70 protein-coding genes, 2 tRNA genes and 1 pseudogene (1 of these 73 running past the window's edge) are annotated in these 56243 nt (G+C 31.5%); 66 read left to right on the top strand and 7 right to left on the bottom strand.

The window, feature by feature from the left end; all coding sequences use genetic code 11:
• The 22 genes and pseudogenes from rplB to rplQ all read left to right on the top strand — a co-directional run.
• Positions 1–272: the final stretch of a 50S ribosomal protein L2 gene (gene rplB, locus N4A44_01315; GenBank protein ID MCT4552284.1), read on the top strand. The gene continues 562 nt to the left of window position 1, outside the view; only the last 272 of its 834 coding nucleotides appear in the window; the start codon falls outside the window, past its left edge; its stop codon occupies positions 270–272.
• 21 nt (positions 273–293) lie between these two features.
• The gene (gene rpsS / locus N4A44_01310; protein MCT4552283.1) at positions 294–572 is read left to right on the top strand and encodes a 30S ribosomal protein S19; all 279 of its coding nucleotides are present in this window, start codon (positions 294–296) and stop codon (positions 570–572) included.
• A gap of 20 nt (positions 573–592) precedes the next feature.
• Positions 593–1006 (top strand): 50S ribosomal protein L22, encoded by a 414-nt coding sequence (rplV, locus tag N4A44_01305; GenBank protein MCT4552282.1) that lies wholly within the window; start codon positions 593–595, stop codon positions 1004–1006.
• A 13-nt stretch (positions 1007–1019) separates the two neighbouring features.
• Positions 1020–1685 carry a 30S ribosomal protein S3 gene (gene rpsC, locus N4A44_01300; protein MCT4552281.1) on the top strand — a complete coding sequence of 222 codons (666 nt, stop codon included), beginning with the start codon at positions 1020–1022 and terminating at the stop codon, positions 1683–1685.
• A gap of 45 nt (positions 1686–1730) precedes the next feature.
• Positions 1731–2147: a 50S ribosomal protein L16 gene (gene rplP / locus N4A44_01295; GenBank protein ID MCT4552280.1), complete on the top strand. Its 417-nt coding sequence runs from the start codon at positions 1731–1733 to the stop codon at positions 2145–2147.
• Between the two features lie 50 nt (positions 2148–2197).
• Positions 2198–2422, top strand: coding sequence for a 50S ribosomal protein L29 (gene rpmC, locus N4A44_01290; GenBank protein MCT4552279.1), 225 nt, complete (start codon positions 2198–2200; stop codon positions 2420–2422).
• Entirely contained in the window at positions 2422–2661 is a 240-nt protein-coding gene (gene rpsQ / locus N4A44_01285; protein ID MCT4552278.1) for a 30S ribosomal protein S17, read from the top strand. Before rpmC ends, rpsQ begins: the two co-directional genes overlap by 1 nt.
• A gap of 25 nt (positions 2662–2686) precedes the next feature.
• Entirely contained in the window at positions 2687–3052 is a 366-nt protein-coding gene (gene rplN, locus N4A44_01280) for a 50S ribosomal protein L14 (GenBank protein ID MCT4552277.1), read from the top strand.
• 28 nt (positions 3053–3080) lie between these two features.
• Positions 3081–3407 carry a 50S ribosomal protein L24 gene (gene rplX / locus N4A44_01275; protein MCT4552276.1) on the top strand — a complete coding sequence of 109 codons (327 nt, stop codon included), beginning with the start codon at positions 3081–3083 and terminating at the stop codon, positions 3405–3407.
• 66 nt (positions 3408–3473) lie between these two features.
• On the top strand, positions 3474–4013 hold the full coding sequence (gene rplE / locus N4A44_01270) for a 50S ribosomal protein L5 (protein ID MCT4552275.1): 540 nt from the start codon (positions 3474–3476) through the stop codon (positions 4011–4013).
• Between the two features lie 17 nt (positions 4014–4030).
• Positions 4031–4336 (top strand): 30S ribosomal protein S14, encoded by a 306-nt coding sequence (gene rpsN / locus N4A44_01265; protein ID MCT4552274.1) that lies wholly within the window; start codon positions 4031–4033, stop codon positions 4334–4336.
• Between the two features lie 101 nt (positions 4337–4437).
• Positions 4438–4836 (top strand): 30S ribosomal protein S8, encoded by a 399-nt coding sequence (rpsH, locus tag N4A44_01260; GenBank protein ID MCT4552273.1) that lies wholly within the window; start codon positions 4438–4440, stop codon positions 4834–4836.
• Positions 4837–4858: 22 nt separating this feature from the next.
• A complete protein-coding gene (gene rplF, locus N4A44_01255) occupies positions 4859–5398 on the top strand; it encodes a 50S ribosomal protein L6 (GenBank protein MCT4552272.1) in 540 nt (179 codons plus the stop codon).
• A gap of 48 nt (positions 5399–5446) precedes the next feature.
• The gene (gene rplR / locus N4A44_01250; GenBank protein MCT4552271.1) at positions 5447–5794 is read left to right on the top strand and encodes a 50S ribosomal protein L18; all 348 of its coding nucleotides are present in this window, start codon (positions 5447–5449) and stop codon (positions 5792–5794) included.
• A gap of 18 nt (positions 5795–5812) precedes the next feature.
• The gene (gene rpsE / locus N4A44_01245) at positions 5813–6370 is read left to right on the top strand and encodes a 30S ribosomal protein S5 (protein ID MCT4552270.1); all 558 of its coding nucleotides are present in this window, start codon (positions 5813–5815) and stop codon (positions 6368–6370) included.
• Positions 6371–6387: 17 nt separating this feature from the next.
• Positions 6388–6570, top strand: coding sequence for a 50S ribosomal protein L30 (gene rpmD, locus N4A44_01240; GenBank protein ID MCT4552269.1), 183 nt, complete (start codon positions 6388–6390; stop codon positions 6568–6570).
• Positions 6571–6600: 30 nt separating this feature from the next.
• Positions 6601–7143, top strand: a complete 543-nt coding sequence (gene rplO / locus N4A44_01235) for a 50S ribosomal protein L15 (GenBank protein ID MCT4552268.1) — start codon at positions 6601–6603, stop codon at positions 7141–7143.
• Positions 7144–7154: 11 nt separating this feature from the next.
• Positions 7155–8486 (top strand): preprotein translocase subunit SecY, encoded by a 1332-nt coding sequence (gene secY, locus N4A44_01230; GenBank protein ID MCT4552267.1) that lies wholly within the window; start codon positions 7155–7157, stop codon positions 8484–8486.
• A gap of 202 nt (positions 8487–8688) precedes the next feature.
• Positions 8689–9057 (top strand): 30S ribosomal protein S13, encoded by a 369-nt coding sequence (gene rpsM / locus N4A44_01225; GenBank protein ID MCT4552266.1) that lies wholly within the window; start codon positions 8689–8691, stop codon positions 9055–9057.
• A gap of 17 nt (positions 9058–9074) precedes the next feature.
• Entirely contained in the window at positions 9075–9461 is a 387-nt protein-coding gene (rpsK, locus tag N4A44_01220) for a 30S ribosomal protein S11 (protein ID MCT4552265.1), read from the top strand.
• 78 nt (positions 9462–9539) lie between these two features.
• The gene (locus N4A44_01215) at positions 9540–10556 is read left to right on the top strand and encodes a DNA-directed RNA polymerase subunit alpha (GenBank protein MCT4552264.1); all 1017 of its coding nucleotides are present in this window, start codon (positions 9540–9542) and stop codon (positions 10554–10556) included.
• Between the two features lie 118 nt (positions 10557–10674).
• Positions 10675–11076, top strand: a pseudogene (gene rplQ, locus N4A44_01210) (50S ribosomal protein L17).
• 257 nt (positions 11077–11333) lie between these two features.
• Here rplQ and N4A44_01205 read toward each other — a convergent pair.
• Positions 11334–11582: a hypothetical protein gene (locus N4A44_01205; GenBank protein MCT4552263.1), complete on the bottom strand. Its 249-nt coding sequence runs from the start codon at positions 11580–11582 to the stop codon at positions 11334–11336.
• A 357-nt stretch (positions 11583–11939) separates the two neighbouring features.
• Between N4A44_01205 and kdsB the strand changes: the two genes are divergently transcribed.
• From kdsB to N4A44_01105, 20 genes are all read left to right on the top strand, one after another.
• Positions 11940–12704: a 3-deoxy-manno-octulosonate cytidylyltransferase gene (gene kdsB, locus N4A44_01200; protein ID MCT4552262.1), complete on the top strand. Its 765-nt coding sequence runs from the start codon at positions 11940–11942 to the stop codon at positions 12702–12704.
• Positions 12705–12758: 54 nt separating this feature from the next.
• Complete coding sequence (locus N4A44_01195; GenBank protein MCT4552261.1) at positions 12759–13190, top strand: HIT family protein; 432 nt, start codon at positions 12759–12761, stop codon at positions 13188–13190.
• 75 nt (positions 13191–13265) lie between these two features.
• Complete coding sequence (gene fabD / locus N4A44_01190) at positions 13266–14222, top strand: ACP S-malonyltransferase (protein ID MCT4552260.1); 957 nt, start codon at positions 13266–13268, stop codon at positions 14220–14222.
• Positions 14223–14284: 62 nt separating this feature from the next.
• Complete coding sequence (locus N4A44_01185) at positions 14285–15820, top strand: hypothetical protein (GenBank protein MCT4552259.1); 1536 nt, start codon at positions 14285–14287, stop codon at positions 15818–15820.
• Between the two features lie 62 nt (positions 15821–15882).
• Positions 15883–17457 carry a hypothetical protein gene (locus N4A44_01180; protein MCT4552258.1) on the top strand — a complete coding sequence of 525 codons (1575 nt, stop codon included), beginning with the start codon at positions 15883–15885 and terminating at the stop codon, positions 17455–17457.
• A gap of 96 nt (positions 17458–17553) precedes the next feature.
• Positions 17554–18291, top strand: a complete 738-nt coding sequence (gene fabG / locus N4A44_01175) for a 3-oxoacyl-[acyl-carrier-protein] reductase (protein MCT4552257.1) — start codon at positions 17554–17556, stop codon at positions 18289–18291.
• Positions 18292–18456: 165 nt separating this feature from the next.
• A complete protein-coding gene (locus tag N4A44_01170; protein MCT4552256.1) occupies positions 18457–18687 on the top strand; it encodes an acyl carrier protein in 231 nt (76 codons plus the stop codon).
• Between the two features lie 139 nt (positions 18688–18826).
• Positions 18827–19144, top strand: coding sequence for a heavy metal-binding domain-containing protein (locus N4A44_01165; protein MCT4552255.1), 318 nt, complete (start codon positions 18827–18829; stop codon positions 19142–19144).
• Between the two features lie 81 nt (positions 19145–19225).
• Positions 19226–20170, top strand: a complete 945-nt coding sequence (locus N4A44_01160) for a hypothetical protein (GenBank protein MCT4552254.1) — start codon at positions 19226–19228, stop codon at positions 20168–20170.
• A gap of 19 nt (positions 20171–20189) precedes the next feature.
• Positions 20190–21317, top strand: a complete 1128-nt coding sequence (locus tag N4A44_01155; protein ID MCT4552253.1) for a hypothetical protein — start codon at positions 20190–20192, stop codon at positions 21315–21317.
• Between the two features lie 11 nt (positions 21318–21328).
• On the top strand, positions 21329–22696 hold the full coding sequence (locus N4A44_01150) for a hypothetical protein (GenBank protein MCT4552252.1): 1368 nt from the start codon (positions 21329–21331) through the stop codon (positions 22694–22696).
• Between the two features lie 152 nt (positions 22697–22848).
• Positions 22849–24114 (top strand): beta-ketoacyl-ACP synthase II, encoded by a 1266-nt coding sequence (fabF, locus tag N4A44_01145; protein ID MCT4552251.1) that lies wholly within the window; start codon positions 22849–22851, stop codon positions 24112–24114.
• Positions 24115–24236: 122 nt separating this feature from the next.
• On the top strand, positions 24237–25232 hold the full coding sequence (gene mltG / locus N4A44_01140; GenBank protein MCT4552250.1) for an endolytic transglycosylase MltG: 996 nt from the start codon (positions 24237–24239) through the stop codon (positions 25230–25232).
• A 268-nt stretch (positions 25233–25500) separates the two neighbouring features.
• Positions 25501–26826 carry a CoA-binding protein gene (locus tag N4A44_01135; GenBank protein ID MCT4552249.1) on the top strand — a complete coding sequence of 442 codons (1326 nt, stop codon included), beginning with the start codon at positions 25501–25503 and terminating at the stop codon, positions 26824–26826.
• Between the two features lie 18 nt (positions 26827–26844).
• Positions 26845–27159 (top strand): hypothetical protein, encoded by a 315-nt coding sequence (locus N4A44_01130; GenBank protein MCT4552248.1) that lies wholly within the window; start codon positions 26845–26847, stop codon positions 27157–27159.
• Positions 27159–27428, top strand: a complete 270-nt coding sequence (locus tag N4A44_01125) for a hypothetical protein (GenBank protein MCT4552247.1) — start codon at positions 27159–27161, stop codon at positions 27426–27428. The genes N4A44_01130 and N4A44_01125 overlap by 1 nt, the downstream gene beginning before the upstream one ends.
• 83 nt (positions 27429–27511) lie before the next feature.
• Complete coding sequence (locus N4A44_01120; protein MCT4552246.1) at positions 27512–27892, top strand: hypothetical protein; 381 nt, start codon at positions 27512–27514, stop codon at positions 27890–27892.
• A gap of 12 nt (positions 27893–27904) precedes the next feature.
• Positions 27905–28366, top strand: coding sequence for a hypothetical protein (locus N4A44_01115; GenBank protein MCT4552245.1), 462 nt, complete (start codon positions 27905–27907; stop codon positions 28364–28366).
• Positions 28367–28503: 137 nt separating this feature from the next.
• A complete protein-coding gene (locus N4A44_01110) occupies positions 28504–29325 on the top strand; it encodes an oxidoreductase (protein MCT4552244.1) in 822 nt (273 codons plus the stop codon).
• A gap of 16 nt (positions 29326–29341) precedes the next feature.
• On the top strand, positions 29342–29890 hold the full coding sequence (locus tag N4A44_01105) for a TetR/AcrR family transcriptional regulator (protein ID MCT4552243.1): 549 nt from the start codon (positions 29342–29344) through the stop codon (positions 29888–29890).
• A 277-nt stretch (positions 29891–30167) separates the two neighbouring features.
• Here the strand turns inward: N4A44_01105 and N4A44_01100 are convergent.
• Positions 30168–30244 (bottom strand) — tRNA-Arg (locus N4A44_01100).
• Between the two features lie 141 nt (positions 30245–30385).
• Between N4A44_01100 and N4A44_01095 the strand changes: the two genes are divergently transcribed.
• From N4A44_01095 to N4A44_01030, 14 genes are all read left to right on the top strand, one after another.
• Entirely contained in the window at positions 30386–30952 is a 567-nt protein-coding gene (locus N4A44_01095; protein ID MCT4552242.1) for a sigma-70 family RNA polymerase sigma factor, read from the top strand.
• Between the two features lie 11 nt (positions 30953–30963).
• A complete protein-coding gene (locus N4A44_01090) occupies positions 30964–31275 on the top strand; it encodes a hypothetical protein (protein MCT4552241.1) in 312 nt (103 codons plus the stop codon).
• A gap of 24 nt (positions 31276–31299) precedes the next feature.
• On the top strand, positions 31300–31803 hold the full coding sequence (locus tag N4A44_01085) for an EF-hand domain-containing protein (protein MCT4552240.1): 504 nt from the start codon (positions 31300–31302) through the stop codon (positions 31801–31803).
• A gap of 75 nt (positions 31804–31878) precedes the next feature.
• Positions 31879–32271: a periplasmic heavy metal sensor gene (locus tag N4A44_01080; protein ID MCT4552239.1), complete on the top strand. Its 393-nt coding sequence runs from the start codon at positions 31879–31881 to the stop codon at positions 32269–32271.
• A gap of 248 nt (positions 32272–32519) precedes the next feature.
• Positions 32520–33917 (top strand): F0F1 ATP synthase subunit beta, encoded by a 1398-nt coding sequence (gene atpD, locus N4A44_01075; GenBank protein ID MCT4552238.1) that lies wholly within the window; start codon positions 32520–32522, stop codon positions 33915–33917.
• Positions 33918–33920: 3 nt separating this feature from the next.
• Entirely contained in the window at positions 33921–34307 is a 387-nt protein-coding gene (locus N4A44_01070; protein MCT4552237.1) for a hypothetical protein, read from the top strand.
• Positions 34308–34331: 24 nt separating this feature from the next.
• On the top strand, positions 34332–34661 hold the full coding sequence (locus N4A44_01065) for a hypothetical protein (protein ID MCT4552236.1): 330 nt from the start codon (positions 34332–34334) through the stop codon (positions 34659–34661).
• Positions 34661–34957: a hypothetical protein gene (locus N4A44_01060; GenBank protein MCT4552235.1), complete on the top strand. Its 297-nt coding sequence runs from the start codon at positions 34661–34663 to the stop codon at positions 34955–34957. The genes N4A44_01065 and N4A44_01060 overlap by 1 nt, the downstream gene beginning before the upstream one ends.
• Positions 34958–35129: 172 nt before the next feature.
• Positions 35130–35897 carry a F0F1 ATP synthase subunit A gene (locus N4A44_01055; GenBank protein MCT4552234.1) on the top strand — a complete coding sequence of 256 codons (768 nt, stop codon included), beginning with the start codon at positions 35130–35132 and terminating at the stop codon, positions 35895–35897.
• Positions 35898–36170: 273 nt separating this feature from the next.
• Positions 36171–36455, top strand: a complete 285-nt coding sequence (locus N4A44_01050) for a F0F1 ATP synthase subunit C (protein ID MCT4552233.1) — start codon at positions 36171–36173, stop codon at positions 36453–36455.
• 222 nt (positions 36456–36677) lie between these two features.
• On the top strand, positions 36678–37445 hold the full coding sequence (locus N4A44_01045; GenBank protein ID MCT4552232.1) for a hypothetical protein: 768 nt from the start codon (positions 36678–36680) through the stop codon (positions 37443–37445).
• Between the two features lie 19 nt (positions 37446–37464).
• A complete protein-coding gene (locus N4A44_01040) occupies positions 37465–38988 on the top strand; it encodes a F0F1 ATP synthase subunit alpha (GenBank protein ID MCT4552231.1) in 1524 nt (507 codons plus the stop codon).
• 175 nt (positions 38989–39163) lie between these two features.
• Positions 39164–40030, top strand: coding sequence for a F0F1 ATP synthase subunit gamma (locus N4A44_01035; GenBank protein MCT4552230.1), 867 nt, complete (start codon positions 39164–39166; stop codon positions 40028–40030).
• 189 nt (positions 40031–40219) lie between these two features.
• Complete coding sequence (locus N4A44_01030) at positions 40220–44554, top strand: autotransporter outer membrane beta-barrel domain-containing protein (GenBank protein ID MCT4552229.1); 4335 nt, start codon at positions 40220–40222, stop codon at positions 44552–44554.
• A 75-nt stretch (positions 44555–44629) separates the two neighbouring features.
• On the opposite strand, the gene N4A44_01025 is transcribed toward N4A44_01030, so the two are convergent.
• From N4A44_01025 to N4A44_01015, 3 genes are all read right to left on the bottom strand, one after another.
• Positions 44630–44839: a DUF397 domain-containing protein gene (locus N4A44_01025; protein MCT4552228.1), complete on the bottom strand. Its 210-nt coding sequence runs from the start codon at positions 44837–44839 to the stop codon at positions 44630–44632.
• Between the two features lie 107 nt (positions 44840–44946).
• On the bottom strand, positions 44947–45381 hold the full coding sequence (locus tag N4A44_01020) for a flavodoxin domain-containing protein (GenBank protein ID MCT4552227.1): 435 nt from the start codon (positions 45379–45381) through the stop codon (positions 44947–44949).
• A gap of 66 nt (positions 45382–45447) precedes the next feature.
• Positions 45448–45861 carry a transcriptional repressor gene (locus N4A44_01015; protein ID MCT4552226.1) on the bottom strand — a complete coding sequence of 138 codons (414 nt, stop codon included), beginning with the start codon at positions 45859–45861 and terminating at the stop codon, positions 45448–45450.
• 92 nt (positions 45862–45953) lie between these two features.
• Here N4A44_01015 and N4A44_01010 point away from each other — a divergent pair, with 92 nt between their 5' ends.
• The 3 genes from N4A44_01010 (at position 45954) to N4A44_01000 (ending at position 48916) form a co-directional block, all read left to right on the top strand.
• Positions 45954–46160 (top strand): hypothetical protein, encoded by a 207-nt coding sequence (locus tag N4A44_01010; GenBank protein ID MCT4552225.1) that lies wholly within the window; start codon positions 45954–45956, stop codon positions 46158–46160.
• 173 nt (positions 46161–46333) lie between these two features.
• Entirely contained in the window at positions 46334–47725 is a 1392-nt protein-coding gene (locus N4A44_01005) for an MBOAT family protein (protein MCT4552224.1), read from the top strand.
• A 15-nt stretch (positions 47726–47740) separates the two neighbouring features.
• Positions 47741–48916 carry a hypothetical protein gene (locus tag N4A44_01000; GenBank protein ID MCT4552223.1) on the top strand — a complete coding sequence of 392 codons (1176 nt, stop codon included), beginning with the start codon at positions 47741–47743 and terminating at the stop codon, positions 48914–48916.
• Between the two features lie 112 nt (positions 48917–49028).
• On the opposite strand, the gene N4A44_00995 is transcribed toward N4A44_01000, so the two are convergent.
• The gene (locus N4A44_00995; GenBank protein MCT4552222.1) at positions 49029–50126 is read right to left on the bottom strand and encodes a RelA/SpoT domain-containing protein; all 1098 of its coding nucleotides are present in this window, start codon (positions 50124–50126) and stop codon (positions 49029–49031) included.
• A gap of 134 nt (positions 50127–50260) precedes the next feature.
• On the opposite strand from N4A44_00995, the gene N4A44_00990 reads away from it, so the two are divergent.
• The 7 genes from N4A44_00990 to N4A44_00960 all read left to right on the top strand — a co-directional run bounded on the left by N4A44_00990 (position 50261) and on the right by N4A44_00960 (position 56164).
• Positions 50261–51268, top strand: a complete 1008-nt coding sequence (locus N4A44_00990) for a hypothetical protein (GenBank protein ID MCT4552221.1) — start codon at positions 50261–50263, stop codon at positions 51266–51268.
• Between the two features lie 112 nt (positions 51269–51380).
• Entirely contained in the window at positions 51381–51557 is a 177-nt protein-coding gene (locus N4A44_00985) for a hypothetical protein (GenBank protein MCT4552220.1), read from the top strand.
• A complete protein-coding gene (locus tag N4A44_00980; protein ID MCT4552219.1) occupies positions 51538–51780 on the top strand; it encodes a SpoVG family protein in 243 nt (80 codons plus the stop codon). Before N4A44_00985 ends, N4A44_00980 begins: the two co-directional genes overlap by 20 nt.
• Positions 51780–52907 carry a hypothetical protein gene (locus N4A44_00975; GenBank protein MCT4552218.1) on the top strand — a complete coding sequence of 376 codons (1128 nt, stop codon included), beginning with the start codon at positions 51780–51782 and terminating at the stop codon, positions 52905–52907. The genes N4A44_00980 and N4A44_00975 overlap by 1 nt, the downstream gene beginning before the upstream one ends.
• A gap of 47 nt (positions 52908–52954) precedes the next feature.
• Entirely contained in the window at positions 52955–54013 is a 1059-nt protein-coding gene (locus N4A44_00970) for a site-specific DNA-methyltransferase (protein ID MCT4552217.1), read from the top strand.
• Positions 54006–54632 carry an ApaLI family restriction endonuclease gene (locus N4A44_00965; GenBank protein MCT4552216.1) on the top strand — a complete coding sequence of 209 codons (627 nt, stop codon included), beginning with the start codon at positions 54006–54008 and terminating at the stop codon, positions 54630–54632. Before N4A44_00970 ends, N4A44_00965 begins: the two co-directional genes overlap by 8 nt.
• A gap of 23 nt (positions 54633–54655) precedes the next feature.
• A complete protein-coding gene (locus tag N4A44_00960) occupies positions 54656–56164 on the top strand; it encodes a recombinase family protein (protein ID MCT4552215.1) in 1509 nt (502 codons plus the stop codon).
• Here N4A44_00960 and N4A44_00955 read toward each other — a convergent pair.
• Positions 56143–56219 (bottom strand) — tRNA-Pro (locus N4A44_00955). The genes N4A44_00960 and N4A44_00955 overlap by 22 nt on opposite strands.
• Positions 56220–56243 lie beyond the last annotated feature (24 nt).

The following is a 56243-nucleotide window of genomic DNA, read 5'->3' as shown; positions in this document are numbered from 1 at the left end:
GTTTCGCAACTATCGGTGTTGTATCAAACCCTGATAACAGAAACGTTAAAATCGGTAAAGCTGGTAGAAAAAGATGGATGGGCGTTAGACCAACTGTTAGAGGTACTGCCATGAACCCAATCGACCACAGACATGGTGGTGGTGAAGGTGTTAACTTCGGTGTGCATCCTGTTACTCCTTGGGGTAAGAAAACTCGTGGTGTTAAAACTAGAAGTAATAAGAGAACTGATAAATTTATTATCACTACAAGACATAAAGCTAAAAAGAAATAATAAATAAAAGGAATTAGAAAAATGACAAGATCAGTTTGGAAAGGGCCTTACATACACCCGTCGCTTTTGAAAAAAGTTGAAAAAGCAAACGCTGAAAACAACAGAAAACCAATTAAAACTTGGTCAAGAGCATCAACTATTCTACCTAACATGGTTGACTTAACATTCGCTGTTCATAATGGAAACAAATTCGTTCCTGTATTAGTAAGTGAAGAAATGATTGGTCATAAGCTAGGTGAGTTCGCTCCGACTAGAAATTATTATGGTCACGGCGCTGATAAAAAAGCTAAAAAGAAATAATATAAGGGAAGTTTGAAAAAATGACTGAAACAAAAAGATATGGAATCGAAAAGAATCAAGCGAGAGTTTTCGTAAAAATGTTGAAAACATCTCCTCAAAAATTAAACCTAGTTGCTGGTTTAATTAGAGGTAAGAACGTTGAAACAGCACTTAACTTATTGACTTTCTCTAAGAAAAGAGTTGCTAACGAAGTTAAAAAAGCAGTTCTTTCAGCAATGGCTAATGCAGAAAAAAATCACGGCTTAGATGTTGATAGATTGATCGTGTCAGAAGCTTATGTTGGAAAAGCAATGAAATTAAAAAGATTTCGTGCTAGAGCTAGAGGCCGTGCAGCTAAAGTGTTCAAACACTTTGCAAATTTAACTATTGTTGTTGAAGAAAAAGCTCCAACAGTTGAAGCAAAAAAAACAGCTAAAGTAAAAGAAGCTAAATAAGAAGGTACTAGATATGGGACAAAAAATTAATCCAATAGGTCTAAGATTAACTATTAACAAAACTTGGGGATCAAAATGGTTCGCTGAGAAAAAAGATTATGCTAAATTATTGCATAATGATATTAAAATCAGAAAATTCTTAGAAAAAAGGTTGGCATCAGCTGGTTTATCAAAAGTTGTTATTGAAAGATCTTCTAAGAAAGCTGTTATTAACATTCACGCATCTCGTCCTGGTGTTATCATCGGTAAAAAAGGTGAGGGAATTGAAACTCTTAAAAAAGAAGTTCAAAAAGTAGCGGAAGGTGATGTTGTATTAAACATCGTTGAAGTTAAAAAACCTGAATTAGATGCAAAAATCACAGCTGAAAACATTGCTAGACAAATTGAAAAAAGAATTTCATATAAGAGAGCAATGAAAAGAGCTTTACAAGATGCTATGAGAATGGGCGCTAAAGGTATTAAAGTTTCTATCGGTGGTCGTTTAAATGGTGCTGAAATCGCAAGAGTTGAGTGGTCAAAAGAAGGAAGAATTCCTCTTCATACTTTAAGATCTGACATTTCTTACGGAATCGCAAGAGCAAATACAACTTACGGCGTTATCGGAATTAAAGTTTGGATTTATACTGGCGATAAAACAACTTATGTTGAAGAAAAAGCACCTGCAAAAGGTAAAAAATAATAAAAAGATTTATTGTTAAGACGAAAAATATAAGGAATATAGAAAATGTTAATGCCAAAAAGAACAAAATTTAGAAAAATGCACAAAGGCAGAATTAGAGGTGAGGCTAAAGGCGGAACTGAACTAAGCTTTGGTAAATTCGGTCTAAAAGCTCTATCATCTGAAAGAGTTAACTCAAGACAAATTGAGGCTGCCAGAAGAGTTGTATCTAGAACAATGAAAAGACAAGGTAAGCTTTGGATTAGAATCTTCCCAGATCTTCCAGTTACATCAAAAGCAATCGGTGTAAGACAAGGTAAGGGTAAAGGTGCTGTAGATTACTGGGCTTGCAGAGTTAAACCAGGTAGAGTAATCTTCGAACTAGACGGTGTACCTGCTGATATAGCTGAAAAAGCTTTGACTGCAGCAGCTTACAAACTTCCAGTTAAATGTAAATTCGTAGCTAGAAGAGAATTCGAATAAAAAAAATAAAAAAAAGTGTTGCAAAAACATTATAAAAAGGGTTATATAAGATGGCTAAAAAGAACGACATTTTAAAATTGAGAACAGCGACTGTTGATCAAATGCAAGAAAAAATCGTTGAGTTAAAGAAAACTTTAATGAACTTGAGATTTGGTTTAGCAACTGGAAAGTTAAGCAACGTTTCAGAAATTAGAAAAGTAAGAAGAGATATCGCTAGATTAAAAACTTTTCAAACAGAAGCTAAAAAGCAAAATATTAAAGAAGGAGCAAAATAATGCCAAAAAGAGTTTTGCAAGGAACAGTAGTAAGTACTAAGATGGATAAAACTATCGTGGTTGACGTTGAAAGAAAATTCAAACACCCACTTTATAAAAAATTCATTAAAAGTAACAAAAAATTTCACGCACATGATGAAAAAAATGTTGCAAAAGTTGGTGAAATAGTAAAAATTATAGAAACTAAACCTTTTTCTAAGACTAAAACTTGGGAATTGTTAGTTGAAGATAAAAAATAAAAAGTAAGGTAAGAGGTATTTAGATATGATACAAATGCAAACAGTTTTAGACGTTGCAGATAACTCAGGAGCAAAATCTGTTCAATGTATTAAGGTATTGGGCGGTTCTAAAAGAAGATATGCTTCTATCGGTGATGTTATTGTAGTTTCTGTTAAAGACGCTATTCCTAGAGGTAAAGCTGAAAAAGGAAAAGTTTACAAAGCTGTAGTTGTTAGAACAGCTAAAGAAATTAAAAGAAAAGATGGTTCTTCATTAAAGTTCGATCACAATTCAGCAGTATTGTTGAACACAAACTTAGAGCCAATCGGAACTCGTATCTTTGGCCCTGTGGCAAGAGAACTTAGAGGTAAATTCCAAAAGATAGTATCTCTAGCTCCAGAAGTACTATAATTTAAATATTAAGAAGGAATATAGAACAATGACTAATATTAAGTTAAAAGTTAAAAAAGATGACGAAGTAATCGTTTTGACTGGTAAAAACAAAGGTCAAAAAGGTAAAGTTGTTAAATCTATGCCAAAAGAAAACAAAGTTATCGTGGCTGGAATTAATATCGTTAAAAAACACCAAAAAGCTGACGCTATGGGTAAAAAAGCAGGTATCGTTGAAATTGAAAAACCAATCAACGCATCAAATGTTGCTTTAGTTGATCCAAAAGACGGCAAAGCTACTAAAGTTGGTTATAAAACTTTAGAAGATGGTAAAAAAGTAAGAGTTTCTAAAAGAACTGGTGAAGTAATCGCTTAAGCTTCACAAGGTTAGGCGCAATATTGGATGCCCGACTGGGGCACAGCAAATTGAAGGAAAAATAAAATGGCTAGGTTACACGACTTATACGTAGAAAAAATTAAAAAAGAAATGAAAGAGAAATTTGGTTATTCTCATGATTACCAAATTCCAAAACTAGATAAAATCGTTTTAAATATGAGAGTAGGTGAAGCTACTGACGATAAAAAAAGAATTAACGGTGCTGTAGATGATATGACAAGAATCGCAGGTCAAAAACCAGTTGTTTGTAAAGCTAAAAAATCAGTTGCATCTTTCAAATTAAGAGAAGGTATGCCAATTGGTGTTAAAGTTACTCTAAGAAGAGAAAACATGTACCAATTCTTAGACAGATTAATCAATGTTGCGTTGCCAAGAACAAAAGACTTCCGTGGTATTAACGGTAAATCTTTCGACGGAAACGGAAACTATGCATTCGGTATTAAAGAACAAATTATATTCCCTGAAATCGACTATGACAAAATCGATAAAATCAGAGGTATGGATATCGTAGTTTCTACAACTGCAAAAAATGATGAAGAAGCTAAAGCTTTATTATCTATGTTTAACTTCCCGTTTTTTAACTAATTAGAAGGATTGAGATTATGGCAAAAGTTGGAATGATCAACAGAAACGAAAAAAGAAAAAAATTAGTAGCTAAATTTTCTGCTAAAAGAAAGAAACTATTAGCTATAGCTAGAGATAAAAACGCTTCTGCTCAAGACAGAGTAAAGGCTAATATGGCTCTAGACAAATTACCTAAAAATTCATCTGCTACAAGAATTAGAAACAGATGTGAAATCACTGGAAGACCTAGAGGTTTCTACAGAAAGTTCAAAATCAGCAGAATCGCTCTTAGAGAGCTTGCGAATGAAGGTAAGTTACCAGGCGTAAGAAAATCAAGCTGGTAATCTAATAAAATCTGTTACAATTATTGATGCCAAAGATGTTGTAATATAATATTAATTTTTATAAGTCCCACAAGGGATACTGTAAGAAAAGGAAAAGAAAAATGCAAATTTCAGATACAATTGCAGATATGTTAGCCAGAATCAGAAATGGTCAAATGGCAAAAAAAGAATCAGTAGCGTGCCCATCTTCTAAATTAAGAAAAGCTGTTTTAGAAGTTCTTAAAGAAGAAGGTTTCATTACAAGCTACGACGAAAAAGAATTAAGAGCTGGTGTTAAAGAATTAACTATTACTCTTAGATATTTCGAAGGCGAAGGCGCAATCAAAGAAGTTAAAAAAGTTTCTAAACCAGGTAGAAGAGTATACAGCAAATCAGCTGAAATTCCTGCTGTTATGAACGGTTTGGGTGTTGCGATACTTTCAACTGCACAAGGTGTTATGGCGGATCATACTGCTAGAGAAAAGAACCTTGGTGGCGAAATCATTTGTACAGTATTTTAATTAGAGAATAAGGAAATTTAAGATGTCAAGAGTTGGAAAATATCCAGTAGAGATCAAAGACGGCGTTACAGTTTCTATCGAAAACAACGAAGTAGTTGTTAAAGGTAAATTAGGTGAGCAAAGAGTTGCTATAGTACCTAGCGCTGTTACAGTAAAAATAGAAGATAACAAGGTAATCGTTGCTCCAGTTAAAGAAAATGACAAATTTTCTACAGCTATGTGGGGAACAACTAGAGCTAATATTAACAACGCAGTAGTTGGTGTTTCTGAAGGTTTCACTAAAGAACTAGAACTAAAAGGTGTTGGTTATAAAGCTCAACTACAAGGTAATGCATTAAACTTATCTTTAGCATTCTCTCACGAAGTTATTTACAAACTTCCAGAAGGTGTTAAAGCAGAATGTCCAAGTGCTACAGAAATTAAATTAACTTCTGCAGATAAACAATTAGTTGGACAAGTTGCATCAGAAATCAGAGCCTACAGAAAACCTGAACCATACAAAGGAAAAGGTATTAGATACAAAGGCGAATATGTTCGTAGAAAAGAAGGTAAGAAGAAATAATCTTCGGTAAAAACCAGAAATAGATAAAATTATATAAGGAATAAAGAAATGAACTTATCTGATAAAAGAAAAGCTAGAGCAAGATACCAGTTAAAAAAGAATAACAAAGGTGGTCTTCCAAGACTAGTTGTTAACAGAACTTTAAAAAACATCTATGCTCAAATAGTTTGTGATAAAGAAGCTAAAACATTATGCTCTTTCTCTACAAAATCAAAAGACTTCAAAGCTGAAAAAACTTACGGTATTGAAGCTGCGAAACTTGTAGGTGCAGAAATAGCTAAACTAGCTAAAAAAGAAAAAATCTCTAAAGTAATCTTCGATAAAAGTGGTGTTAAATATCACGGAAGAGTTAAAGCTTTGGCTGATGCTGCTAGAGAAAACGGTTTAGAATTTTAATAAAAGGGAAATAATAAAATGGCTATAAAACAAAATAAAAAAGCAGATGATGGTCTATTTGATAAATTAGTTTTCATCAACAGAGTTACAAAAGTTGTTAAAGGTGGTAAAAACATGTCTTTCGCAGCTATCGTAGTTGTTGGTGACAAAAATGGTAAAGTAGGTTTCGGTACAGGAAAAGCAATCGAAGTTCCAACTGCGGTTAAAAAAGCTACAGAAGCAGCTAAAAAGAACATGATTAAAGTACCATTAAAAGAAGGTAGAACTTTACACTCAGACGTTAAAGCAACATTTGGTGCTGGTAGAGTAGTATTAAGATCAGCTCCTTCAGGTACAGGTATTATCGCTGGTGGTCCAATGCGTGCTGTATTCGAAGTATTAGGTATCCAAGATATCGTAGCAAAATCATTAGGTACATCAAACCCTCATAACATGATCAGAGCAACTTTCAAAGCTTTAGAAGGAACTCTTTCTCCTAAATCAGTTGCAGACAGAAGAGGTCTTAAAGTAAACGAAATTACTAACAGAAGAGACATCAATCTTAAATTAGTAAAAGAAGAAAAAGAAGCTAAATAGTTTAAGAGGTAACAAAGATGGCAGATAAAATGATTACAGTAAGACAAGTAAAAAGCGTTATCGGTAGAAATGAAAAACAAAGAGCTACTGTTAAAGGCTTAGGCTTGAGAGGTATTAATTCTACAAAACAATTAAAAGACACGCCAGAAGTTAGAGGTATGGTTAAAAAAGTATCTCACTTGGTAGAAATTGTTGAATAATATAAAAATTTTAAAAAAAGGAATTAAAAAATGAAATTAAATATGTTATCAGACAACAAAGGTGCTAAAAGCTCTAAAATGAGAGTTGGTAGAGGTATCGGATCAGGTAAAGGTAAAACTGCTGGTAGAGGTCACAAAGGACAAAAATCTAGAGAAGGCGTATCTATCAATGGTTTCGAAGGTGGACAAACTCCTTTACACAGAAGATTACCAACTAGAGGTTTCTCAAACTTTGTATTCAAAAAAGTTTACGCTGTAGTAACTTTAGAAAAATTACAAGCAGCTGTAGATAGCAAAAAATTAAAAGCATCAGCTAAAATTAACGAAGCTACTCTAGTAGAAGCAGGCGTAATTTCAAAAGCTAAAAACGGCGTTAAAGTTATTGCTAAAGGTGAAGTTAAATCAGCTTTAAAATTAGAAGTAGCTAAATGTTCAGACAGTGCTAAAGAAGCTGTTGAAAAAGCTGGTGGATCTGTGAAACTTATCGAAGCTAAAAAAGTAGAAGGTAAACTTCCTGCTAAAAACAAAGAAAAAGTTTCTAGATTAGAAAAGAAAAATAAATCTAAAAAATAAGGTGATTGCATATGAGTTCTATTGCTGAAAAAATAGCATCAAGCATATCAATGACAGATTTGAAGAAATCTTCTGCTTTAAAACAGAGGATTTTCTTCACAATCATGGTCTTAATAATTTATAGAGTGGGTTCTTTCATACCATTACCAGGTGTTGATGCGTCTGCGTTGAAAGAATTATTCTCAGGTGAGGGGTCTGGATTACTAGATATCTTTAACTCATTCACTGGTGGTGCGTTATCTAGAATGACGATTTTCGCATTGAACATCATACCTTACATCTCTGCATCAATCATTATGCAAATGATGACTTTTGTTACACCGTCACTTTCTCAACTAAGAAAAGAAGGTCCTTCAGGTCAACAAAAGATAAATCAATACACTAGATATCTAACAATCTTGATTTGTTTAATCCAAGGTTACGGTATGGCTATGGGACTTATGGCAACAGAAGGTGCTGTAATAAACCCAGGTGGATTTTTCATCTTTTCAACAATGGTTTCATTACTAGCAGGTACTATGCTTGTTATGTGGATGGGTGAGCAAATCACTATTAAAGGTATTGGACAAGGATCATCATTAATAATCTTTGCTGGTATCATAACTACATTCCCAACAAGATTTATGCAATTAACTCAATTAGCTAATGTTGGTCAAATCCAACCTATAACATTAATGGCTATTATTGCAGGTATTCTAGCATTATTCTACGTAACTGTTTTCGTAGAAATGGCTCAAAGAAGAATATCAATCCATTATCCAAAAAGAGCTAATATGATGGGTAACCAAAATATGACACACATGCCATTGAAGCTAAACCTTGCAGGTGTATTACCTCCAATCTTCGCTCAATCGCTAGTAGGTATCCCAGCTCTTATTGCTACTTTCTTAAGTAAAGCAGGCGTACAATCTAACTCACTACAATTAGTTAACTCATTCCTACAAATCGGAAGCTTAACTTATATCATAGTAGTAGGTTTATTAATAGTATTCTTCTCATTTATGTTTGCATCATTGCACTTTAATCCAGAAGAAACAGCAGAAAATTTAAAAGACAGTGGAGCATTCATCCCAGGAATTAGACCAGGTGAATCAACTGCTAAATACTTTGATTATATAACAACTAGACTAACAGTTTTCGGAGCTGGCTTCCTAGCAGTAATCTGCTTATTACCAGACTATGTAACAGGAAACTTTGGTGTTATGTTGATAAGCGGAACAGGATTGTTAATCATAGTAAACGTTATTATGGAAACAATTTCACAAATTCAATCTCATCTAATCTCTAGCCAGTATGAAGCTATCATGAAATCTGCTGGTAAACAAAAAAGAAGATTTAGATAAGGTTGCGCGCTGAGAGCAAAAGGTAACCTCTCAGCAAAACCCAAAGGTGTAAATCATCTATTTGACATGAAAAAGCATTTACTCGAGATCTTTTTGTTGAGCTGACCCGGCGATGAAATAAAAAGAAACTTTTTTATTGACATTTAGTACAGATTGCATAATATAAAAACAATTTTTAAGATAATACTCAAGGAGACAAAAATTGGCACGTATATCAGGTGTAAATATTCCAAATGAAAAGAGAGTTGTTATTGCTCTTACTTATATTTATGGAATTGGAAGAACAACAGCAGTAGAAATCTGCAAAAAATTAAAAATTAAAGACGATATGAGAGTTTCATCATTAACAGATGATCAAATTATCAAAATCCGTGATTTAATCGACTCTACATACAGTGTGGAAGGTGACAAAAGAAGAGAAGTTTCTATGAATATCAAAAGACTTCAAGATCTTAGATGTTACAGAGGTATCAGACACACTAAAAGACTTCCAGTAAGAGGTCAAAATACTAGAACTAATGCTAGAACTCGTAAAGGTAAAGCCGTTGCGATAGCAGGTAAGAAGAAATAGTTAGGAGTTAATTAAAAATGGCTACAGTATCAAAAGTTAAAAAAAGAGAAAGAAAAAACGTTCCTGCTGGAATTGCACACGTTTTAGCTACTTTCAATAACACAAGAATCACAATTACAGACCTTTCAGGTTCAGTAGTAAGCTGGTCTACATCAGGTTGCCACGGCTTCAAAGGTGCTAAAAAAGCTACACCATATGCTGCAACAATCACTGCAGAAGATGCGGCTAAAAAAGCTATGGAACATGGAATGAAAAGCGTTGAAGTTAAAACTCACGGTCCAGGTTCTGGTAGAGAAGCTGCAATCAGAGGTTTACAATCAGCTGGTCTAGTTGTTCAAACTATCGTTGACATAACTAAAGTACCACACAACGGTTGTAGAGCTAAGAAAGCTAGAAGGGTTTAATTTTTTAATTAACCCTTGCTTTGGTTTTCAAAGCGAACAAAAAAATATAGTCCAAATCCAAACATGGGAGATAATACAGTGATAGAACATAATTGGCAAGATCTAATAAAACCAGAAAAAGTAACAATTGAAAAAACAGCGAGAGAAAATGAAGCTGTTTTAGTTGCAGAACCATTGGAGAGAGGCTACGGTCTGACTTTAGGAACAGCTTTAAGAAGAATCTTACTATCATCTTTACAAGGTACAGCTCTTGTAGGAATGAAAATTGATGGCGTTTTACATGAATTCTCATCAAAAGTAGGTATGAAAGAAGATATCATAGAATTTATGCTTAACTTAAAACAAGTTAGCTTAAAATCACATTCTATGGGACAAAAGAAATTAACGTTAAAAGCAACTGGTCCTTGCGTAGTTACTGCAGGCGACATCGAAGAAGCTAATGGCGTAGAAGTTCTAAACAAAGACTTGGTACTTTGTAACCTAGACGGCAAAGGCGAAATTAATATCGAACTATTTGCTGATACAAACAAAGGTTATAAAACTTCAGAAGAACTAAAAGTAGAAAACGCACCTATCGGATACATTTCTTTAGACGCAATCTTCTCACCAGTTCTAAACGTTGCTTACAAAGTATCACCAGCCAGAGTTGGTCAAAGAACAGACTTCGACAAACTAGAACTAACAGTTAAAACAAATGGTGCTATGACTCCAGAAGATGCAGTTGCATTAGCAGCTAGAATCATGACTGATCAAGCAACATTATTCATCAACTTTGAAGATCCTGAAACAGTTACAGCGGAAGAAGTAGAAGAAGAACTACCATTCCCTAAGGCTCTATTGAAAAAAGTAGATGAACTAGAATTATCAGTTAGAGCAGACAACTGCTTAAAGAACGACGAAATCCTTTACATTGGAGATCTAGTTCAAAAAACTGAAAACGATATGTTGAAAACTCCTAACTTCGGTAGAAAATCTCTAAACGAAATTAAGAGTCAACTAGAAGCTATGGGCTTACACCTTGGTATGAAAGTAGAAGGGTGGAGACCAGAGAACATTGAAGAACTAGCTAAAAAATATGAAAATCCATATAGCTAATAATTCAATAAAATAATTATTTAATCTTGCCTTTCGCTTAAGCTATTAGGTGAGGGCAAGATGAAATTAAATCCACATCACAAGTTGATGTAAAGCAAAAGAAGAAAGGTATACTACAATGAGACACAGAATGTCAGGAAGAAAATTAAATAGAACATCATCACACAGAAAAGCAATGCTTTCAAACATGGTTTGTGCATTAATCGAACATGAACAAATCAAAACAACTTTGCCAAAAGCGAAAGACCTAAGAACTTTTGCTGATAAGATGATCACATTAGCTAAAAAAGATACATTAGCATCAAGAAGACAAGCATTCGCTTTCTTAAGATGTGAAGAATCAGTTAAAAAACTATTCAACGAATTAGGTAAAAGATACGCTGATAGAAACGGTGGATATACAAGAGTATTAAAAGCTGGTTTCAGATACGGTGACGCTGCTCCTATGGCAATCATTGAATACGTTGAAAGAAACGAAGATGCTAAAGGTGCTAAACAAAAAGCTCAAGTTGCAGCAGAAAAAGCAGTAATTGCTGAAATGCAAAAACAAATGGAAGCAGCTGCTCCAAAAGCAGAAGCTCCAGCAGTAGCTAAAGATACAACTCCAAAAGTTGCAAAATCTACAGCTAAAAAAGCAGCTTCAACTAAGTCAGCTCCAAAAGCTACAGTTCAAAAAGCTAGTGGTAGAGGTAAGTAGTCCAAGACTAAATGCCTTACAGCAAAAAATAAAAAAGCTCCCAATAGGGAGTTTTTTTTATAAATAGAGTGAATTCTAAATTAACCTTTTTTTCTATCCTTTATGCCTCTGTTAATACCATATATACTTATAGCAATAAAAGATACTTGAATTATAAAAGAGGGTAGATTCCATGCGAATGCTAAAGAATAAAGAACGCATACGCAGGCAGCAATATTTATCCCACAATAAGAAATATCATGAGGTTTAACTCTACCAGTTTCTAATAAAAAATAATCCAGTATTAATAGAAAAACACCAATTCCACCAATTATATTATAAAGTTCCATAACTCCTCCAAATTTTTAATAGATTATACCATAAATACTAATTTAAATATATATTAAATTTTTTCCTTGCATTTTTTATTATAATACCTCAAAATAACAAAGCTAAACTTATGAATTTATACAGCTTTCTAAAGGTAAGCTATAAATATTAAGAAAGGCAAATTTATACGGTTCGTCCAAGAACGAACTATAAATTAACGAAAAACTTTCCTAAAAGGTTAGTTTTAGAGTTTTTGAAGTTTTGAATTAAATAGATATAAAAGTAATTTGGAAGTGTATAATTAATACTCGACATAATTACCTTTTACGATTAGTTAATCAAAAATTTGAAAACCTTGATATAATAAGGAATATACAATGTCAAAAACAATAGTATTTATACCATCTCGTCTTGCTTCGACTAGATGTCCAAACAAACCTCTTGCTGATATCAACGGCAAATCAATGATTTTAAGAATTTACGAAAACGTTAAAAATATGACTGACTACGATGTATGTGTTGCAGCAGGCGATCCTGAAATTGTAGAAGAAATAGTTAAAAACGGTGGAGAAGCAATCTTAACAGATCCAACTCTTCCTTCAGGTTCAGATAGAATCTACGCAGCTCTACAAAAGATAGATCCAGATGGAACAAAATATGATAGAGCAGTATCTTTCCAAGGAGACGCTATTAACGTTAATCCTAACGCAATTACAGCTCTTGTAGAACTACAAGAAAAGACAGGCGCTGATGTAACAACTCCAGTAAAGATAATGGATGAAAAAGATTACTATCAACCAAACTTTGTAAAAGTAGCCGCTGGTTTTAAAGAAGGTGAAGATGAAGCAAGGGCTTTATACTTCTCAAGATCTTTAATTCCATTCGACAGAGATGCAGATAATAAAAGAGAAATTTACGACCACGTAGGAATTTACGTTTACAAAGTAGAATCTCTTAAAAAGTTCATTTCATCTCCAGTTGGCATTTTAGAAAAAAGAGAAATGCTTGAGCAACTTAGAGTTATGGAACTAGGCATGTCAATTTATGTTAAACTTCTAAAAGAGATAAAACTAATTAAGGAAGCACCTGCAGACGTAGATACTCCAGAAGAATTAGAACTTTGTAGAAAATACATTAAATAAGAAATCACTGGAGGGAATAAAGTCCCTCCATATTAACATAAGGAGATAAATAAAATGTCACAAAAAGAATTTGCATTATTAAAAAATTTCGACAACGAATCTTACATAATAGATTTACCGCTTTCAACAGTTCTAATGACTAACAAAGAAGAATGTCCTTGGATACTTCTAATACCAAGAAAGTTAAAAGAAAATGGCGATCCAATAACACAAATGAACCAATTAACAGAAGAAGATCAAATGCAGCTGCAAAGTGAAATAACTTTAGCATCAAACGTTATGGAAGAGCTTTTCCCTTGCGATAGAATTAATGTTGCCGCAATAGGAAACATGACACCACAACTTCACGTTCATGTAATTTGCAGAACAAAAAATGATCCTCACTGGCCAGATACTATATGGAATAAACCATTAACAGAAATGGAAGAAAAAGATATGGAAATTAGAGCAGAAAGAATCAGAGAGGAATTTGAGAAGTTCTGCTAAATACTTTAATCTTGATTTTTAAAAACAAAAAATATAGCATTAACAAGAAATTTAACAAAATACAAAGGATAAAAAATGACTACAATTTTTACATTCCCAGGACAGGGAAGTCAAAAAGTAGGTATGGGTAAAGATTTATATGATAACTACTCATCTGCTAAAGAAGTATTCGACAGAGCTGATAAAGCTTTAGGTTATGAAATATCAAAAATTATGTTTGAAGGCGACGATGCTACACTTGGTAAACCAGAAAACGTTCAACCAGCAATCTTAGTAGCTTCAATCGCAACATTAAGAGCTTTCGAAGAAATTTCAGGTAAAAAATTAGAAGAAGTCGCTGATATGGTAGCAGGTCACTCTCTAGGTGAATATTCAGCATTAGTTGCTAGTGGAGCATTAAGTTTAGAAGACGCCGTTAGACTTGTTCATGCAAGAGGTAAATTTGCAGCAGAATGTGTTGAAGAAGGTGTTGCTGGTATGATGGCAATATTAGGTCTTCCTGTAGAAAAAATTAAAGAAATATGTGATGAAGTTACAGCTAAAGGCGAAGACTTTTACTGTGATATAGCCAATGACAACTGCCCAGGTCAAGTTGTTATCTCTGGTTATAAAAAAGGTTTAGAAGAAGCCGGCGTTAAATGTAAAGAAGCTGGTGCAAAAAGAGCATTACCTTTGCCAGTGTCAACACCAACTCACTCAGAATTAATGAAACCATCTCAAGATAAAATAGCTGAGTTATTAGGTAAAGTAGAAATGCAAGAACCTAAAATTAAATTCTTATCTAACAAAAGTGGTGAAGTAGAAGCATCTACAGATGAAATTAAATCTCACTTAACTTTCCAAATAACAAATGGAGTTAAATGGGTTCAATCTGTTAACAACATGGTTTCAAAACACGGTATGAAAACTTTTGTAGAATGTGGAACTGCTAACGTTCTAACAAACCTTTTCAAAAGATTTGACCTTGGAGAAGGTTCAGAATTAGTTTGTTTCAATACATTAGAAAATATTAAAGAATTTTCATCTAAATAATGTATTTGAATATGTTATAAAAATTTGTTAAACTCTCTTAAGAAAATTAAGGGAGTTTTTTTATGGTTAAAAGCAAAGAAAAATTACAAAAAGCAAAAGGTCGTTCAATGATAGAAATGCTAGGGGTGCTAGCAATTATCGCAATTATAGTTTTGATAGGTTTTAGGTTGTACAGGATGGCTCATAAACAAACCAAAATGAATGATTTAAAAAATGAAGTTGCAAGTATATCTCAAAACATAAAGAAAAATTATGTAGGAACTACTTATACAGATGAAGGTGTAGTGCTAGGAGAGGACAGAACATTTAAAAACCTTTTTGTTGATACTGGTATAATGGATTCTAATATAACGCCATTTGGCGGGGAATATGATGTTACAGCCATGAGTGAAAAATTATATAGGCTTGATATAACAAATGCAGATAGTGAAGAAGAATGTCAATTTATAGCTCAAGATGATGACTTTGTAACGAAGTTAGATGATGTTTATATTGCTTGTACAACTGAAAATGAGATAACAGAAGGAAATAATTTTGTGACATATGCAGGTATGACTCCTCAAAAGTCATCAGCCTCAGGTGGGTCGGTTAACCCTGACGGTAGTGTCAATAATAATTCATCTGTTTCAGAAGGTTCTAATGGCGACGAATATACTCCAAGTGAAGAATTGGTAAGTAGTCTTAGTCAAATTCCAACAATGGATTTAATGTACGTATGCACATCTTCTAAAAACACAGCAGCATGCGATGAATTTATGACTAGAGAAGATATACCTATGCCAGCATACTATGGATTGGTTTGTAGTGCTGGAATACAAACTGCTTGTGAAAAATACGCTACTACAGGAGATACAATGTTTCTTAGAAATGCATGTGAAGGAAGTAACAATGATTCTGTCTGTCAGATTTATGTTGATTCTGGAGTTTCATCTGCTGAATTAAAATATGCGTGTGGTAATAGTGGTTCGGATGTTGTCTGCGGGGAATACCTAAAATCTAATCCGGCATCAAAAGATATGGCCTGGGCTTGCCAAGGAGGTAGTGATGTGGTTTGCCAAGCATTTATGGATACTGGTTCTACTTCAGCTTCAGAATTATATACTGCTTGTAAAGGTGGCGGTGAAGGTGCTTGTGAAAAGATGGCAGAAGTTACTAGTAGCTCATATTATTTAGGATTAGCATGCGCCGGAGGAAACGATTTAATTTGTGAAAAATTAATTAGCTTACCTAGTAAATCCCAAGGGGACTTAAAGAGTGCTTGTAGAGGAGGTCATGAAGGAGCTTGCGCAGCATTTTTAGAAACTAATCCAGACGCTCAATCATTACAAGAAACATGTAGCTCGGGAAAAGATGAGGCAACATGTGCAGCTCTTTTATCAAGTAATCCAACAGACAATAACTTAGGTTTTGCATGTCAAGGATCTGGTTACGATAATGTGTGTCAAGCTTGGATAGATTCAGGCGCCTCAGTAAGTAATATGTCTTCTGGTTGTGGTAAGCAAGGTAGTGAACTTTTGTGTCAAACAGCTTGCGACAGAGGAGATACAAGATCTTGTTATAATTTAGAAATTATTAATGATGGTGGTTGGAATAATTAATCATTTGAAAATAATAAAAAAATTTGTTAAACTCTCTTAAGAAAATTAAGGGAGTTTTTTTTATGAAAGGTAATAAAGATATGCAATCTCAAATCAAAAAAAATAAACATGGAAGGTCTATGATCGAAATGCTTGGTGTTTTAGGTATCATGGCAGTTATAACAGTGCTTGCAATTATAGCATATAAAATGGCATATAGAAATTCCAAGATGAATGAATTAAAACAAGAGTTAGGAAGTATAAACCAACAAATAGAAACTAGCTATGCAAATCAAAAATTCCAAGACGAAGGTGTTGTATTAGGTGAAGATAGAACATTTGAAAATATGTTTGTAGATACTAATATGATTAAATCAGCAATAACTCCATTTGGAGGAACTTATTCAATTTCAGCAGTATCAAATGATTTATATGAAATTAAAATGGAAGGTATCGACGAAGAAGATTGTAACTACATCATAAATGACAGTAATCTTCTGAATAAAATAGAAAAGATGACAATATCTTGTGTAGATATAAACGGTTTAGAGCATTTTGCAAAAAACAATACAAACGATCCGGATTATTCAGGCGGTAACGGTGGAAATACAGGCGAACCTGGAGGCGGAGATGAACCAGAAGAGCCATTTGAACCTAGTGCTGATTTAAGAGAAATGTTTAGAGGTATGGACCCTTATGCATTAGCTGAAGCATGTGGAGCAACTAAAAATGAAGCTGTTTGTAAGGCTCTAACAGATAATGCCTATTATCAAAGTAATGTAGCAAATGCATGTACTCAATCAAAAGTAGACTCAGTTTGCGAAGCTTATGTGGAAAGTATGACTAGAGAATCCAGAATGTCTAGTGCGTGTAGACAAGGAATAGATCTGGCCTGTGATAAACTTTTATCCTTGGAAAATCCAAGTCAATATCAATTAGCTAGTGCATGTGAAGGTGGAAATGAAGCTGTATGCCAAGCCTTTTTAGACACAGGATATCAAGGTGGATTAGCTGGTGCTTGTAGAGGTGGTAACAAAACAGTATGTGATGCTTGGCTTGCCACAAATCCTAGTGAAGACCAACTGGGAAGCACTTGCGGTTATGGTGTTGAATCAGTATGTGAAGCATATTTAGCAAAGAATCCAACTTCAGAACAGGGGCTTGCAGATGCCTGTAAAGGTGGTAATGCAGAAATATGCCAAAAATACTTAGACTCAAACCCTTCAAGTGAGTATGGTATGGCATATGCTTGTCAAAAAGGTGGTAACGAAGCAGTTTGTGATGGTTTCTTAGATAAACTAGAGGAGATGGATCAGGAGTGGGCTTATGATTATTATTTAAGTGATACATGTTCCAATGCTGGCGTAGGTAAGGGGAATAAAAAAGTTTGTGATGCATATGTAGAACATGCAGAATCTAAAGGAGATGAGTATGGTATATCTTCAGCTTTTGCTAACGCATGTCTATCAACTAAAGACGCTAGCTTGTGTTCTTCTGCCTTAGAGGTTGCTGACGATTATGGGCTTAAAAATATGTGTGCGGCGGGAAATAAAGATGCTTGTGATAAAAGTTGTGCAAAAGGTACATCATATAATGCTTCATCTTGCGTAAATTCTAAAGTTATGGAAGAAGGCGGTTGGGAAGGTGAAGTATTCTAATGATACAATATCTTAATCATTTCTACTTGCAATTTTACAAGCAAATGAATAATATAATAAAACGTTAAAAACAAACAAAAGAAGGAAATTAATATTATGTTAGATTTAACAGGTAAAACAGCCTTAGTAACAGGCGGAACAAGAGGTATAGGTAAAGCTATCGCTCAAGCTATGCATAAACAAGGTGCTACAGTAATCATCACAGGAAGAAGTGAAGAAAAAGCACAAGCAGTTGCAAGTGAAATTGGTGCAAATGCTATTGGTATGGCTTACGAAGCAGGTAACGTAGAAAAAGTCGCTGACTTCGCTGAAGCAGTTTTAACTAAAGTTGAAAAACTAGATATTCTAGTAAACAATGCTGGAATCACTAAAGATACTCTAATGATGAGAATGTCTCAAGATGATTGGCAACAAGTTATAGATGTAAATCTTTCATCTAACTTCGCTTTAACAAAGGCATTCTTACCACACATGATGAAAAATAGAGCTGGTAGAGTTATCAACATGACATCAATCGTAGGTGTTATGGGTAATGCTGGTCAAGCTAACTACGCAGCTTCAAAAGCTGGTCTAATAGGTTTTAGTAAATCTATGGCTATAGAAGTAGCTCCAAGAGGAATCACTGTAAATTGTGTGGCTCCAGGATTTATTGCTACAGAAATGACAGATGCTATTCCAGAAAAAGCTAGAGAAGATCTTCTAACTAAAATTCCTGCTAAGAAAATGGGTCAAGTTGAAGATATCGCTAATGCATGTGTATACTTAGCATCAGATGAAGCTTCATATGTTACGGGTCAAACATTACACGTAAACGGCGGAATGTTAAGAGTTTAATTGGTAAAAGTCCAGTAAAAACAAAGGTATAAGTGTGAATTAAATTTTTTGCATAAAGGCTTGACATTGCAAAAACGGTGTTATATACTTTTATTCACATCGTCTCATGACGATTTTGCCTAAGTGCAAAAAATTTGATTTTAATTAATTAAGGAGAAAACTAAAATGGCAACTTTTGAAAAAGTTAAAGAAATTATCGTTAATAACCTAGGTGTAGAAGCTGATAAAGTAGCTATGGAATCTTCATTTACTGAAGATCTAGGAGCTGATAGTCTTGATACTGTTGAATTAGTTATGGCATTTGAAGAAGAATTCGGCGTGGAAATTCCAGATGATAAAGCTGAAAAAATCTTAAAAGTGTCTGATGCAGTTGAATATATTGACGCAAATTCTTAATCAAAGAATTTTAGAACTTTATTAAAAGTGGCCGGAAAATTTTTCGGTCCTTTTTTTATTTCAAAATAATCCAATTTTATATCATTGTAAAAAAAATCTTCTTATGGTATTTTGTATTTAAGAAATAGAGGAGATTATTATGCTAATTACAACAACATCAACAATAGAAGCGAAAAAAATAGATTATCTAGGCCTAGTTTCTACGGAAATAGTAACAGGTGTTAATGTATTCAAAGACATGTTTGCCGGAATAAGAGATTTTGTTGGTGGTAGAACTAGATCTTACGAAAGCGAACTTGCTAAAGCTAAGGAAAAAGTTCTTAGAGAGCTTGAAGTAATGGCGATGGAAAAGGGTGCTAACGCAATAATCGGATTAGATTTAGATTTCGAAGTTCTTGGAAAGAATAATAGCATGCTTATGATTACTGCAACCGGTACTGCTGTTAAGGTTTTTTAAATCCTTGAATAAATCAATAAAAACTTGAAACTTATCAATAAATTTGATATTATTAAATATAAATATTTCAAGGAGAGAGGGATGAGTAAGTCACAAGTAAATGCTTCACAAGTAGATATAAAGTTAAAAGACACAGAAACAATTCTAACTGAAGAAGAGCAAAAGCAGTTAGAAGAGGCTTATAGACTTATCAATTTATACAGACAATTTCACATCTTAGAGGGCGGTCCTAAGATGCTTAATGACATGTTTAAAAAAGTTTCAGCTGAAGTTGTTGAAAGAGTAAAGCACCTTCCTGGAGGAGCAAGACTTAATGCTCATATTATAATGTTACAAAATGATGAACTTCAAGATGACGAAATTAAAAAGCACTTACTTCCTTTTGGGGTTGATCCTATAAGAGAATATATGCCAGAATATTTTGAAAAATATTATGCTAAGGATGAGTTGGTTATTAAGAAAGTTACAAACGCAGAACAGAGAAAGAGAAAAGGTAGTAAGGATCAAAAAGCTGCCCTTAATATCATGAAGATGCATAGAGGAGGCGGTATTCCAGAAACTCCTAAGCCTTCTGTTAAAAAAGAAGATACTAAGTCTGAAAATAAAAATGCAAAGCCAGAAGTTAAATCAGAGGCTAAAGCAGAAATCAAACAACCAGATGCTAAAATGAAAGCTCTTTTTGATAGAATTAAATCATTCCAACACTCGCCAGATGATTTAGAAAAATTCCAAAATGATGACTATTTTAAAACGTTTATGCCTAACTGGGTTAGAGGCATAAAAGATCTTATTAGGGAATACGCAGGTGATGAAGCTCAAGAACTTATAGTTAAGTTTGAGGATTTAGCAGCATTCGAAACAGCTTATAGTGCTCTTAAGCAAGCTGAAGGAATTCTATCTTCAGAAGAAGTAGATAAGTTTGAATTAACATCGAAACTTCCAAAATATGAAAAATATTTACCTATGTTTTCAGACTATGGAAATGATATACTTGAAAAATTAAAAGCAAAAATCAAATCTGCATAATCTATTTCAGGAGGGAGAATTGGGATTTTTTAGTAAGGACAAAAGTAACAAAGGTATTATAGAAAAAAGGATTTTAGATGAACTAAAAGACTTCTCTAATACTTATGATAGTCTTGAAAAAATTAAAGCGTTCTCTAAACAGTCTTTTGGTGAAAATTGGAAAGAAGAGTTAACAAAGTTAGTATCTTCTCAGTCTAATGAACTTAAAGAGGTTTTATCTCAAAAGTTAAATCAATTCCTTGATTATGAAATAGCAGTGGATTGCTATAAGAAAGCAACAAAGTTCATCCACTTAGATTTTATCCTAAACAATAATTTGTATGAAGCAAAAGAAATAGTAAAATCAAAAGATTTAATAATTTCTTCATTAAGTAAATTTGGAGGGTCTGGTTCAGATCTAAAAGATAAATTTAAGGAAAAGCTAGATGAATTTAGCAACATACTTCACCATGAAGAGGACGAAAAAGTAGAAGAAATATCTTTAGAAATTTCTCAAGAAAATGATACAAAAGAACCATATAGTGAAGAAGTTATTGCTGTTAAACCAAAAGAAGTTCAAATAGCTGAAGAAAAACTTCCTGAGCCAGCTAATAAGAGAAATATTCTTTCTAAGGAAGAAAACTCTGAACATCTTTCATCATTCCAAGAAAAGGTTAGAGTTGCAAAGATAAAAGATAATATTAATAGATCTTACTCAACGGCAGGACAATCATTAGAAATTAAAGAAGAAACTAATGATCATCACGTAAATGGTTTAGAATGGAATATAAGACATCTATACACTTGCGAAGAGTATTACAAAAATTCACAAAATATCCTTTCATTGGTAGCTGTTGAAAATAAGGCGAAGTCTTTAGAAGAATATAAACATTACCCACTTCTAATAGATCTTTCAAAACATATAATAAAAACTATAAATAAAGTTCTAGCAGAAAAGTCATCAGAAAATTATAGATCTCTATTATCAAAGTATAAAGGAGATGATGCGAGAACTCCTGAAGAAATGTTATCTTATTACACAGAGCAAGTAAAAGAAAATTCAGACTCATTAAATAATGGGGGTAGTGACTTTTCTGAAAGTAGCGCATCTTCAGAACTATCTGATGAAATAAAAAAACAAGTAGAACAGTTAAAAATGGTTGCGTAGGGAGTAATTATATGAAACTAACTAAAGCATTAAATATATTAGGATTAATTTTGTTAACGGGCTGTTACAACTATTCAGAAAAATATGTTGGTTATACCGGTTATATGAACATGGAAGGAGATGACTACAAAAGTTTCCTTACTGGTGAAATGACAGATAGTCAAAAGCAAGTTCTTTTAAGCCAAAAAGAAGAAGTTACTGTAGAAGAAGAAAAAACATATACTCCAGTATACAAAAAGAAATTCTTAAAAACTCAAGACTTAGCAGAAAAGCTAAACTTAGAACTTCCTTTGAGATGTGATGTTGATTGGAATTCTCAAAGCATAACATCAACTCAAGCCGTTCAACCAGGAGCATTTTTCGTTGAAAGAATGGACGGCGGTGCAGACCTTCCAAAACTTATAGTAGAAAAGGTTGAGTTTAAAGATGTTCCACTTGAAAAAGTTATTCTTAAAATCCTAGATAAAACAGGCGTTGAATTATATTCTTACGAAGATCTTTCGGAAAAAGTTAGCATAGAAAGTATAGATGGAAGTTTAGAAAATGTTTTATCTTTCGTTTCTAAACAAGTTAAGCTTTATTATACATATGATGCTAGAAGAAATAGGCTTCACTTAAGCAGAACTGGCAAATGGAATATCCATCTACCATTCGACAAAGAGGTAATCCTTTCTGTAGAAGACGCTCTAAGAGGTGCTGGACTTAATAACCTTATAGTTGACTGGGAAGATAAAGTAATAATTATAGAAGGTGACTTCATCGCGGAAAACACTATGAGAAAAACTCTTCTAGAATTCCAAAAAGAAAGATTCCTAGTAGCTTACGATATGGACATATATAGAGTTTATCCTAAGGGAAGCAATAGCATTAATTGGATAAATATGATTAAAGCTTTCAAAAGAGACACAATAAAAGTTTCTTCAAAAGGAATTATAGGTAGAGCTATCTCAGTTTCAGAAAACTTAGATATCAAATCTCTGCATACTTTCTTGAAACCAGTTGCAAGCCCAGTTCTTATTTCAAGAGGAACATATGTTCTTCCTAATCACTGGCAAGGTAGATTTGACATAGGTAAATGTTCAAGAGATCCTAGACTTGAAACAGATCTATTTGTAATGATGGAAAGTCAATTCAAAGAAAGAGATGTTAAAAAAGATAAGCTAGACATGAAAATGGTTCTAAGAACTTCAAAAGGTGACGTATCTACATTTAAGCTACCTTCAAGATTGGGTGAAAATATACTAATTTTAGGTATTCCAACACACTATTTTGTAGAAGGTGATGAAACAATCATTCATCCAAATACAGAGTTATTGGTGTTCTTAAGCCCAAGAATCATAGAGCTAGTACCAGAAGATGAAGTTTTCTGGAACGACTAGAAATAAAATTTGAACTCTGGCAAGGGCTATATTTTAATAAATATCTTGCAAAATCTTTTTCAAGATATAAAATGTAGTAAAATTATTTTGCCAAAGTATTATCAAAATACGATTAACAAAACGAAAAATTTAACAAAGTAAAAGGATAACTTATGAAAAGAGTTGTGATAACTGGTATGGGGATTGTATCTCCTCTAGGCCATGGATTAGAAGCTAACTGGGAAGAAGGTTTGCTGAAAAAGAAAAGCGGTATTAGCAAAATAACAAAATGTGAATGTGAAGATTTAGCAGCTAAAGTTGCTGGTCAAGTTCCATTAGGCGAAGCTAAAGGTGAATTTAACGCAGACGCTTACGTTGACGTAAAAGATAGAAAAAAAATGGATGACTTCATCGTATACGGTATAGCAGCAGGTGTTGACGCTGTTGAAGACTCAGGCATTATGAACGGCCTAACGGACGAAGAAAAAGACGAAGTTGGTGTATCTATAGGATCAGGAATCGGAGGCTTAGAAAGTATTTGGCAAGCTTCAACAATTTTAAATGAAAAAGGACCAAGAAGAATCTCTCCTTTCTTCATTCCATCAGCGCTAATTAACTTAGCATCAGGACATTTATCAATTAAATATGGTCTAAGAGGACCAAATACAGCTCCAGTTACAGCATGTGCAACAGGTACTCACGCTATTGGTGACGCATTTGAAATGATTAGAAGAGGCGACGCCCTAGCTATGGTTGCAGGTGGTGCTGAAGCAGCAGTAACAAGATTAGGTATCGCAGGTTTCGCATCTGCAAGAGCTTTATCTACAGGATATAACGATACTCCAGAAGTAGCTTCAAGACCTTGGGACAAAGAAAGAGACGGTTTCGTAATGGGTGAAGGCGCTGGTGTTCTAGTACTAGAAGAATATGAACATGCAAAAGCTCGTGGTGCTAAAATTTATGGTGAAGTAGTTGGTTATGGTATGAGTGGAGACGCTTACCACATGACACTTCCAGCTCCAGAAGGTAATGGTGGTTTCAGAGCAATGAAACAAGCTCTTAGAAAAGCAGAAATCAAACCTTCAGATGTTGACTACATTAACGCTCACGGAACTTCAACTCCAGGCGGAGATATGTTAGAATTTACAGCTGTTAAAAACATGTTCGAAGGTACAGATGTATCTATGTCATCAACTAAATCATCAGTAGGTCACTTATTAGGTGCTGCAGGTGCTGTTGAAGCAGTTTACTCTCTATTAGCTATGAGAGACAGCATAATCCCAGCGACTCTTAACTGTAATGATCCTGAAGAAGGAACAGAAGTTATTGATATCGTTAGAGGAGACAATAAGCAAAAAGATATTAAATACGCACTATCTAATTCATTCGGATTTGGTGGTACTAATGCAAGTTTAATCTTCAAAAAATTTGAAGACTAATATCTTAAAGCTATAGAAATCATAAATCGGAATTGAGAAGATTAACTCACATATAATTTTTACTATATGAATTAATTTTTAAAATTCCGATTTTTCTTATAAAAAACATAATAGGATAAATTATGAATAACATACTAAGAAAATTTATAACTCTATTAATAATCATGGTTATATCTTTATGGTATATTTATAATTACTCATTCCTAAACAGAATCTATCTACCTATAGAAGAGGGAAAAGAGTTCTCTTTCGAAATAGCAAAAGGTGAGGGAGCATATTCAGTAGCAGAAAAATTATATAAACAAGATATCATAGTCTCAGCTACATATTTCAAATTACTTTCAAGAAATTCATCATTCAAAGTAGGTGAATATTCAATAACAGAAAAAGATGACGTAAAGAATCTTATAAAGAAATTCGACCAAGGTTTAGTAAAACAAAGCTACATAACATTCCCAGAAGGTAGCACAGTAAAGCAAATTAAAAATATATTTAAAAACAAAAAGATAAAAGGTTCGTTCCCTAAAAATATAGAGGAAGGAAGTTTGTTCCCAAATACATACGCATATACTAAAAAAGAATCTATAGAAGATATAGTTAAAAATATGTCTAATGACTTAACAAAACAGTTAGATGAACTTTGGGAAGCTAGAGATAAAGAAGCAACTAAAATATTAAAAACAAAAGAAGAGGCGTTAATCTTAGCCTCAATAGTAGAAAGAGAAACTCTTCTAAAGGAAGAAAAACCAATAGTAGCTTCAGTATTCCTAAATAGATTAAATAAGAGAATTAAATTACAAGCAGACTCAACTGTTGTTTACTTTGTTACCAAAGGTTTAGGTGATATGAAGTCAAAAAAACTTTATAAAAAACACCTGGAAAGAAAAAATCCATATAACACTTACATGAACTATGGTTTACCTCCAAAACCAATATGTAATGTTGGACGAGACGCATTAGAAGCGGTTATGAACCCAGCTAAAACAGATTTTATCTTTTTCGTAGCAGACGGCGAAGGCGGACATATATTCGCAAAAACTCTAAAAGAGCATAACAAGAACGTAGCTCAGTGGAGAAAAAAGCAGAAAAGTTATGATTTAAAGAAAATAAGAAAGTAGTGTAATAATCTTCGTCAGGCAAATTTTCCAGAAGGCGTTTTGGATAGTTTGCTTTAGATAGAAAAAAAGTAGAATTGAAAGGAAGCATAAGCGACCGCAACAATTCGTTTACGTTTTGCCACAAGCAAGGATTTTTAATCCGAAGTGGTGGAATTAAAAATGATTTTCATATTTGGTATTGCGTATAGTTAATACTCAATTGCCGAATATTAAAATTATTTATTGCGATTAGATGAAGTGAAATATACGAAACTAGGAAGGAAAAAAAATGAACATTAACAACATAGAAAATTTCTTTTACGCAAAAAGTATCGCAGTAGTAGGAGCTTCAGACAGAGAAGGCTCTGTAGGAGAAATTTTAATCAGAAATATCGCAGAAGATTTTAAAGGTGAAATATATCCAATAAACCCTAAAAGAGATGAAATAAAAGGGTTGAAAGCATATAAATCTATATCAGCTCTACCAAAAGCAGTAGACACTGTAGCTATTTGTATTCCAGGAAAATTCATCCCAGCTGTAATAGAAGAATGTGGTCAAAAAGGAATTAAATCAGCAGTTATAATCACAGACGGTTTAGATATGGATATCATCTCAGAAGATGGTAAAAATGCATTCGATGCTGCAAAAGAAATGGCAGATAAATATGGTGTAAGAATCGCGGGACCAAACTGTATAGGTATCTTAGCTCCAAATAACAATATGAATGCTTCATTCGCAAACATAAAAGCATTACCAGGTAAAATAGCTCTAGTATCAGAATCAGGTGCAGTAGCATGTTCAGTTCCTGATTATGCAACTTCTGTAAACGTTGGTTTTTCACACATATTCAGTTTAGGTGAGCAAATGGACTTAGATTTCCCAACAGTTGTTGAATACTTAGAAAATGATGACAGCTGCGAATCTATGGTTCTTTATATGAAAAAAATTCACAATAAAGAAAAATTCTTAGAAGTAGCCAAAAGAGTTTCAAAGAAAAAACCAATAGTTTTAATCAAAACAGCTTCAGAAGAAGTTGATGGTGTTACAACTGAAGATTTAGAAAATGCAGGCGTTGTAAGAATTAAATCAGTAAACGATATATACACAAGTTTAATAATGTTAAACGCAAATGTATTCCCATGCAAAGAAAGAGTTGCAGTTCTAACAAATAGTAGTGGTTTCTCAAGCATTTCAGTACAAATGTTCAAAGATTTCGGAATTACTCTTAATGATATTTCAAAAGAAACAAAAGCTAAATTAGATGCAATTTTACCTCCAACTTGGTCTCAAACAAATCCGGTAGATATAGTTGGTGATGCAACAGGTGAAAGATATGCAAAAACATTAGAAGTACTTTCAGAGGATCCAGAAATAGATACTATTCTAACTTTATACTGCCCAACGAACACTTATGCTAGCGAAGTAGCAGAAGAGTTTTCTAAGGTATGTAAAAAATCTAACAAAAACGTTGTATGTGCATTCGTAGGTGGACAAGAAGTTCTAAAAGGAAGACATATTTTCTATAAAAATAATATTCCTGTATTCAGAACACCGGAAGGTGCTGTGCACGTTATAATCAACATGTCCAAGTTACATGGAAGATATAGTAAATAAAATCCAAAGGTAGAAGTTATGGTAAAAGCAAAAACTTTAAATAATAAAAAAGTGAAGGCTTCTAATAACAAAAAGAAAGCTCCACAAGATAATCAAAAGATCTATCATAAGTATAATATAGTTCTAGAGGTTCTTGTAGGGCTTTTTCTACCTATAATAGCTGCTATATGGCTTGGCAACTACTATTCAGATAGAGCCGGTACAAATATAATGCTAGAAAGCTTATATATAGGTTTAGGTTTTGGCGCTCTTAATACGATAATTCTTTTACACAAGGAAATTTCAAGATTTTATAAAAATCACCATAAACATAAAACAAAAGGAAAGAAGTAGTGGAGTTTAATTACCTAAATGTGCTGATAGGTTTTATAATTGCAGTTCCAGGTTTCCTATTTTTCTTCAACAGCATGTTGAAGGTCTCTAAAGATTTAAAATCTTCAGATATAGAAGATAAAGAAAATCTCCTTAAAAAAACTTTCCTTAAAAAAGCTATTATCATTTCAGCAATTATGTATCTATTAATACAATTCTTAGGTCTTGAAGGTCTCCTAGGATCTGTGTTTGCTTTCTTTATAATCCTAAAAAGATTTCCTCTAAAATAAATTTGCTAAACATTTGTTTTTCTGTTATAATTACCGGGTAAAGGTTAAACCGAGACCATCGAAAAAAAATTAGGAGAAAAACAATGAAATTAAAATTTTTAACTCTAATGAGTTTAGTAGCAGTACTGTCATTTACTAGTTCAAGTTATGCAGACGTTCAAAGTGATTGTGAAGCAAAATATTCATCTATTCAAAAAGAAAAAAAGAGAAATAGAAAAATTAAAAACTGTATTAAAAAAGCGAAAAAGAAAGATCTTAGAGCTGAAAAAAAAGAAAAAAAAGCTGAAATTAAGTCAGATAAGAAATCTTGCATGGAAACTTGTAAAAGCCTAAAAGGTAAAGAAAAAAGAGACTGCAAAAAATCTTGTAGAAAAGGCGCTAAAGCAGAAAGAAAAGAATTAAGAGAAATGACAAAAAAAGAAAAAGATCTTTTAAGAGACATAATAAGAGCAGAAGTTAAGTAAGGGAGATAAAACATGAAAAAAATATTAATAACATTATTCTTGGCATCAGTTCCATTTAATGCAATGGCAGTTAGAGATGAATATCTTAAAGAAGAGTTAGGTGGCTTAAGCGAAGAGCAAATAAGAGATAAAGCCCTAGAAATATGTAAAGAAGAAAAGGGAACTGATAAAATATCTCAAGCCGCAAAATCAAATTCTCCATGGAATGAATTTGATCTACCAAATGTTAGGGATGGTTTTAAAAGCATAATTGAAGACTCTGTTTCTAGTGAAGTAAAAAATTCTGCAGAATTTAAATCTAAAAAAAGCTTAGAAGATAAATTCGTTTACTTAAGAGATGGAAATCATTTAAAAAGCAACTCAGAATATTCAGAATATGTAAAAAACCTTGCTTATGAATCTGTTGAGCCTAAATGTAAATTGCAATTAGATGGAATAGTTGAAATTTTCAAAAAAAGAGCAGGTCTAGAATAATATAGATTTATCTAAGGCGTAATCAAAAGGATTGGTAAAAACCGGTCCTTTTTATTTTTCCCTTGACTCGAATCTTTTTTGACACCATAATATGAGTGAGCGCTCACTCATAAATAAAATGTAATTCGGAGGAAAAAATGAAAAGAAAAAAAGTAATACTTATAACAGGTGCTTCATCAGGAATTGGTAAAGCAACAGCATTAAGGTTAATCAAAGAAGGGCATAAAGTTTACTGTGCAGCAAGAAGTCTAAATAAAATGGAAGACTTAAAAGAACAGGGTGGTCTTCCTATAGAAATGGATGTTTCTAAAACAGAAAGCATAGAGAGGTCTTTCAAAAAAATCATAAAAGAAAATGGAAGAATCGATGTTCTATATAACAATGCTGGATTTGGGCTTTACGGTACTGTAGAAGAAATACCTATGGAAGACTTAAGATATCAATTTGAAGTAAACTTCTTTGGGTTAGTAAAGTTAACACAATTAGCAATCCCATATATGAGAAAACAAAAATCTGGAAAAATAATAAATACTACATCTATTGGTGGTAAAATATATTCACCACTGGGATCTGCCTATCACGCAACAAAACATGCTGTAGAAGGTTGGTCAGATTGCCTAAGAATAGAGTTGAAAAAGTTTGGAATAGACGTTATTATTATTGAACCAGGCATAATACATACAAACTTCGCAGAAGTACTAGAAGAACCAATGAAAGAAATTTCTAAGAATTACGCTTATAAAGGAATTCTAGAACATACATTAAAGATGATGTCTCAAATTGAAAGAAACGGTTCATCTCCAGATGTTATTGCCAAGGTGGTACAAAAATCAATACGAAGCAGAAGACCTAAAACAAGGTATGCAGCTGGGTATATGGCTAAAGCCACTCTATGGATGAGAAAACATTTTAGTGATAGATGTTATGATAAAATCATCATGAGCAGATTTGCTAGATAAAAGGAATTTATATAAAATGACAACTAAAGAAAAGATACTTGCAAGCGCATTAAAACTATTCGCAAAACAAGGAATAGATAAAACCTCAACAGCTCAAATAACTAAAGATGTTGGAATAGCTTCAGGTACTCTTTTCGTTCACTTTAAAACAAAACAAGATTTAGTAAATTCTTTGTATAAAGGTATAAAAGAAAAGCTTTTAAGCGGAATAAATGCCTTTGTAAAAGAAGATGATTGTGAAAGTTCCAACATTAAAATCTCCATAAAACACATGATGGAATACTTTCTTAAAAACTATGAGTCTCTAAAGTTTATAGAGCTAACAGAATTAGGTGCTCACGTAAGTAAAGATGTTAGAGAAGAAATAGAAAAAAAATATTCATTTGTATACAATGGATTTGAAAATCTTAAGAACCAAGGTGAACTAAAGGATATTGAATTAGAAATTCTGCAAGATATAGTTTGGCAAAATATGCAAACAATAGTTAGACAGCATAAAAACAAAAAACTAAAATCCATAGATGATATTTATGTCGATGTAGTTTGGGATAGTATAAAGAAATAACCTAAGTTATCATAAAAATTTTTTATCTAATTTATCTCAAGGGGCTTTAACAAAAGTCCCTTTATTTATTTTTCCCAAAAAAAAACACCCCATGGTTGAAATAAAGTGGCATGCCCGAGAGAATGGGAGTAGATTTCAAAAACAAAGTGAATTGAAATCGTTTACGACCGGCCCGCAAGCAAGGACAAAGTCCGCCGTGGCGGAATTGAGAACCGAAGGTTTGAATCCATGCACAAAACTTAATAAATAAAAAAAACACCCCATGGGTGAAATAAAGTGGCGTGCCCGAGAGGATTCGAACCTCTGACCTACTGCTTAGAAGGCAGTTGCTCTATCCAGCTGAGCTACGGGCACATCGTTTGATATGAGCAACATTATAATAAACAAAATTAATATTGCAACATTTTTTTTCAAAAAAATTTTTAAAGAAAAAATGAGGGGTTGTTTTTAATCCATACGTATTATAAATTATAAGGGTAGGATATATAAAAACGAATGAGTTATAATTTACATAAGTTATCAGATGAAGACCTGATGAAAAATATCGCAAAAGGAGATGAAATTTCCTATTCTATTCTAGTGGATAGATATTTAAATAAAGCGATATCTTATGCTAAAAAATTATATATAGAAGACTATGAGGATCTAGTTCAGAGGGTATTTTTAAAAATTTGGAAAATGGCTAAGTACTATAATAGTGATAAAGCAAAGTTTTCAACATGGTTCTACAGAATATTACAAAACCAATCTTATGATGACTTAAGAAAGGTTAAAAGAGAAAAAGAGTTTATAGAAGAGTATAAAAGTAACATTCCTACAATTAGCTCTAATTTAGAGGATAATCTCTTAAATGAAACATCAAATAAATCATTAGTAATATTAGTAATAAAGAATTTAAAGAGCAGAGAACAAAAGGTTATAATATTAAGGTATCTAGAAGAGATGAGTATAAAAGAAGTTTCTGAAATAATGAAATCATCGGAGAAGGCTATAGAAACATTGCTCACAAGAACAAAAAAGAAAATGCTAGATATACTAAACAAAGAAAATTATGAAATTTAAAAGGTCATATAATGAGCAAAACAATAGAAACAAAATTAAAAGAAAAAATAATGAAAGAGGTTGCGTCTACAAAACAATTTCCTAGACTGCAAAATTCCATTTCTGATTTTTCAGAAACTATTAAATCAATTTTATCTTTCAAATTAGACTTTTTAATTTTAAAAGAAACAATATTAGCAATAATTTTGCTATTAATCGGATTTTCTCTAGGGACTAGGTTGGAGGAACTTTCTAGTGGGGGAAATAACTCTCAATTAATTAATTCAGATGATTACATGGTGTCTAGCATCGCATATGGGTATTACATTGAGGAAAAACAATAACAATACAATAAAAGGATATATAAAATGAAAAAAGTAACATTATTAAGTTTAGCAGCATTATTTGCAGTAATAAGTGCTGGTCAATCAGAAGCATTTTTCGGTGGAAAAAGAGGTGAAGGAAATAAAGGTGGATTTAACAGAGAAAAAATGTTAGAAAAATTCGATACAGATAAAGACGGAAAACTTTCAGAAGAAGAAAGATCTGCTATGAAAGGTATGATGAAAGATAAAATGCCTTCATTAGACGAAGTATTTGAAAAGTTTGACACTGATGGTAATGAAAAACTTTCTAGAGATGAATTAAAAGCCATGAGAGAAGCTGGAAAGAAAAGAAGAGCTGAAAATGATAGAGAAAGAAAAGGTAACGGTAAAGAAAGATCTGGTGAAAATCAAGGTAAGATATTTGAAAAATTTGATACAGATGGCGATGGTGAACTATCTAAAGAAGAATTCAAAGCATTAAGAGAAGCTAAAAAAGAAAGAAGAAAAGGTAATGGCAGAAGAGGAAGAAGATCTTCTGAAAGTTAATTTCTTTTTACTAAAATAGAGATAGTGCGGGACTCTCTTACTCGCACCATCTCTAAATAAGATATAGGTGAAAATATGAAAAATAAAAATATTAATAACAAATACATAGTGATTTCAATTTTATTAAACGTATTCCTATTGGGAATTATCATTGGAAGTAATAGGCCAATGCATAGAAAATGGCCAATGGAACATCTTAGAAGAGGTCATGGTAAAGGTATAATGATCGTAAGACAAATATTTTCACGAAAAGATATGAGAGAATTAAAATTTATGATCTTACCAAACATGGAAAAAGTTAGTGAATATTTGCTTGAAGAAGAAGTGGATATCAAGAAGGTAAGAAATGAATTTGCTCTAATGGAAGATCAAGTTTTGAAATTGAGAAAAGAAAAGGTTGAAACCTTCCTAAATAGAGTCGAAAATATGCCTCTAGAAGAGAGAAAAAGAATCTTTGAAAGGCATTAATTTAAAATGTAAAGCTCCTTCAAAAATAGCCATAAAGTTGGCTATTTTTTTATGATTCGTAAAATTGTTTAAAAAATTTGAGAAATCTCCCGAAATATGTTATAATATTTTCATATTTCCTAAGATAAAACAAAGTCTTATAAAATGGGTGAAAAAATAGGAAAAAAAAGTTGCAAAAACCCTTATCTTATGTATAATGGGCGTGGAAAAAATATTATATTTCATAATAGGTTTTCCATTAAAAATTAATGGAGGAATCATTGAAAAATAACGTAGGTTATATTAAGAGAATTGAAGGTGGCGTAATAGACGTTCAATTCACAGAATCTAAGCCTTGCATTAAAGGCAAATTAATCATAAAAACAGATGAAGAAAAAGATATTGTACTAGAAGTGCAAGACTATATAAGTGAAGATACAGTTCGTTGTCTAGCTATTAGCTCGACTCAAGGTCTTTTCAGAGGTGCTGAAGTTTTAGATACAGGTGAAGAAATAAGTTTCCCAGTAGGTGATGAACTTCTTGGTAGAATGGTAAATATTTTCGGAGAGCCTATTGATAATAAAGAAGCTCCACAAACAAAAGAAAGAAGATCAATCCACCAAAAGCCAGTTCCAGTTAAAGATTTAAGTACTAAAGAAGAAATCTTCATTACAGGAATTAAAGCCATAGATATTTTATCTCCACTTGAAAAAGGAGGTAAGGGTGGTCTATTCGGTGGTGCCGGTTGTGGTAAAACAGTTCTTATTACTGAAATGATCAACAACATGTTTAAACTATATAATGGTGTATCATTATTCTGTGGTGTTGGAGAAAGATGTCGTGAAGGTGAAGAGCTTTATAGAGAAATGGCTGACTCAGGCGTGCTTGATAAAACAGCAATGATCTTTGGTCAAATGAACGAACCTCCAGGGGTTAGATCTCGTGTTGCTCACTCAGCATTGACGCTGGCAGAACACTTCAGAGATGATAAAAAACAAAACGTGTTACTTATGATAGATAACATCTTCCGTTTCGTACAGGCAGGTTCAGAAGTATCAGCATTGATGAACAGAATTCCATCAAGAGTTGGATATCAATCGTCATTAGCTCAAGAGCTAGCAAGTTTACAAGAAAGAATTTGTTCAACTAAAGATGCAAGTATTACATCTATCCAAGCGGTATATGTACCTGCCGATGACTTCACAGATCCATCAGCGGCGCAAACATTCGCATACTTATCATCATCTATCGTACTATCAAGAAGTATGGCTGCTCAAGGCCTGTACCCAGCGATAGATCCATTGAACTCAAGTTCTAAAATGTTATCAAGAGCAATCGTAGGCGAAAGACATTATAATATAGCAAAACAAGTTAAGAAAACTCTCTCAGAATATGAAGATCTTAAAGATATTATCGCTATGTTAGGTTTCGAAGAACTTTCAGAAGCAGATAAGGAAACGGTTCTTAAAGCAAGACAACTTCAAAGGTTCTTAACTCAACCATTCTTCACTACAAAACACTTCACTGGTAAAGATGGTAGATCAGTAAGTTTAGAAGATGGTCTAGACGGATGTGAAAGAATCTTAAATGGAGAGTTCCTAGGCGTATCAGAGCAAAAATTCTATATGATAGGAAGTCTTGAAGAGTTAGACTTAGAGGAAAAGTAAGATATGAGAGTTGTAATAACAACACCTACAGGACTTATTGAGAAACGTCATATTGAAAAGATAAGAATTGATGGCATCAGTGGTCAATTTATGCTTAAAAGAAAGCACATAGATATGACGTCTTCATTCCCTCCCAATTTGATGAAGATTTGGGAAAAGGGTGGAGATCCTGATGGATATTATATTGGTTTAGGTTTCGGAGTTTGCGTTAAGAAAGGTAAAAACGTTCATATATCTAGTTTCAGAGTTATCGAGGGAGAAAGTCTTGAAGATATGATGGAGAAATTAGATTGTGAGTTTAACCAAATGCAAAATAGTGATGCTGAAACAAGAAAAGCTTTAGCATATCTTGAGTCTAGTATGGCAAGATTTATGCATAGAAATTCATAACTAAAATTGTAGGAGGGGCTAGCTATGAAGAAAAAAGAAAAAAGACTAAGAGCAGTAATAAAGGATAAGATTAATTCTAAATCTAGAAAAAAACGTCCAGTAGGAGATCTTCATGAATATAACATTCTTGGAGAAATAGGTTTCGGTCTTGCTCTGCCAATAGTTATTGCATTATTCATAGGTCATTACTACAGTTGCAAGCACAACGATAATTATATGCTAACAAGCATCTTAATAGGATTAGGAGTTGGCTTAATTAATACATTTATAATAACTCGTAAAGAGCTAAAACAAATAGATAAAAATAGGGCAAAGAGAATTGCTAACGAGCAAGCCTCTGAGGAAAAGAAATAATGAATAATTTAATATATGGATTTTTATTAGGCATTCCACTGTTTGCAATCTTTTTCTATGCGATGTTTAAAACAATAGAAAAGATGGGTAGAGAGAAAGATGCTATACACAAAGATAAAGCTATGTTGCTTAAAAGCTTCATACTTAGAATGCTTTTTGTCGCAGTTTCTTTCTATATAATTGTGAAACAATTTAATGCAGAAGGGTTGGCTGGAGCAATGATAGCTTTTATCATAATAAAAAAGATATCAGTATCAAAAGTAAAAAAACAAATTAAAGAAAACGAAAAAAGTTAATAGGAAAGCTTTATTCTCAGAGTTTTAAATAGTTTGCTTTAGATAGAAGCAAAAATGATTTTCATATTTGGTATTGTGTATAGGTAATACTCAATTGCCAAAGATTAAAATTATTTCTTGCGATTAGATAAGGTAAAATATTTGAAACCGTAATATTGCAAAGGAAAGTAATATGGATATATCGCCAGATACAATAGTCTTTTATGCAAAGAACTTCGAAATTATGGGTCGTACTATACCGGTTAACATTAACATGACCATAGTTGGAACTTGGATAATAATGCTATTCATAGCAATATCACTAAAACTTTTAACAAAGAATTTAAAGGGTGATATAAAAATACCAAGACTTCAAAACGTAGTAGAGGTAGTAGTAGAAGGAACTAAAAGCCAGATAGCTCAAATATCAAGAAGGGAACCATCTCAATTCCTTCCACTTATAGGTAGTTTATTCTTATTCATATTTATATCAAATTTATCTTCAATATTACCGCTATATTTCTATAGCCCAATAAGTCAAACATGGGAAGGATATCAACCTCCAACAGGTTCTTTCAGTACGACTTTAGCATTTAGTTTATTAATATTGTTCTCAGTGTTCTATTATGGAATAAGACATGAAGGTGTAAAAAAATATTTTCTATCATATTTATATCCAAAGCCATTCATGTTGCCGTTTAACATATTGAGTAACATTTCTAATACGGCTTCTTTAGCAATTAGGTTATATGGAAACATAATGAGTGGAACAGTAATTATAGCAATATTATTGGCACTTTCACCATTGGTATTTCCAATAGTAATGCAATTATATGGAATATTAACTGGATCAATCCAAGCATATATCTTCTCAGTACTAGGTCTTGTATATATATCATCTGCAATGGGTGATTTAACAGAAGAAGATTATAGAGAATCTGAAAAGTATATGACCAAATAAAACGAAATTTTTACCGGGTATGCTGAAACATTAACAGTAGGGAAGGTAAAGCAAAACGGACGACAGTCCAAAATAAACAGAACAGCAATGTTCATAAAACAGAAAAAATGTAAATAAAATTTTCACAAAGTATGTGTTATGGATTTATACGAGTATTTTGTGGAAAATATGTTGAAATAGATTTTAAATTTTGGAAGTGTATAAGTAATACATGACCAATAATTTAATAATTGATATTTCAACTTTAGTTTACGCAAAAGACGAAGGAAAAATATTATGGAAAGTATGGTAAGTACAATAGCAATGGCCTCAATCATCGGTGCTAGTATATGTATGGGTATGGGCTCAATTGGTCCAGCTCTTGGAGAAGGTAATGCAGCCGTAGCAGCTATCAAAGGTATGGCTCAACAACCTGATGAATCTTCAAACTTAAGAAGTACAATGTTCGTAGCAATGGCGATGATCGAATCAACTGCTATTTATTCACTATTAATCTCAATGATTTTGATCTTTGCAAACCCATTCTGGACTTTTGCAACAGAACAATTCGTTAAATAATTAATAGTTATTTAATAAAAGGTTTTCAAAGATTTCCTTCCAAAAAATCTTTAAAGAAAAATTTAGAAAAAGACGAATTCTTCGTATAAGTATTTTAAACAAGTATTTTGTGCGAAGAGAGTTAAAACAAGTTTTAAAATTTTAAGGAGTGTATAAATAATACATGACTGAATTTTTAAACGCAGTTTTTGCAACAATTCGTGCAAAAGACGAAGGTAAAAAATGAAAATAGATGCATTTACAATAATAATCCAAATGTTAAATTTCTTTATATTAATGTGGATATTAAAGAAATACCTATATAGACCAATAACAAATGCAATGGATGCAAGAGAAAAAGAAATTCAAAAAAGATTAAAAGCTGGAAAGATAGCAGAATCTAAGGCGGATAAAGAACGTCTTAAACTAGAAGAAATGCAAGCTTCTTTTGAAGAATACAAAATTCAAAAAGAGGATGAACTAGAAGATTGGGCATCAGCTGAAAGACAAAAGTTAAACGAAAAGTTAGATATAGTAGAAACAGAAAAAAGAGAAGGTATTCACCAATCTTTACAAAAAGAAAGTGAAGACTTCTATAACTCTATGAAAGAAAAGGTTTCAGGATTATTTGAAAAAGAAATAAGTTCAGCAATCAAAGATCTATCAGATGAAACTTTAGAAGAAAGAATTACAAAACTATTCATATCTAAACTTTCTAACAAAGACTATAAAAGAAAACAGGGTATAAATCTTAAGGAAAATACTAAAGAAGCAATCAAAGTATTAACTTCTTACACAGTTTCTAAAGAAGATAAAGCTGAAATTGAAAAGATTGTTAAATCAGAAAATAAAAATAATTTTGTAGAATTTTCTCATAACAAAGAAAGATCTACAGGTATAGAAATAATCATAAATTCTAAAAGTATAGCTTGGAATGTAGAAAGCTATACAAAGAACTTTAAAAAAGCAATTGATAAAGCAATTAACGCTTCATACAAGGTTAAAAAGTAAAAGGCAAAGGATATAAAGAATGAGTCAATTAAAAGAAACAATAGAGAGCTCAATGAAGAACTTTTCAAATAGAGAAAAAAGTGTTGGTTCTACAAAAATAAGTGAAGTTGGTTTCGTAGAAAGTATCGTCGGTGATATCATAGAAATCAAAGGTTTGTCAGACGTTAAAGTAGACGAAATCGTAGAAATTAAAGATAGAAAATGTTTCGTTATGTCTCTATCAGAAGAAACTGTAAAAGCAGTTGTTCTTACAGATGGAGAAGCTATCAAATCAGGTGATAAAGCTTACAGAACAAATGAATTAGCTTCAGTTCCAGTTGGTGATAGCATCCTAGGTAGAGTTGTTGATCCTCTAGGAAATCCATTAGACGGAAAAGAATTAGAAAAATTCACAACTAAATACCTTATCGAAAAAGAAGCTGCAGGTATTATGGAAAGAGAAGGTGTTGAAGTGCCATTCCAAACAGGTATCAAAGCAGTTGACTCTATCATTCCTATCGGAAGAGGGCAAAGAGAACTTATCCTAGGTGATAGACAAACGGGTAAAACAGCAATCGCTCTAGACGCAATAATAAACCAAAAAGATACAGGCGTAATCTCAGTTTATTGTGCTATAGGTCAAAAAGCATCTTCTATTGCCAATATGATAGAAACACTAAAGAAACATGATGCATTCAAAAATGTTGTTATAGTAGTGTCTACAGGTGACAGCCCATCGGGTCAACAATTCTTAGCTCCATATTCTGCCACAGCAATTGGTGAATATTTTATGGATAAAGGTAAAGACGTTGTTTGCGTATACGACAACTTAACAGAACACGCAAAAGCCTACAGACAAGTAGCATTATACCTAAAAAGACCTCCAGGAAGAGAAGCATACCCAGGTGATATTTTCTACCTACACTCAAGACTTCTTGAAAGAGCTTCAAACCTTAAAGGAAAGGGTAGTTTAACAGCACTACCAATTTGCGAAACTCAAGGTGAAAACGTTTCAGCATATATCCCAACAAACTTGATATCTATCACGGACGGACAAATCATGTTATCTAACAACAGATTCCAAAAAGGTTTCCTTCCAGCTATCAACATAGGTATTTCAGTTTCTCGTGTGGGTTCTAATGCTCAACTTCCTGTTTACAAGAAATTGTCAGGTGATTTAAAGAACAGTTATGCTCAATTCGAAGAACTAGAAAGTTTCACTAAGTTCGGTGTTCAGGTTGACGCAGCAACTAAAAAAATCCTAGACAGAGGTGCTAGAGTTAGAGAGATATTAAAACAAGACCAATTGAAACCTATGTCAGTAGGAGATCAAACAATTTCTATGTATATGATCATTTCAGGTCTTGCTGATACAGTTTCTCTAGAAAATCTTGAAGCTGCAGAAGAACTTCTTATTAAGACTGTAAGAGATAAAATGAGTGAAGAAATTGAAGCTCTTGAAAAAGGTGCTAAATTCACTGATGAAATAGAAAAGAAACTTTATAACCTAATGGAAAAAACGCTTCTAAAAGCAGGTTATATAAGTAAAGACGAAGATAAATAAAAAACTAAAATGATGAAACGAATTCTTCGCAGAAAATATTATGTTTTTAGCAGAGTATTTTAAGCGAAGGAATTCGAAATTGATTTTAAAATTCTAAGGAGTTTATAAATAATAAATGACTGGATTTTAACAATCGTTATTTCGGATTAAATTCGTTTAAAAGACGAATGATAAAATGATAGAGACTAAAGACACTATTAAGAAAAAGATTAACACTGCCGTCAAACTTCAAACTATTATTAAAAGTATGAAGATGATGTCTTTTGTTCAAATCAATCAATATAACAAAGCATCGGAAGGTATGAATTTCTACGCTAAAAACATTATTGATGGTTTGAGAATATATCTTATAAATAAAGGTTTTCAAAGTAAGGATACAATCCCTAACAACAAGAAAAAAAGCCTTTATATATTCATAGGAACTGACCAAGGTCTAGTAGGAAACTTCAATCAATTAGTAATAAATGAAGAGAAGAAAATAAATCCAGAACAAAGAGCTAATGCTAGATATCTTATTTATGGTAAATCTCTTTATGCCAGATTTACAGAAAAAGATAAGGTTGTTGATTTCTATAAAATGCCAACGAACATCAAGTCCGTTGTTAAAGTAGCAGAAGATATAGTTCTAAGATTAAGGGATGAATACGAGAAGGGCGTTGAAAATGTATATCTAGTTTATAACAAAAAGAAAGACAATGTTATGCTAGAAACTATCACAGAAAAAGTATTCCCACTTGATGAAGAATTCCTTTCAAGAATTAGTAAAAAGAAATGGAAAAGAGGGCAAATACCAATGATAGTTGGAAATAAAAAGGACAACTACAAGGCTCTTGTGAGACAATACATTTTCGTAGAGATTTACAAAATTTTGATTAATTCTTTGCTAGCAGAACACTTTAACAGAACAATGCTTCTAGATAGATCTGAAAAGAATGTTAAAGAACAAATTGAGCAAATGAGCAAGGTCCAACAGGAAAAACGACAAGAGGAAATCACAAATGAACTTCTCGACATCGTAGCCGGAAGACTTGGCGATGAATAAATAAAATCCCTGATAAAATTCAGGGATTATTTTTTTTATATATAAGAGATTGTTTTTATTGCCTATTAACATAAGACTATTATTCTTGTCGTTGTCCAATACTGTTGGTTGAAATTTACAAAAAATTCTTTTTTTAAACCGAAATTTATGATACAATGTTCACAGAGAATTTTATTTTGGAGAGATTTTATGAAAAAAATATCTATATATACATTTTTACTATCTTTATCATTTGTGTCTAATGCATCGGCTATAGAATGGACTAATGCCGGAGAAGATTTATCATCTGTGAATGCTCAAATAACATGCGATGGATCTAATAATTGTAGTTTGTCTACAATATCAGGAACGGAAATTAATTTAGGAGAGGATGAATTTTATATTAATAATCCCACTAATGTATCTAGTTTTACAATTGACTCAGGTGATGAAAGTAATCCATATAGTATAGTTAGAAGTGGTGGAGGGGCAAATGACTCAGCTTTAGATATATCATTATCTGGTCTTTCCTTAAATAATCTTTCAATAGTTTCAAATATTACAAATAATGGAGATGGATACGGTTTATATTTAAACAGAGGTACCTTTTCTGGAGCAATAGATATAAAGGCTGACGTTCTTGCAAAAAATGAATCAATTGTATTACAAAGTGTTATGGCGGATAGTTTTAATTATACAGCATTAGATTCAGGAATCACATCAACAGGAGGAAAGGGTCTTCAATTAAGTGCCGTAAATATCACAGGTGCTTTATCAGTAACAAGTAATATCTCCACAACTAAGGATTATGGATTCTATTTAAATGGTGGAAACTTTGGAAGTGTAACATATGATGGTGATATTGATTCTGGTCATAGAGGACTTGTTCTTGATAGAGTCACAAGAATTGCGGGTGACGTAAATGTTTCAGGTAGCGTTACCTCATTAGATAGGGAAGCAATTTATATATACAATACAACGATAGATGGAAATGTGAATATTTCAAGTGACTTAACATCTAATTATAAAGATGTTTTAAGCATAAGAGATACATCAATAGGAGGCCAATTAAAATTATCAGGAAATATAGCTGGAGATGTATATATTTGGAATGGAAGTAGAATTTTGGAAGGGGTACTTATTGGAACAGGATCAAATATAGGTGGAAAAGTTATAAACAAAGACTCAAATTTATTATCTAGTACAGGAGCTGCAATAACCTTCGAAGATTTAGCCGCAGATAATACTCTTACTTATTCTGGTACAGGAACCTTATCAGGAAGTACATATGATATAGATATGGGATCTGGGCATGATACATTGAACTTAACTGAAAAATTCACTTGGGGATTTACTCATAATGGAATAGAAGAATTTAATATATATGATGCAGTAGCATATACTTCATTAACAGTATCTAATGATACAAATCCTATAATGGGAAATACAGGTTTTAATAATGTAGAAAATACAATTTTTAGGTTATCAACAACAGATGCTGTGTTAACAGGGGACTCTGATAGCCAGTTTATAATAGCAAATTTATCACCAGGTTCAACTATCGACACATCTACAATAGGAGTTGCTCTATTGGGCACCGATAGTAATTATGGTGGATTTGTCTATAGAGTTGGAGATCAGTTAGTTATGGAATATGGTCAAAGGAATTTAGATTTTTCTGGAACAGATGCCTCATCAATGGATTTGGCTATAACATGTTCAGGAGGAGTTTGTGATACTAATTTGACAGGAAACGCTATATCTGGAGGGAATAGTGGATCTAAAATTCAAATCCATGATATAGCAGCAGCCTCAGGAATAGACACACTTTACATTGGTGGAAATGACAGTAATCCAGAATCTCAAATTAGATTTAATTATTATGAAGAAACAATTGAAAATTATATTAGTATATCTAATGAAAATAATTTAGATATAATTAATAATGCAGATATATATCATCTAGGAAATTATGCTTCTCATATGATAAGCTTCAGTGCCTCATCAGTTTTAAATGGAGATTTTATTAATAATGGAGATATAACAACAGAGGGAAATGCAATATATGCAGAGAATTCAACATTAAATGGTAATCTTACTAACAATGGAAACCTTGGTGGAGGTAGTGATCTTATTTATTTTAGAAACTTTGCTATAAATGGAGATCTTACAAACAACGGTATTATAAACGCTAATGCTACAGGAATAAATCTTTCATCTGGTTCCTCAATTAATAATTTTAGCAATACAGGAACGATAATTTCAACATCACGTACTGGTGACGGAGTTTATATGGATGGAATTACTATTTCAAATATGTTTGAGAATACGGGGACAATTTCATCTCTTAGGTATGGAGTTCAATTAAAAAATATAAATGATGGTTTTAAGGGGGTATTAAATAGTGGAACTATAGAGGCAACAACTACTAAGTCAGGTGATACTAATACAGCTTTATACGTTGGTTATAGTAATATAGATGGAAATATTGAAAATACATCAACAGGAATAATAAGAAATGAAAGTGAAAAGTATAGTGGTGCAATTTTCCTAGATGAAACAAATTTAAATGATGTCTTAAACGCCGGTGAAATTACTTCTAAAGGTGATGCTATAAAATTAATTTCATGGGGTGGATCTCATACACTAAACCAAATAAACAATTCAGGAGATATTTCAGGTTTAAATAGAGGTATACATTCTTTTGGATATAATATAACTGGGGGAATAATCAACTCAGGTAACATCACAGCGGGAAGTGAAGATGTTGAATATGCTGGTAAAAAGAACACAGTAGCAATACATTTCTTAGAAAGTGATATAGGAACATTAGAAAATACTGAAACAGGTGTTATATCTGGACAAATAGGTATTTCATTCGGAGCTCAGCATACTAATGGAGATCAAACAGGAAAGGATATAATAGATACTGATTTAACTGTAATCAATAATGGTTTGATTGAAGGTACTTCGTATGCTGCTATTGAAATGGATTATGGTTCAATTCATGGAGAAGCAGAATCGTTTGATAACACATTAAACTATTCAGGTAATGGTGTTTTATCAGGAACAACTTATGATATAGATATGGGAGAGGGTAATGACATTGTAAACATAACAAATGCAACTATGGAGTTCCCAATTATCAAAGGTGGAGAAACTGTTAATATATCTGATTCAACAATAGGTCTAACACTGAATTCTGAAAACCTATCTTCACCATTAATGACTACTAATGAGACTACATTATTAACGTTATCTAATGTTAATTTTGAACTTACAGTAGATTCATCAGCCTCATCATCTGTAGAATCTTTAGAGTATATAATATTATCAGAAGTAGAGCTTGGTGACACAGATATATCAACTTTATCTTTAGATTTATTAGGGGTTGATAGAGAGGGAGAACTTTCAATTGTTGATAATGAAGGAGTAGATCAACTTATATATAAGTTCTTGGTAGAAGCTCCTGCAACTTCACCAGCTCAAGGAGGTGTTCTTTCTTTAGCTCCTAGCAACGCTGTTTTCCAATCTTCAGTTACTTCAGCGGCTTCTGCTTCATCTGCAGTTTTAGATGTGGTTCAAGGAAGACAAATGGCTAGAAGATACAAAGATGTGCTAAGCGAAAATTCAGAGTTAGCATCAATAGATGCCGCAATTATGTCTGATGTTGATAATCTATTTGGGATAGACAATAAAAAAGAAGGTGTTTGGGTTCAAATATCATCTCAAAAAGACTCTTATGACGGAGAAACTAAATCTGGAGGTAGTACCCTAAGCTCAAGTGGTTACGATGCAGATAGTTTCGGAATCACAGTTGGTTATGATCAAAAACTTTCTAATGAATTACTTGCCGGTGTATCTTTAACGTACTCAACAGGAGATGCAGAAGGAGATGGAAATTCTTTTGAAACAGATATGGAGACAATCCAATTATCACTATACAGTTCATACCTTATGGATGACAGAACATTCTTAGATACTGTATTAGGATATGGTATTGGATCATATGACCAAAAGAGAAATGCTGGTTCAGATATAGCTAAGGCAGATTATGATTCAAGTCAAATTTCTGCAATGGCAAAGCTTGGTAAAATTTACACATATAGAGATAGAATGGTGTTCGCACCGTTTGCAAAAGCTTCATATGTACATGTTAATCAAGATGGTTATGATGAAAAAGGAAGTTCCTCAAATCTATCAGTAGAATCTATTTCTTTTAACAGCTTCCAAGCAAGTTTAGGTATGGAATATGGCTATGTTTTCCACTTAGATAATTACGAAACTCTAATGCCAACTGCAAAATTAGAATTCGCAAGAGAGCTAAATGATAATGCATTTGCAATCCACACAACAAATGCTGGAACTGGCCTTGCAGGAACTAGTTACTTATCACCAGATATGGGAAGAAGTATAATTAGAATGGGAGCAGGGATTACTTACCTAAATGAAAAGGGACATGAGTTATCATTTGATTATGAAATAGAAAATAGAGATAACTTTGATTCAGACACTCTATACTTAAAAGGTAAATACATGTTCTAATAATAATATATTAAGATATAAAAAAAGAAGTTGATAAAAATACTATCAACTTCTTTTAATTTTAAACAAAACTTATTAAAGTTTTTCAGGATCAAACTCTCCGTTCTTAACACCTTTGATAAAGGCTTCCCATTCATCCTGAGTGAATTTCACTTCAGGCTGTCCACCAGTAGTGTTGGTTACTACGAATGTCTCACCGTCTTTTTTAACGCCAACACAGCAACAATCTTCACTACAGAATGAACTTGTTTTAAAAGAATTAGTTGAATTTTGAGAACTTCCCATTTTGTTTTTGTTTTAAAGTTTAAAGATAAAATAAATTTTTTTAGATTTGAAACCCTCCAATAAAATCAGAGGATTTCAGGCTCAAAATTATTAACAAATTAATAATTTTATATCGATTTCTTAACTTCCTCTAACCAAGGTTCAAACGTTTCCTCAAAGTCATCATCTGACTTGAAAACTTCCTTAATTCTTGAAGCTCCATTATTTTCTAAATACTCGTCAAAGTCAACACCAGTTTGTGCAAATAGTGGATAAAAAGATTGTCCAAGCGCGTAAACTGCAAACTTAAGATCTTTTAGCTCCTCTCCATTTTTACTCTTTAACTCTTCATGAAGTGTAGCAGCGTTAAACGGAGGTTCTCCATCACCAAAAGTACTAGTAATAACAATAACACTTTCATATCCCTTTAAACTATCAAAAGAAACCTGTCCCATATCAAGAACTTCAGCTTCCTTACCAGCAGCTTTAAAATTAGCAGCAGCTTTATCAGCTAAGTTAATAGAGTTTCCAGTTTCTGAACCATATAATATTTTAATACTCATATTTAATATCCTTATAATTTTATTAAATGAAATTTATAGTTATTTATTCAAAAATAAATTAAACACCTAACTACGTTTTTTCCCATAAAGTTTCAGGTCATGATATAGCAATTCATATCCATTATTTTTAGCTATATCATTAAGTAATTTTTCTAATTTACCATTGGTAAATTCAATAACATTTTTGTTATCTATATCTATTAAATGATCATGCCTATGTTTTTCCAGTATATTTTCATAAGCTATGATATTTTTTGCAAAAATATGTTTTTTTATAAGAGACTCTTTCTCTAAAGAATTTAAAGTTCTATATACGGTCGCCAGGCCAATACTAGGATTTATTTTCTTCGCCTTAAGTAATACTTGTTCTACGGTCATATGGTCAAAAGAATCTAATATTATCTTAGATATTATGATTCTATTTTCAGTTATTTTTAAGCCAATATTCTTAAGTAGGTCTTTAATTGCATTTTCATTCATATAAAATTTTTCCTTGACTTCCTAATTAATTTCAAATACAAATGATAATCATTCTCATTTAAATGTCAAACAAAAAATTTAAACCTATCGTTATGATAAAGCAATTTTTAAATCCAGAAGCAAATATTATACTTACCGATTTCAAAGGAAGTCTTCCTAAAATTATATTAGGATGTAATAGAGAAGAACACTCTGTTAAGTATCTCATAGATTTATTTAAAAGAGGAGAAGATGCCTTTTTTGAAGTAATGAAATATTATCCTGAAGAAATAATAGAGAAGGTTATTTTATTTATTTAAAACAAAGAAAATTCCCTCGAAAAGACCTAGCAACCCGCTAGGTTTTTTATTTAAAAAAATCTGAATATTTCCTTTATAAAAAATATCATTTATGATAAGTTGTCAAAAGTAGGCAATGAATTTTGAAAAGTCATTCATTGTTTAAGAAAGGATTTTATGAAAGGAAAATAATAATGTTGTTTTCATCATTTGTTTTTATTTATATATTTTTACCTATAGTAGGTATATCTTATTGGATATCTCTAAAACATAAGAATCAGATTTTATCAAGAGTTATCCTGGTTTTATCTAGTTTATTTTTTTATTCATACTACAATCCTATATACCTTCCTTTAATATTAGTATCTATGCTTTTTAATTTTTATATAGGTAGAGGTATAGGAGATGCGAAATCCAAAATTCAGAAAAATAGTTTATTTTATCTAGGTATAATATTTAATCTCTTTCTACTAGGATATTTCAAATATGCAGATTTCTTTATTGGCAATATAAATGCTATTTTCAATTCAAATTTTGAATTGTTAAAATTAGCATTGCCTCTCGCCATATCATTTTTTACATTCCAACAAATAGCATATATAGTAGATAGTAAAAAGGGAATAACAAAACATTATAACTTTATGAATTATTCTTTATTCGTTTGCTTTTTCCCACAATTAATAGCAGGACCAATAGTTCATCATAAGGAGATGATGCCTCAGTTTGAAGATAAAGAAAATTTAAAAATTAATTATAAAAATGTTATTACAGGTTTATTTTTGTTTTCTATAGGAATTTTTAAAAAAGCCATCTTAGCAGATCATTTTGCCCAGTACGTAAGGACAGGATATTCTGCCCAAAGTTTAGATATATTACATTCTTGGTTTACAAGCCTAAGTTATACATTCCAATTATATTTTGATTTTTCAGGATATTGTGATATGGCTATTGGAATAGCATTATTATTTAATATTAAGTTGCCAATAAATTTTAACTCCCCTTATAAATCAAAAAACATTCAGGATTTTTGGAACAGATGGCATATTACTCTTGGAAAGTTTTTAAAAGATTATGTATATATTCCGTTAGGTGGAAATAGAAAAGGATCTTTAAGGACATATATTAATCTATTTTTAACATTTTTATTAGGTGGTTTTTGGCATGGAGCCAGTTGGATGTTTGTAATATGGGGAACTTTTCATGGTATCGCGGTTGTAATTCATAGAATTTTTTCTAAAACAAATATTATTTTAAACAGATTTGTTTCAATAATAATAACATTCTTATTTGTTAATTTTACATGGATATTTTTCAGAGCAGAAAATATGGAAACTGCAGGTAAGGTTCTTAAAGGAATGGTTGGGATAGGAGAAAATATTTCGAATTTTAATCTATGTAGTAAAGACCATATTATATTAATATTATCTTTTATTATAATATTTTTTAGTAAAAATAGTTTAAAAGTATTAGATGAAAATTATAAGTATAATAAATATAAATTAGCGTTTTATATATTCTTATTTTTATTTTCAGTGAAAAGTATTTTCGTACAAGAATATCAAGAGTTTATATATTTTAATTTTTAATTTAAGGATATAAAAGTGGAAAAAAATTATAAAAAATACAGTAAAATATTTTTATTTACTATCATAGCTCCAATATATTTATATATAATTATTTCATATATAAATGATCCTCTAATGATTTTTCATAAACCATTTTTTAATAGAGATGTGGTTTTATATGAAGATGCCAGAACTCAAAATGCCGGAGTTATAAATTCAATGTCAGAGAAATTTGACTCAATTATTTTTGGCACATCTATGATACAAAATACCTCAGCAGATTTTGTAAGTAAAAAATTAGGGGGAACATTTGCAAATATATCAATGAGTGGAGGTTCATTTGATGAAAGAGCTGTCGTATTAGATTACCTTTTTAAAAAGAAGAAAAATTTAAAATCTATTGTATATTCTTTTGATGGGTGTTTCATAGACAGTGATATAAGTAATACATCAAATTATTCATATTTATATGATGACAACAAGTTCAATGATTTTAAAATATATTTTAACGATAAGTATATATTAAAAAATATATTATTTTCAGGTTTTAAATTAAAGAATGAAAAGCAGTTATCTCTTAATTATCCTTATAATTGGTTTTCTCATAAGAGACATATTGCTACGTTCGGTGGAGTAGATAAGTGGGTTGAATATAAAAGCTATAAGCGAATAATGGCAGCTATGAACGACTTAAAAGAGACCTCAACTAAAAAGATTTTAATTGACAGTCCTGATGAGAATTTTAAAGATCAATTAGAAACATCAAAAAAATATATAGAAAAATATTTGATAAAATATATAGAAAAATATCCAAATACAAATTTTTATATAATAATGCCCCCATATTTTAGAGGTAGGTTTGCAAAATATATTAGATCCCAAAATTTAGCAAATATTCATTATGGAATAGTGAGATATATGGCAAATCTTTCTGATAAGTATAAAAATTTAAAGTTTTACGCTTTTGAAGATATGGATTATTTAGATGATATATCAAATTATAAAGATACATCTCATTACAATATTGATATGAATAATTACCAAATAAATTCTATAAAAGAAGGAAGGCATTTAATAACATCAAAAAATGTAGACAAATATATTAAGATTTCAAAAGAAAAGGTTATAAACTTTGATATTATAAAGTTAAATGATGAAATTCAAAAAAAGTTAAATAAAAAAAAGTGCCATCCCGTGGAGGATGACATATAATAAAACTTAATGGTCGGGGAGACAGGACAGTTTTGGAACTCCTACAAGACACATTATATCTAAAAGAATTCGATGTTTCACAATTAAACGAACTTCTAAATCTTTAGGTGGTTTAGAACTTTCCCCTTTTTAAATTTTTCAAGTCATCTCTCTCTAGTAAATTACAAAATATTAAAGAGTAGATAAAAAATCTAACAGGATATTCATTCTTTATTTTTAATAGGGCAGTATTTATTTTTTTCAAAAAGGAATTTATATCATTAAAATAGTTATTGTAAGCTCTATTAAGGTCTTTTCCCTCGGTCATAACTAAAACTATATCGCTATATTCGGAAGATTTTTCTAAATCATTATATGTGTTTATAGATTTGTCATTAAATTTTTGTTGTTTTATTTGTTCTATTTTTAAATCTAAAGACCATTTATCTAGTAAGAAATTATTAAATAATATATTTTTTTTAATTTTTTTATCAATCTTAATTTTCTCAATAGTTCTTAAACGTGTCAAATATGTTATAGATTTTTTTAATTTTACAATTCTTTTAAATATCCTTAGATTTTTTTTAGGGCAGTAATCTTCTTCATCAAAGGAATAGTTTAGAAAATCTGAAATCAATTTAAAGAAAAGCTTTTCTCCTTTATTTCCTTCTCCAAATTTACTTCTTTTATTAAAATTTGAATCCCAAATCTCACAAGCGGTAGCCCAGTAATGTTGAACTTTAGTCCTATATTGTATTTCAATTTTAAGCTTTATGTTATTTTCTGTTATTTCTTCATAAATATCATGGATTCCTCTATATCCAGTATCTCTAGGCTTTTGAATATAATCATATTTATCTAACTCATTACATCTTTTATAGCTTCTATTGTTTGTGTCTAGTATAACTTGTCTAAAAGTGTTTAATTCTTGAATGTTATTGAATATTAACCTACAACCTGCAATATCATTCATTCTTAACAAATCCATTCCATTATGTCTATGTGATATTTTATCAAAAATAGTATTTCTTTTTTTTAATCTTTGAGCAAAGATAACAGTTTTCCACTTTGGTCTATCTAATTTTCGTCTTATTAAAGTTTGAAAGGAATTTAGTATTTTAGAATGATTTTTTCGAAAATCTTCAAATATTAAAGATTCTGCTTTTGTTAAATCTTTTTTATGTCTTATCTTAGAAGCTATCTTATCTAATTTTGATTTAGAGTAATCCATAATTTTTTTTCCTTTTAATTTCTAAAAATGGTATCAGAATGTATAATTATTTCAAGAACTTTTATTCTTGAATTTGTTCTATTTGTATTCTAAAGTTTATTATAAAGTTGTAATTTAAGAAAGGTAGTAATTCGATGTTAAATTCAGAAGAAAAAATATACCATATAGCAAATAAGGTAAATGAATTATTTGAGCTTGCTCCAGAAGGCTCAACTATAGATTTCTGGAACTCTTATTGGAGCGATGTTCCAAAGCAAGATGTTCAGCTTGTAATAAATAAAATGGCAACAGATTATTCTATGATAAAAAAAGAGCAGGATTGGAAGTTTGTTAATCCTTCATATTATTGCAAGATAAAAAAAACAGGTCTTTTCGATTTAAAATATAAGGAAATCATAAAAAAGTATATTAACTTTCAGCACTTTAAAAAGACAGGCTCTCTAAAAAGATATGATTTAATAGAAAACTCCAGTATTAAAATAAGAAGCTTATATTTGCCTATATTAAATTTCCTAAAAGACGAAAGAGATAAAAACTTAGGAGAAGCCTTTAAATTAAAAGGCTTAGATTTTGTTTTTAAAAAAGACCTATCTCCAGATAATATAGCTAATTTCTTATTAAAGTTAAAAAGCCTTGATATTATTGTTTTAAAAGATATAAGTTCTGATGAAAATCTTGAAATAAATAATACCCCAATGTTATTGGAGGTGGTTAAAATCGATAAATTAGTAATTCTTCTAAAACAAGATTTTGATGATTTTTATAATCAGTTTTGCAAAGGAATTGAAAATATAGAAGAAAATTCAAAAGAGATAGAAGTTATTAAAACATATAATATCTTATATAAAAATAATACTATCTTTCTTTCAGATGGAGTAATTGAAAGCAGAATCAAAAAGCTTAATGAAGGAAAACAAAGAGAGGTTTTTGAATATGTATTTGAAAACCCCAATAAAAAGATTTCTAGAGAAGATGTAAGCTTTACAAAATTAGATAGATTAGACCAAGTTATAAGAAACATCTTCAATAAAAATACAGCTCTTATGAAAATATTATTCCCGACATTGCAGTCTAACAGCATTGTATTTAAAAACACGTTTAATCAACAAGATATTGAAGAAGATGTTTTATCTATACAGTAAACGCTTTTAAATATCCAAACAATCTGCTTTTAAATTCTCAAGCAACTGCTATTCTTCAGCTATCCCTTGCTATTCCTAGGGAATTTTAATTTTAAAGTCATATATTTTAGATATGGCAAACGAATCTTTACATACTGCAATAGGCAGGCTTTACGATAACCAACTATCAAATGAAGAGCTTCAAGGAGCTTGTGATAATTTGATGGGTGTTATTCTATTGCTATATGAAGAAGATGAAAGACAAAAACAACTAAAGAAGGAGCAAGGTAATGAAAATAACAGAGTGTAATATAGATTTCATAACTGAAAGAAGCGGACTTATAGGCTTTGCAAATCTAATAATAGATAACAGCCTGTATATCTCATCAATAGGAATTCATAAAAAGCTTAGCGGTGGTTATAGGATAACATACCCACAAAAACAAAATCATAGCATTTTATACCCTATAAACAGAGAAACAAGCTCAATAATAGAAACAACAATATTTAACAAACTAAAGGAATCAAGATAATGATAGATACAATAACAATATTTCTGAAAGAAACAGATTTCAAAATAACAGAATACGAAGCTTTCAATCCATCGGCAAGAGGAATATTTGAATATCCTTACTATAAACTTTCACAAGGTCATTATGAATGTTATCAAAATGCTAGTGCTAGAGATAAGAAAGAAGGTATATATAAGCCTCAATTAACTCTTTCAAAGAAACTTATGAAAGACGGTAAAGGTTATAATATAGGTTTAAAGGTACAATTCTCAGCTCCTAAGTTGTTATATGGAAATAACTTCGACGAGCTAGAAAATACAGACTTTAAAGAAGTGATAGATAAACTTCATAAGGCTTTAAAATCTATGTATGTAGAAACTACAAAAGAAGCTTTAAAAACTTCCGACCTTGTAGCTATTCACTTTGGAAAAAACATAATACTTGATAATTGTCCTGTGAGTCTAATAACAAAATCAATAGCTAAAATGGATATATCTAAAAAACTTGATAGCAACCAAACAGACTTTAGAAATGAAGGGCATAGTATAAAGTTCAGAACAAATAGCTATGAATTAACTTTCTACGATAAGGTTAAGGATTTGCAACAATCTAAAATAAGCGATAAAAAGGCTTTAGAAGGCGATAACTATCCTCAAAGAGACTTATTCTCTAAATCACAATTAGATTGTTTACAAGTGCTGAGAATTGAAGTAAGGCTTAATAATAAAACCCTTATACGGAAAGCTTTAAGAGATAATGGCTTAAATCCACAATCTATACAGATAAATCAGCTTTTTAATAAGGTAATAGCAAAAAGGATTTTAACTAATTTTTGGGATAAATATATAAATCCATCTCTTGCGGTGGTAGTATTAGCAGAAGATGAAAGTAAGGTTTTATATCAAAAGCTTCTAAATCACGGTTTAAATCATAGTAAAGCTATTAAATGTTTAGGAGCTTTAAGCTTGATAAAAGAGGAAGGGATAAGGAATTACAAGGGCTTAGATAAGACTTATAACAGAATAAAAAAAGATATAGAAAAGATTGATTTCAAGAACAATTATCTATATAATACTTTCAAGGATGTAAAATCAAAAATTCAAAGTATGAATTCACTAAAATTAGATAATTATAAGGAAAGGTTGTAAAGTTGAAAAATGTTAATAAATTATTTCTAGGAGATTGTTTTAATATTATGGATAAGATTGAAAAAAATTCTATAGATCTAATTTATTTAGATCCACCATTTTTTTCTCAAAAAGAATACAAGGTTAAAAGAGATAATATTGAGTATAAGTTCAATGATTCTTGGGAGGACATATCAGAATATATTGATTTTTTAGAAATTAGAATTAAAAAGATGAAAGATATATTAAAAGATACAGGTAGTATATTTATTCATTGTGATAATAATGCTTCTCACTATATAAAAGTATTATTAGATAATATATTTGGATATAATAATTTTAGGAATGAAATAATATGGAATTACAAGAAATGGTCAAATTCAAAAAAAGGACTAATAAATAATCATCAAACAATATTCTTTTATTCAAAAACAAATAAATACAAATTCTTTAAGCAATATAAGGGATATTCAGAAACTACAAATGTTGATCAAATATTAAATAATAGAATGAGAGATAAGGATAATAAAGTTATATATTCGGAGGAAATAGCAAAAAAGAAAAATGGAGTCCCTTTAGGAGATGTTTGGGATATTCCATTTCTTAACCCAAAAGCCAAAGAAAGAGTTAATTATCCAACTCAGAAGCCTATCCATTTATTAGAAAAAATAATAGAGTTATGCTCTGAAGAAGGAGATGTTATTCTTGATCCATTCTGTGGGAGTGGAACTACTTTGGTAGCATCTAAAATATTAAACAGAAATTATATAGGGATAGATATGTCTCAAGATGCAATTGATTTATCTGATAAGAGGTTAAAAAACCCTATAAAAACAGAAAGTCAGCTATGTAAGGCTTCTAATAATAAACAAAATTCTTTTGAATTTAAAGAAGATAATAATATAAATAAAAGAAATATAATAAGTAATTTATCAGGACATATAGTTCATAGGAATTCAGGTATTGATGGTTTTTTAAACTCAGAAGATGGTTTGATTGCGATTAAAATAAAAGATGATGGAGAAAGTTTCGAAAAGTCTTTTAAGAAATTAGAACAATCAACAGAGAAGAAAAAAATAGATAGAAAGGCTATAGTAATAATAGGAGAGGTTGAAAATAATGAATAATTTTAGAGAAAAGATAATATCTATATCGCAATCTTATAGTGATAAGCTAAAAGAAAAAATGCATAACAGAGAAGAGGAAATGAAAAATGATAATTTAGATCATTATTTAATTTATCAAGTTTTAGGAATTTCTGAAGAAGAAGGGTATAAAATTGATTTATATCAAAATAAAGGAAGGTTTTTATACAAATATGCAGGAAGTTTCCTAGAAGACATAACAATAGAGTGTTTTAAAGAAAAGTTCAGAGATGCCAAAGAAAAAGAAAAGGTAGAAAATAATCAAGGGAATAGACCAAAAAAATTTGAAATAGATTGTCTTGTAGATAATCATGCGTATGAAATTAAGTGGAGAGATGCTACGACTGATGGAGATCATATTACAAAAGAACATACTAGGGCTAAGTGTATTAAGTCTCATGGTTATATTCCTATTAGGATTATGTTTTTTTATCCAAACAGATCTCAAGCAATAAAAATTCAAGATACAATAAAAACGATATATACTGGTTTAGGTGGTAAATATTATTTTGGAGATGATGCTTGGGAATTTATTAAAAATGAAACAGGTATTGATTTAAAAAATATGTTAATAGATATTGCTCAATCTAAAACAATTTAATAAAGTTAAATTAAGGCAATAGAATGAAAAAGGCTGTAATATTTACAAGAGTGAGTTCTAAAGAACAAGAGGAAGGGGCTTCTATTGAAGCTCAATTAGATACTCTTAGGAAATATGCAACTAAGAAAGCATTGAATGTTGTCAAAGAATATGAAATTACTGAAAGTTCAACAAAAGGCGAAAGAAAAGAATTCAATGAAATGCTTGATTTTGCTTTATCTCAAAAAGAAAAACCTATTGCTATATTAGTTAATACAGTTGATAGGCTTCAACGAAGTTTTAAAGAAACAGTTTTACTTAAAGAGCCAATTCAAAAAGGCGATATAGAGCTTCATTTTATAAGAGAAAACAAAATTATAGATAAAGAATCTACTGCTAATGATTTTATGATTTGGAATTTTCAAACAATGATATCAGAATCTTATGTAGCTCAATTGTCTGAAAATGTTAAAAGGTCAGGAAAGTATCTTAGAGAGCAGGGGGTTTGGTTATCAAAAGCTCCTATAGGTTATCTTAACAAACGAGACGATAACAACAAAGCTATTGTAGTTATAGATGAAAACAAAGCCTTTATTATAAGAAAGCTATTTGAAGAATATTCAAAAGGACTTTATTCACTAGAAGAGCTTAAGCCAATAACAAAAGAGCTAGGTTTAAAAACTTCTAATAATAAAGATATTTCAAAATCTCAACTTCATACTATGATAAAGAATCCTTTTTATTATGGAGTTATGAAAGTTAAAGGCGAGCTATATTCTCATATTCACGGAGCTATAATTTCAAAAGCTTTATTCGATAAGTGCCAGCAAGTTTTAGATAAGCAAGGCACATATAAAGGAAAGATAGATAATAAGAAGGTCAAAGAAGAATTTAGCCCATTTAAAGGGCTTGTAAGGTGTTCTTGTGGTTGTTTACTTACTCCTATTAAGAAAGTTAAGCCAAGCGGTAAAACATATATATATTTAACTTGTTCTCACGCTAAAGGAAATTGTATTCAAAAGCCTATTAGAGAAGAGGTGTTCTTAGAGCAAATAAACGATTTATTTAAATCATTTCAAATGCCCCAAGATGTATTAGATGGAATAATAGAAAGCCTTAATCAATTTCAAAACAAGCAAGAAGAATTTTCAAAACAAGCTATAAATACCTTAAGCAAAGAATATCATTCTATAGATGGAAAAATATCAAAGCTACTTGATGCATTTTCTGAAACTAATAGTATTACAACAGATATGCTAGACAAAAGGATACTAGCTTTAAATACTAGAAAGAATGAAATAGAAGACAGAATACAAGATTATACTAGTGCAGATGATGAGTCTAAAAAGACACTAGAAGGCTTAGTTTTGCTAATGTCTAAGGCTTATAGCTTATTTAATAGTTCCGAAGTGCCTAAAAAAAGGGCTATTATCAATTATTTACTTTGGAACTTGCATTTAGAACACGGAAGTCTTTGTTTTTCCATAAAAAAACCCTTCAACGAACTGAAGGATTATGAATCTTTTTCAAATGGTCGGGAAGACAGGATTTGAACCTGCGACACCTACGTCCCAAACGTAGTACTCTACCAGACTGAGCGACTTCCCGAAGTCTTAAGATATCCTCATTATA

This window comes from Alphaproteobacteria bacterium (genome assembly GCA_025210155.1).
Lineage (GTDB): Bacteria > Pseudomonadota > Alphaproteobacteria > Rs-D84 > CASDRH01 > JAOASE01.
This window is presented reverse-complemented; position numbering and strand designations above follow the sequence as displayed.

What these genes read in the sequence shown, in the direction of transcription:
- rpsS (MCT4552283.1), top strand. Translation starts at nt 294, where the DNA reads ATGACAAGATCAGTTTGGAAAGGGCCTTACATACACCCGTCGCTTTTG.
- rplV (MCT4552282.1), top strand. Translation starts at nt 593, where the DNA reads ATGACTGAAACAAAAAGATATGGAATCGAAAAGAATCAAGCGAGAGTT.
- rpsC (MCT4552281.1), top strand. Translation starts at nt 1,020, where the DNA reads ATGGGACAAAAAATTAATCCAATAGGTCTAAGATTAACTATTAACAAA.
- rplP (MCT4552280.1), top strand. Translation starts at nt 1,731, where the DNA reads ATGTTAATGCCAAAAAGAACAAAATTTAGAAAAATGCACAAAGGCAGA.
- rpmC (MCT4552279.1), top strand. Translation starts at nt 2,198, where the DNA reads ATGGCTAAAAAGAACGACATTTTAAAATTGAGAACAGCGACTGTTGAT.
- rpsQ (MCT4552278.1), top strand. Translation starts at nt 2,422, where the DNA reads ATGCCAAAAAGAGTTTTGCAAGGAACAGTAGTAAGTACTAAGATGGAT.
- rplN (MCT4552277.1), top strand. Translation starts at nt 2,687, where the DNA reads ATGATACAAATGCAAACAGTTTTAGACGTTGCAGATAACTCAGGAGCA.
- rplX (MCT4552276.1), top strand. Translation starts at nt 3,081, where the DNA reads ATGACTAATATTAAGTTAAAAGTTAAAAAAGATGACGAAGTAATCGTT.
- rplE (MCT4552275.1), top strand. Translation starts at nt 3,474, where the DNA reads ATGGCTAGGTTACACGACTTATACGTAGAAAAAATTAAAAAAGAAATG.
- rpsN (MCT4552274.1), top strand. Translation starts at nt 4,031, where the DNA reads ATGGCAAAAGTTGGAATGATCAACAGAAACGAAAAAAGAAAAAAATTA.
- rpsH (MCT4552273.1), top strand. Translation starts at nt 4,438, where the DNA reads ATGCAAATTTCAGATACAATTGCAGATATGTTAGCCAGAATCAGAAAT.
- rplF (MCT4552272.1), top strand. Translation starts at nt 4,859, where the DNA reads ATGTCAAGAGTTGGAAAATATCCAGTAGAGATCAAAGACGGCGTTACA.
- rplR (MCT4552271.1), top strand. Translation starts at nt 5,447, where the DNA reads ATGAACTTATCTGATAAAAGAAAAGCTAGAGCAAGATACCAGTTAAAA.
- rpsE (MCT4552270.1), top strand. Translation starts at nt 5,813, where the DNA reads ATGGCTATAAAACAAAATAAAAAAGCAGATGATGGTCTATTTGATAAA.
- rpmD (MCT4552269.1), top strand. Translation starts at nt 6,388, where the DNA reads ATGGCAGATAAAATGATTACAGTAAGACAAGTAAAAAGCGTTATCGGT.
- rplO (MCT4552268.1), top strand. Translation starts at nt 6,601, where the DNA reads ATGAAATTAAATATGTTATCAGACAACAAAGGTGCTAAAAGCTCTAAA.
- secY (MCT4552267.1), top strand. Translation starts at nt 7,155, where the DNA reads ATGAGTTCTATTGCTGAAAAAATAGCATCAAGCATATCAATGACAGAT.
- rpsK (MCT4552265.1), top strand. Translation starts at nt 9,075, where the DNA reads ATGGCTACAGTATCAAAAGTTAAAAAAAGAGAAAGAAAAAACGTTCCT.
- N4A44_01205 (MCT4552263.1), bottom strand. Translation starts at nt 11,582, where the DNA reads ATGGAACTTTATAATATAATTGGTGGAATTGGTGTTTTTCTATTAATA.
- kdsB (MCT4552262.1), top strand. Translation starts at nt 11,940, where the DNA reads ATGTCAAAAACAATAGTATTTATACCATCTCGTCTTGCTTCGACTAGA.
- N4A44_01195 (MCT4552261.1), top strand. Translation starts at nt 12,759, where the DNA reads ATGTCACAAAAAGAATTTGCATTATTAAAAAATTTCGACAACGAATCT.
- fabD (MCT4552260.1), top strand. Translation starts at nt 13,266, where the DNA reads ATGACTACAATTTTTACATTCCCAGGACAGGGAAGTCAAAAAGTAGGT.
- N4A44_01185 (MCT4552259.1), top strand. Translation starts at nt 14,285, where the DNA reads ATGGTTAAAAGCAAAGAAAAATTACAAAAAGCAAAAGGTCGTTCAATG.
- N4A44_01180 (MCT4552258.1), top strand. Translation starts at nt 15,883, where the DNA reads ATGAAAGGTAATAAAGATATGCAATCTCAAATCAAAAAAAATAAACAT.
- fabG (MCT4552257.1), top strand. Translation starts at nt 17,554, where the DNA reads ATGTTAGATTTAACAGGTAAAACAGCCTTAGTAACAGGCGGAACAAGA.
- N4A44_01170 (MCT4552256.1), top strand. Translation starts at nt 18,457, where the DNA reads ATGGCAACTTTTGAAAAAGTTAAAGAAATTATCGTTAATAACCTAGGT.
- N4A44_01165 (MCT4552255.1), top strand. Translation starts at nt 18,827, where the DNA reads ATGCTAATTACAACAACATCAACAATAGAAGCGAAAAAAATAGATTAT.
- N4A44_01160 (MCT4552254.1), top strand. Translation starts at nt 19,226, where the DNA reads ATGAGTAAGTCACAAGTAAATGCTTCACAAGTAGATATAAAGTTAAAA.
- N4A44_01150 (MCT4552252.1), top strand. Translation starts at nt 21,329, where the DNA reads ATGAAACTAACTAAAGCATTAAATATATTAGGATTAATTTTGTTAACG.
- fabF (MCT4552251.1), top strand. Translation starts at nt 22,849, where the DNA reads ATGAAAAGAGTTGTGATAACTGGTATGGGGATTGTATCTCCTCTAGGC.
- mltG (MCT4552250.1), top strand. Translation starts at nt 24,237, where the DNA reads ATGAATAACATACTAAGAAAATTTATAACTCTATTAATAATCATGGTT.
- N4A44_01135 (MCT4552249.1), top strand. Translation starts at nt 25,501, where the DNA reads ATGAACATTAACAACATAGAAAATTTCTTTTACGCAAAAAGTATCGCA.
- N4A44_01130 (MCT4552248.1), top strand. Translation starts at nt 26,845, where the DNA reads ATGGTAAAAGCAAAAACTTTAAATAATAAAAAAGTGAAGGCTTCTAAT.
- N4A44_01120 (MCT4552246.1), top strand. Translation starts at nt 27,512, where the DNA reads ATGAAATTAAAATTTTTAACTCTAATGAGTTTAGTAGCAGTACTGTCA.
- N4A44_01115 (MCT4552245.1), top strand. Translation starts at nt 27,905, where the DNA reads ATGAAAAAAATATTAATAACATTATTCTTGGCATCAGTTCCATTTAAT.
- N4A44_01110 (MCT4552244.1), top strand. Translation starts at nt 28,504, where the DNA reads ATGAAAAGAAAAAAAGTAATACTTATAACAGGTGCTTCATCAGGAATT.
- N4A44_01105 (MCT4552243.1), top strand. Translation starts at nt 29,342, where the DNA reads ATGACAACTAAAGAAAAGATACTTGCAAGCGCATTAAAACTATTCGCA.
- N4A44_01095 (MCT4552242.1), top strand. Translation starts at nt 30,386, where the DNA reads ATGAGTTATAATTTACATAAGTTATCAGATGAAGACCTGATGAAAAAT.
- N4A44_01090 (MCT4552241.1), top strand. Translation starts at nt 30,964, where the DNA reads ATGAGCAAAACAATAGAAACAAAATTAAAAGAAAAAATAATGAAAGAG.
- N4A44_01085 (MCT4552240.1), top strand. Translation starts at nt 31,300, where the DNA reads ATGAAAAAAGTAACATTATTAAGTTTAGCAGCATTATTTGCAGTAATA.
- N4A44_01080 (MCT4552239.1), top strand. Translation starts at nt 31,879, where the DNA reads ATGAAAAATAAAAATATTAATAACAAATACATAGTGATTTCAATTTTA.
- atpD (MCT4552238.1), top strand. Translation starts at nt 32,520, where the DNA reads ATGGAGGAATCATTGAAAAATAACGTAGGTTATATTAAGAGAATTGAA.
- N4A44_01070 (MCT4552237.1), top strand. Translation starts at nt 33,921, where the DNA reads ATGAGAGTTGTAATAACAACACCTACAGGACTTATTGAGAAACGTCAT.
- N4A44_01065 (MCT4552236.1), top strand. Translation starts at nt 34,332, where the DNA reads ATGAAGAAAAAAGAAAAAAGACTAAGAGCAGTAATAAAGGATAAGATT.
- N4A44_01060 (MCT4552235.1), top strand. Translation starts at nt 34,661, where the DNA reads ATGAATAATTTAATATATGGATTTTTATTAGGCATTCCACTGTTTGCA.
- N4A44_01055 (MCT4552234.1), top strand. Translation starts at nt 35,130, where the DNA reads ATGGATATATCGCCAGATACAATAGTCTTTTATGCAAAGAACTTCGAA.
- N4A44_01045 (MCT4552232.1), top strand. Translation starts at nt 36,678, where the DNA reads ATGAAAATAGATGCATTTACAATAATAATCCAAATGTTAAATTTCTTT.
- N4A44_01040 (MCT4552231.1), top strand. Translation starts at nt 37,465, where the DNA reads ATGAGTCAATTAAAAGAAACAATAGAGAGCTCAATGAAGAACTTTTCA.
- N4A44_01035 (MCT4552230.1), top strand. Translation starts at nt 39,164, where the DNA reads ATGATAGAGACTAAAGACACTATTAAGAAAAAGATTAACACTGCCGTC.
- N4A44_01030 (MCT4552229.1), top strand. Translation starts at nt 40,220, where the DNA reads ATGAAAAAAATATCTATATATACATTTTTACTATCTTTATCATTTGTG.
- N4A44_01025 (MCT4552228.1), bottom strand. Translation starts at nt 44,839, where the DNA reads ATGGGAAGTTCTCAAAATTCAACTAATTCTTTTAAAACAAGTTCATTC.
- N4A44_01020 (MCT4552227.1), bottom strand. Translation starts at nt 45,381, where the DNA reads ATGAGTATTAAAATATTATATGGTTCAGAAACTGGAAACTCTATTAAC.
- N4A44_01015 (MCT4552226.1), bottom strand. Translation starts at nt 45,861, where the DNA reads ATGAATGAAAATGCAATTAAAGACCTACTTAAGAATATTGGCTTAAAA.
- N4A44_01010 (MCT4552225.1), top strand. Translation starts at nt 45,954, where the DNA reads ATGATAAAGCAATTTTTAAATCCAGAAGCAAATATTATACTTACCGAT.
- N4A44_01005 (MCT4552224.1), top strand. Translation starts at nt 46,334, where the DNA reads ATGTTGTTTTCATCATTTGTTTTTATTTATATATTTTTACCTATAGTA.
- N4A44_00995 (MCT4552222.1), bottom strand. Translation starts at nt 50,126, where the DNA reads ATGGATTACTCTAAATCAAAATTAGATAAGATAGCTTCTAAGATAAGA.
- N4A44_00990 (MCT4552221.1), top strand. Translation starts at nt 50,261, where the DNA reads ATGTTAAATTCAGAAGAAAAAATATACCATATAGCAAATAAGGTAAAT.
- N4A44_00985 (MCT4552220.1), top strand. Translation starts at nt 51,381, where the DNA reads ATGGCAAACGAATCTTTACATACTGCAATAGGCAGGCTTTACGATAAC.
- N4A44_00980 (MCT4552219.1), top strand. Translation starts at nt 51,538, where the DNA reads ATGAAAATAACAGAGTGTAATATAGATTTCATAACTGAAAGAAGCGGA.
- N4A44_00975 (MCT4552218.1), top strand. Translation starts at nt 51,780, where the DNA reads ATGATAGATACAATAACAATATTTCTGAAAGAAACAGATTTCAAAATA.
- N4A44_00970 (MCT4552217.1), top strand. Translation starts at nt 52,955, where the DNA reads ATGGATAAGATTGAAAAAAATTCTATAGATCTAATTTATTTAGATCCA.
- N4A44_00965 (MCT4552216.1), top strand. Translation starts at nt 54,006, where the DNA reads ATGAATAATTTTAGAGAAAAGATAATATCTATATCGCAATCTTATAGT.
- N4A44_00960 (MCT4552215.1), top strand. Translation starts at nt 54,656, where the DNA reads ATGAAAAAGGCTGTAATATTTACAAGAGTGAGTTCTAAAGAACAAGAG.